56 protein-coding genes (2 of these 56 cut by a window edge) are annotated in these 56863 nt (G+C 41.9%); 40 read left to right on the top strand and 16 right to left on the bottom strand.

The genetic code is table 11. The annotated features are described in order from the left end of the window. A protein-coding gene (sdaAA, locus tag I6G42_RS01420; protein WP_038804697.1) for an L-serine ammonia-lyase, iron-sulfur-dependent, subunit alpha crosses the window boundary here: on the bottom strand, window positions 1-414 show its start. It extends 459 nt beyond the left edge of the window; the window shows 414 of its 873 coding nt (coding positions 1-414); the start codon lies at window positions 412-414; its stop codon lies off the left edge, out of view. Window positions 415-422: 8 nt separating this feature from the next. Continuing rightward, window positions 423-1094 carry an L-serine ammonia-lyase, iron-sulfur-dependent subunit beta gene (gene sdaAB, locus I6G42_RS01415; RefSeq protein ID WP_038804696.1) on the bottom strand — a complete coding sequence of 224 codons (672 nt, stop codon included), beginning with the start codon at window positions 1092-1094 and terminating at the stop codon, window positions 423-425. A 240-nt stretch (window positions 1095-1334) separates the two neighbouring features. On the opposite strand from sdaAB, the gene I6G42_RS01410 reads away from it, so the two are divergent. After that, window positions 1335-1961 (top strand): LysM peptidoglycan-binding domain-containing protein, encoded by a 627-nt coding sequence (locus I6G42_RS01410; RefSeq protein WP_038804695.1) that lies wholly within the window; start codon window positions 1335-1337, stop codon window positions 1959-1961. Window positions 1962-1982: 21 nt separating this feature from the next. Here the strand turns inward: I6G42_RS01410 and I6G42_RS01405 are convergent, their stop codons facing one another. Beyond that, window positions 1983-2849 carry a helix-turn-helix domain-containing protein gene (locus I6G42_RS01405; RefSeq protein WP_038804694.1) on the bottom strand — a complete coding sequence of 289 codons (867 nt, stop codon included), beginning with the start codon at window positions 2847-2849 and terminating at the stop codon, window positions 1983-1985. Between the two features lie 162 nt (window positions 2850-3011). On the opposite strand from I6G42_RS01405, the gene I6G42_RS01400 reads away from it, so the two are divergent. From I6G42_RS01400 to mnmG, 8 genes are all read left to right on the top strand, one after another. Further along, a complete protein-coding gene (locus I6G42_RS01400; RefSeq protein ID WP_038804692.1) occupies window positions 3012-5120 on the top strand; it encodes a bacteriocin-associated integral membrane family protein in 2109 nt (702 codons plus the stop codon). Then, window positions 5117-5746: an ABC transporter ATP-binding protein gene (locus I6G42_RS01395; protein WP_038804691.1), complete on the top strand. Its 630-nt coding sequence runs from the start codon at window positions 5117-5119 to the stop codon at window positions 5744-5746. The genes I6G42_RS01400 and I6G42_RS01395 overlap by 4 nt, the downstream gene beginning before the upstream one ends. 229 nt (window positions 5747-5975) lie before the next feature. Then, window positions 5976-6782 carry an ABC transporter substrate-binding protein gene (locus I6G42_RS01390; protein ID WP_038804690.1) on the top strand — a complete coding sequence of 269 codons (807 nt, stop codon included), beginning with the start codon at window positions 5976-5978 and terminating at the stop codon, window positions 6780-6782. Between the two features lie 15 nt (window positions 6783-6797). After that, window positions 6798-7994 carry an argininosuccinate synthase gene (locus I6G42_RS01385; RefSeq protein WP_038804689.1) on the top strand — a complete coding sequence of 399 codons (1197 nt, stop codon included), beginning with the start codon at window positions 6798-6800 and terminating at the stop codon, window positions 7992-7994. Window positions 7995-8021: 27 nt separating this feature from the next. Beyond that, on the top strand, window positions 8022-9413 hold the full coding sequence (gene argH, locus I6G42_RS01380; RefSeq protein ID WP_038804688.1) for an argininosuccinate lyase: 1392 nt from the start codon (window positions 8022-8024) through the stop codon (window positions 9411-9413). 161 nt (window positions 9414-9574) lie between these two features. Further along, window positions 9575-10696, top strand: a complete 1122-nt coding sequence (gene mnmA / locus I6G42_RS01375; protein ID WP_038804687.1) for a tRNA 2-thiouridine(34) synthase MnmA — start codon at window positions 9575-9577, stop codon at window positions 10694-10696. Between the two features lie 140 nt (window positions 10697-10836). Beyond that, window positions 10837-11292, top strand: coding sequence for an NUDIX hydrolase (locus tag I6G42_RS01370; protein WP_038804686.1), 456 nt, complete (start codon window positions 10837-10839; stop codon window positions 11290-11292). Between the two features lie 8 nt (window positions 11293-11300). Beyond that, a complete protein-coding gene (mnmG, locus tag I6G42_RS01365) occupies window positions 11301-13214 on the top strand; it encodes a tRNA uridine-5-carboxymethylaminomethyl(34) synthesis enzyme MnmG (RefSeq protein ID WP_038804685.1) in 1914 nt (637 codons plus the stop codon). Between the two features lie 36 nt (window positions 13215-13250). On the opposite strand, the gene rnjA is transcribed toward mnmG, so the two are convergent. Both rnjA and I6G42_RS01355 read right to left on the bottom strand, forming a co-directional pair. After that, window positions 13251-14933: a ribonuclease J1 gene (rnjA, locus tag I6G42_RS01360; RefSeq protein ID WP_038804684.1), complete on the bottom strand. Its 1683-nt coding sequence runs from the start codon at window positions 14931-14933 to the stop codon at window positions 13251-13253. Window position 14934: 1 nt separating this feature from the next. Beyond that, window positions 14935-15168 carry a DNA-dependent RNA polymerase subunit epsilon gene (locus I6G42_RS01355; protein WP_000639571.1) on the bottom strand — a complete coding sequence of 78 codons (234 nt, stop codon included), beginning with the start codon at window positions 15166-15168 and terminating at the stop codon, window positions 14935-14937. Between the two features lie 284 nt (window positions 15169-15452). Here I6G42_RS01355 and I6G42_RS01350 point away from each other — a divergent pair, with 284 nt between their 5' ends. From I6G42_RS01350 to dltD, 19 genes are all read left to right on the top strand, one after another. After that, entirely contained in the window at window positions 15453-15668 is a 216-nt protein-coding gene (locus I6G42_RS01350) for a hypothetical protein (RefSeq protein WP_000492020.1), read from the top strand. A 345-nt stretch (window positions 15669-16013) separates the two neighbouring features. Then, entirely contained in the window at window positions 16014-16697 is a 684-nt protein-coding gene (gene tsaB / locus I6G42_RS01345; RefSeq protein WP_038804683.1) for a tRNA (adenosine(37)-N6)-threonylcarbamoyltransferase complex dimerization subunit type 1 TsaB, read from the top strand. After that, the gene (gene rimI, locus I6G42_RS01340; RefSeq protein ID WP_038804682.1) at window positions 16694-17131 is read left to right on the top strand and encodes a ribosomal protein S18-alanine N-acetyltransferase; all 438 of its coding nucleotides are present in this window, start codon (window positions 16694-16696) and stop codon (window positions 17129-17131) included. The genes tsaB and rimI overlap by 4 nt, the downstream gene beginning before the upstream one ends. Continuing rightward, window positions 17121-18131: a tRNA (adenosine(37)-N6)-threonylcarbamoyltransferase complex transferase subunit TsaD gene (gene tsaD / locus I6G42_RS01335; protein ID WP_038804681.1), complete on the top strand. Its 1011-nt coding sequence runs from the start codon at window positions 17121-17123 to the stop codon at window positions 18129-18131. The genes rimI and tsaD overlap by 11 nt, the downstream gene beginning before the upstream one ends. A gap of 110 nt (window positions 18132-18241) precedes the next feature. Then, window positions 18242-19120, top strand: coding sequence for an Rgg/GadR/MutR family transcriptional regulator (locus I6G42_RS01330; protein ID WP_038804680.1), 879 nt, complete (start codon window positions 18242-18244; stop codon window positions 19118-19120). A gap of 226 nt (window positions 19121-19346) precedes the next feature. Further along, window positions 19347-20015: a CPBP family intramembrane glutamic endopeptidase gene (locus tag I6G42_RS01325; protein WP_038804679.1), complete on the top strand. Its 669-nt coding sequence runs from the start codon at window positions 19347-19349 to the stop codon at window positions 20013-20015. A 185-nt stretch (window positions 20016-20200) separates the two neighbouring features. Then, window positions 20201-20875: a CPBP family intramembrane glutamic endopeptidase gene (locus I6G42_RS01320; protein ID WP_038804678.1), complete on the top strand. Its 675-nt coding sequence runs from the start codon at window positions 20201-20203 to the stop codon at window positions 20873-20875. Between the two features lie 11 nt (window positions 20876-20886). After that, window positions 20887-21552: a CPBP family intramembrane glutamic endopeptidase gene (locus tag I6G42_RS01315; RefSeq protein ID WP_038804677.1), complete on the top strand. Its 666-nt coding sequence runs from the start codon at window positions 20887-20889 to the stop codon at window positions 21550-21552. A 71-nt stretch (window positions 21553-21623) separates the two neighbouring features. Then, a complete protein-coding gene (locus I6G42_RS01310) occupies window positions 21624-22850 on the top strand; it encodes an MFS transporter (protein ID WP_038804676.1) in 1227 nt (408 codons plus the stop codon). 184 nt (window positions 22851-23034) lie between these two features. Then, window positions 23035-23640, top strand: coding sequence for a hypothetical protein (locus I6G42_RS01305; RefSeq protein ID WP_038804675.1), 606 nt, complete (start codon window positions 23035-23037; stop codon window positions 23638-23640). Window positions 23641-23783: 143 nt separating this feature from the next. Further along, complete coding sequence (locus I6G42_RS01300; protein WP_000659752.1) at window positions 23784-24479, top strand: AzlC family ABC transporter permease; 696 nt, start codon at window positions 23784-23786, stop codon at window positions 24477-24479. After that, window positions 24469-24792 carry an AzlD domain-containing protein gene (locus I6G42_RS01295; protein WP_000253912.1) on the top strand — a complete coding sequence of 108 codons (324 nt, stop codon included), beginning with the start codon at window positions 24469-24471 and terminating at the stop codon, window positions 24790-24792. The genes I6G42_RS01300 and I6G42_RS01295 overlap by 11 nt, the downstream gene beginning before the upstream one ends. A 102-nt stretch (window positions 24793-24894) precedes the next feature. Then, window positions 24895-25737, top strand: a complete 843-nt coding sequence (locus I6G42_RS01290) for an amino acid ABC transporter substrate-binding protein (RefSeq protein WP_038804674.1) — start codon at window positions 24895-24897, stop codon at window positions 25735-25737. A gap of 154 nt (window positions 25738-25891) precedes the next feature. Beyond that, window positions 25892-26746, top strand: a complete 855-nt coding sequence (locus I6G42_RS01285; RefSeq protein ID WP_038804673.1) for a MetQ/NlpA family ABC transporter substrate-binding protein — start codon at window positions 25892-25894, stop codon at window positions 26744-26746. Between the two features lie 98 nt (window positions 26747-26844). Continuing rightward, entirely contained in the window at window positions 26845-28218 is a 1374-nt protein-coding gene (locus I6G42_RS01280) for a M20 family metallopeptidase (RefSeq protein ID WP_038804672.1), read from the top strand. Further along, window positions 28211-29272 carry a methionine ABC transporter ATP-binding protein gene (locus I6G42_RS01275; protein WP_038804671.1) on the top strand — a complete coding sequence of 354 codons (1062 nt, stop codon included), beginning with the start codon at window positions 28211-28213 and terminating at the stop codon, window positions 29270-29272. Before I6G42_RS01280 ends, I6G42_RS01275 begins: the two co-directional genes overlap by 8 nt. A 1-nt stretch (window position 29273) precedes the next feature. Further along, entirely contained in the window at window positions 29274-29966 is a 693-nt protein-coding gene (locus I6G42_RS01270; RefSeq protein ID WP_038804670.1) for a methionine ABC transporter permease, read from the top strand. 172 nt (window positions 29967-30138) lie between these two features. Beyond that, on the top strand, window positions 30139-31293 hold the full coding sequence (gene dltB, locus I6G42_RS01265; RefSeq protein ID WP_038804669.1) for a D-alanyl-lipoteichoic acid biosynthesis protein DltB: 1155 nt from the start codon (window positions 30139-30141) through the stop codon (window positions 31291-31293). Between the two features lie 47 nt (window positions 31294-31340). Further along, window positions 31341-32513, top strand: coding sequence for a D-alanyl-lipoteichoic acid biosynthesis protein DltD (gene dltD, locus I6G42_RS01260; RefSeq protein WP_038804668.1), 1173 nt, complete (start codon window positions 31341-31343; stop codon window positions 32511-32513). A 174-nt stretch (window positions 32514-32687) separates the two neighbouring features. On the opposite strand, the gene I6G42_RS01255 is transcribed toward dltD, so the two are convergent. Further along, window positions 32688-33257 (bottom strand): MptD family putative ECF transporter S component, encoded by a 570-nt coding sequence (locus I6G42_RS01255; RefSeq protein WP_038804667.1) that lies wholly within the window; start codon window positions 33255-33257, stop codon window positions 32688-32690. A gap of 133 nt (window positions 33258-33390) precedes the next feature. Between I6G42_RS01255 and I6G42_RS01250 the strand changes: the two genes are divergently transcribed. The 5 genes from I6G42_RS01250 to nrdI all read left to right on the top strand — a co-directional run bounded on the left by I6G42_RS01250 (window position 33391) and on the right by nrdI (window position 38094). Further along, window positions 33391-34005: a YesL family protein gene (locus I6G42_RS01250; RefSeq protein ID WP_000514455.1), complete on the top strand. Its 615-nt coding sequence runs from the start codon at window positions 33391-33393 to the stop codon at window positions 34003-34005. After that, on the top strand, window positions 33983-35653 hold the full coding sequence (locus I6G42_RS01245) for a sensor histidine kinase (protein ID WP_068981906.1): 1671 nt from the start codon (window positions 33983-33985) through the stop codon (window positions 35651-35653). Before I6G42_RS01250 ends, I6G42_RS01245 begins: the two co-directional genes overlap by 23 nt. Window positions 35654-35665: 12 nt before the next feature. Continuing rightward, the gene (locus I6G42_RS01240; RefSeq protein WP_038804666.1) at window positions 35666-36952 is read left to right on the top strand and encodes a response regulator transcription factor; all 1287 of its coding nucleotides are present in this window, start codon (window positions 35666-35668) and stop codon (window positions 36950-36952) included. 60 nt (window positions 36953-37012) lie between these two features. Further along, window positions 37013-37546: a hypothetical protein gene (locus I6G42_RS01235; RefSeq protein WP_038804665.1), complete on the top strand. Its 534-nt coding sequence runs from the start codon at window positions 37013-37015 to the stop codon at window positions 37544-37546. Window positions 37547-37623: 77 nt separating this feature from the next. Then, window positions 37624-38094, top strand: a complete 471-nt coding sequence (gene nrdI / locus I6G42_RS01230) for a class Ib ribonucleoside-diphosphate reductase assembly flavoprotein NrdI (RefSeq protein WP_038804664.1) — start codon at window positions 37624-37626, stop codon at window positions 38092-38094. A gap of 84 nt (window positions 38095-38178) precedes the next feature. Here nrdI and I6G42_RS01225 read toward each other — a convergent pair whose 3' ends face one another. The 3 genes from I6G42_RS01225 to argS all read right to left on the bottom strand — a co-directional run bounded on the left by I6G42_RS01225 (window position 38179) and on the right by argS (window position 42089). After that, window positions 38179-39441 (bottom strand): NRAMP family divalent metal transporter, encoded by a 1263-nt coding sequence (locus I6G42_RS01225; RefSeq protein WP_038804663.1) that lies wholly within the window; start codon window positions 39439-39441, stop codon window positions 38179-38181. 195 nt (window positions 39442-39636) lie between these two features. Beyond that, entirely contained in the window at window positions 39637-39882 is a 246-nt protein-coding gene (locus I6G42_RS01220; protein ID WP_000084853.1) for a hypothetical protein, read from the bottom strand. A 518-nt stretch (window positions 39883-40400) separates the two neighbouring features. Next, window positions 40401-42089, bottom strand: a complete 1689-nt coding sequence (argS, locus tag I6G42_RS01215) for an arginine--tRNA ligase (RefSeq protein WP_038804662.1) — start codon at window positions 42087-42089, stop codon at window positions 40401-40403. Between the two features lie 147 nt (window positions 42090-42236). On the opposite strand from argS, the gene argR reads away from it, so the two are divergent. Both argR and mutS read left to right on the top strand, forming a co-directional pair. Continuing rightward, a complete protein-coding gene (gene argR / locus I6G42_RS01210; protein WP_038804661.1) occupies window positions 42237-42683 on the top strand; it encodes an arginine repressor in 447 nt (148 codons plus the stop codon). A 50-nt stretch (window positions 42684-42733) separates the two neighbouring features. Beyond that, window positions 42734-45268, top strand: coding sequence for a DNA mismatch repair protein MutS (mutS, locus tag I6G42_RS01205; protein WP_038804660.1), 2535 nt, complete (start codon window positions 42734-42736; stop codon window positions 45266-45268). A gap of 40 nt (window positions 45269-45308) precedes the next feature. On the opposite strand, the gene I6G42_RS01200 is transcribed toward mutS, so the two are convergent. Continuing rightward, a complete protein-coding gene (locus tag I6G42_RS01200) occupies window positions 45309-45767 on the bottom strand; it encodes a DUF3021 domain-containing protein (protein WP_038804659.1) in 459 nt (152 codons plus the stop codon). Further along, the gene (locus tag I6G42_RS01195) at window positions 45764-46204 is read right to left on the bottom strand and encodes a LytTR family DNA-binding domain-containing protein (RefSeq protein ID WP_038804658.1); all 441 of its coding nucleotides are present in this window, start codon (window positions 46202-46204) and stop codon (window positions 45764-45766) included. Before I6G42_RS01195 ends, I6G42_RS01200 begins: the two co-directional genes overlap by 4 nt. A gap of 208 nt (window positions 46205-46412) precedes the next feature. On the opposite strand from I6G42_RS01195, the gene mutL reads away from it, so the two are divergent. Further along, window positions 46413-48362: a DNA mismatch repair endonuclease MutL gene (gene mutL / locus I6G42_RS01190; RefSeq protein WP_038804656.1), complete on the top strand. Its 1950-nt coding sequence runs from the start codon at window positions 46413-46415 to the stop codon at window positions 48360-48362. A 151-nt stretch (window positions 48363-48513) separates the two neighbouring features. Here mutL and I6G42_RS01185 read toward each other — a convergent pair whose 3' ends face one another. Further along, on the bottom strand, window positions 48514-49011 hold the full coding sequence (locus I6G42_RS01185; RefSeq protein ID WP_038804804.1) for a helix-turn-helix domain-containing protein: 498 nt from the start codon (window positions 49009-49011) through the stop codon (window positions 48514-48516). A gap of 159 nt (window positions 49012-49170) precedes the next feature. Here I6G42_RS01185 and ruvA point away from each other — a divergent pair, with 159 nt between their 5' ends. After that, a complete protein-coding gene (gene ruvA / locus I6G42_RS01180; protein ID WP_038804655.1) occupies window positions 49171-49764 on the top strand; it encodes a Holliday junction branch migration protein RuvA in 594 nt (197 codons plus the stop codon). Window positions 49765-49773: 9 nt separating this feature from the next. Next, window positions 49774-50337 carry a DNA-3-methyladenine glycosylase I gene (locus I6G42_RS01175; protein WP_038804654.1) on the top strand — a complete coding sequence of 188 codons (564 nt, stop codon included), beginning with the start codon at window positions 49774-49776 and terminating at the stop codon, window positions 50335-50337. 82 nt (window positions 50338-50419) lie between these two features. On the opposite strand, the gene I6G42_RS01170 is transcribed toward I6G42_RS01175, so the two are convergent. The 4 genes from I6G42_RS01170 to I6G42_RS01155 all read right to left on the bottom strand — a co-directional run bounded on the left by I6G42_RS01170 (window position 50420) and on the right by I6G42_RS01155 (window position 53599). Further along, window positions 50420-50683, bottom strand: a complete 264-nt coding sequence (locus I6G42_RS01170; protein ID WP_000166112.1) for a SemiSWEET family transporter — start codon at window positions 50681-50683, stop codon at window positions 50420-50422. 105 nt (window positions 50684-50788) lie between these two features. Then, entirely contained in the window at window positions 50789-51823 is a 1035-nt protein-coding gene (locus tag I6G42_RS01165; protein ID WP_038804653.1) for a S66 family peptidase, read from the bottom strand. Window positions 51824-51965: 142 nt separating this feature from the next. Next, complete coding sequence (locus I6G42_RS01160; RefSeq protein ID WP_038804652.1) at window positions 51966-52643, bottom strand: DUF1129 domain-containing protein; 678 nt, start codon at window positions 52641-52643, stop codon at window positions 51966-51968. 11 nt (window positions 52644-52654) lie between these two features. After that, window positions 52655-53599, bottom strand: coding sequence for a magnesium transporter CorA family protein (locus I6G42_RS01155; RefSeq protein WP_038804651.1), 945 nt, complete (start codon window positions 53597-53599; stop codon window positions 52655-52657). A gap of 136 nt (window positions 53600-53735) precedes the next feature. On the opposite strand from I6G42_RS01155, the gene uvrA reads away from it, so the two are divergent. Together uvrA and I6G42_RS01145 are read left to right on the top strand one after the other, a co-directional pair. Then, a complete protein-coding gene (gene uvrA / locus I6G42_RS01150; RefSeq protein WP_038804650.1) occupies window positions 53736-56567 on the top strand; it encodes an excinuclease ABC subunit UvrA in 2832 nt (943 codons plus the stop codon). Further along, window positions 56560-56863, top strand: the beginning of a protein-coding gene (locus I6G42_RS01145) for a M24 family metallopeptidase (protein ID WP_038804649.1). 758 nt of this gene lie beyond the right edge of the window; 304 of the gene's 1062 nt are visible here — the first part of the coding sequence; it begins with the start codon at window positions 56560-56562; its stop codon lies off the right edge, out of view. Before uvrA ends, I6G42_RS01145 begins: the two co-directional genes overlap by 8 nt.

The following is a 56863-nucleotide window of genomic DNA, read 5'->3' as shown; positions in this document are numbered from 1 at the left end:
TTCGTGGCTGAGGTCAAGTTTTTGGATAGCTGCAGTAAGAACGGCAGGTAGACAGCCAGCACTTCCTGCGGTTGGAGTGGCGCAGACCAAGCCCATTTTAGCGTTGTGTTCATTGACCGCGATGGCATTTCGGGCAGCTGATAGGATGGTAAAGTCAGACAAGGCCTTGCCACTTTTGAGATGGCGATCTAGCTTGGCTGCATCGCCACCCGTTAAGCCACTACGAGATTTGTTTTCACTAAGACCGAGCTCGACAGAGGCTTTCATGACTTCTAGATTGTGCTCCATGAGGAGGAGAACTTCTGCACGTTCCCGGCCGGTCAGTTCATATTCTGTCGCGATCATGAGTTCTGCGACATTTCCTTGGAAGTCTAGATCTGCTTGCTCAACCAATTCTTTGATAGAATAAAACATGTTTCCTCCTACTTAAAGAAATTGACATTGTGGAGATGAGGAATTTTTCGGATTTCTTCAATTGCCTCTTCGCAACTTCGACTATCGACTTCGATGATCATGATGGCTTTTTCTCCAGCTTTTTCCCGAGTTACATTCATCTGAGCGATGTTGATATCGAAACGAGAGAGGGCTTCAGTAACGTGGGCAATCATACCTGGAACATCCTGATGTACAATGATGATGGTCGGTGTGTTCATGTTAAGAGAGACAGCAAAGCCGTTAAGTTCCGTAACTTGGATATTTCCCCCACCGATAGAAATCCCTGTCACACTGATGGACTTGTGTTCATTCTTCACAGTAATTTTAGTGGTATTAGGGTGAGGAGCATTGCTGTCTTTCTGAATGGTCCAGACAATCTTGATACCACGTTTATGGGCAATTTCAAGGCTATTTGGAATGTCGGGATCGTCCGTATCCATACCTAAAATTCCAGCGACGAGAGCAAGGTCAGTTCCATGACCACGGTAGGTCTTGGCAAATGAATTAAATAGTTGAAATTCCACCTCTGTCGGTCTATCACCAAAGATGGAAGACACGATTTTTCCGATACGAACCGCACCAGCTGTATGGCTACTTGATGGGCCAATCATGACAGGGCCGATAATATCAAAGACAGATTGAAAACGAAGTGAGTGCATCTGTTTCCCCTTACAAAGATTCTTGTTTCTATTATATCAAAGAATGAAGTTCTGTGCTTATTTCCCTTATAAAACTGAAAAAATGGATAAAAATGGTATAAAATCTTGTCTTTTATGACAAAAATATCAATGTTTCAGTAAATATAAAATATTTTTGTAATATTTCTACACGAAACCGTCAAGAAACGGTAATATTCAAACGGTATGATAGAAGTATAGTAAAAAGGAGAATTTTTAGAAATGACATTAACAACTAAAAAAATCAAATTAACTCTTGCAGGAGCAGCAACTTTCCTTGCTTTCCTTGCACCATCACTTGCTTTTGCAGATGAAACAATCACTTATACAGTTAAACCAGGTGATACTCTTTCAGAAATTGCTGAGAAGTACAACACCACTGTTGAAAAATTGGCAGAAAAAAACAAGATAGAGGATATTCATCTGATCTTTGTGGATCAAGTTTTGGTCATCGAAGGGACAGCTCCAGCTGCGAAAACTTATGAAGCCCCAGCTGCAACAGGAGAAACAATCGAAGAGACTACGACTTACGAAGAAATAACTGAAACAACAACTTACGAAGCACCAGCTGCTACAACCAGCACTTCTTATGAAGAAGAAAGTTACACAGCTTCAACTGTAAGTGGATCTGAAGCAGAAGCCAAAGAATGGATCGCTCAAAAAGAATCAGGTGGTAGCTACACAGCTACAAACGGACGTTACATCGGACGTTACCAATTGACAGATTCGTACTTGAACGGTGACTACTCAGCTGAAAACCAAGAACGTGTAGCAGATGCTTACGTTGCAGGACGTTACGGTTCATGGACAGCTGCTAAGAACTTCTGGCTTAACAACGGTTGGTATTAAGAAGATATAGAAAAGGAGGTCTTAATGACTTTCTTTTTTGTTTACAAAGATGTCAACTTCTCGCTCTAGCTCTGTTAGTAAGTGTTCATCTTCGACTAGTTTAGCTAAGGAGAGTCCATTTTGTATCAACTGAGCATCATTAGTACAAATGCCTATACGAATATAGGAAAATGCAAGTGTGTCATACTGTTTGCTTACTTTTGCTTCCTCTAAGAGAGTGTAGCAAAGCTGTTTGCAAAGCAACTTATCACCATTGTAAAGATAAAGAGTTGAGAGATTCAGAAGCAACATCATACGAAGCTGAAAGACAGGACTATAGTGTTTATAAACCTCTATTCGTTCGAGAATTTTTTCGGTAATCTGATGAATATACTCCATAGGAAAAGCAAAGAGAATGGTATTAAGGACTTTGAGGTCGCTCTCATACCAAGTATCTTGTTTCTCAATCTTATCCCATAGTCTGTTTACAATGTTATCAACCTTACTTGACAATTTTTCTATCCCATTTTCACGGATGTAGATAACGATTTCGAGCATATCTTGTAACTGCTGGATGGGGAAATCATGGTGTGTTTTTAGATAATGTTGGCATTTTTTGAGTAATTTACTTAAGTCGCTCGTACCACTAATAGAAGCCATTTTTAGAAAAGTCTGCATGATAGTTGATCGTTCACTTGGGTGGTAGAGATGGCAAATATAGTCAAACTCTTCAAAGGTCATATTAATTTGTTGGAGAAGAAACTCCATATTTTCATATCTAGGAGTTGTCTTGCCACTTTCGATTTTTGATAGGCTGGTTCTTGAGAGAACACCCCCACAGACCTCCTCCTGGGTTAACCCTTTTGACTCACGGATTTCTTTATAAACATTTCCAAAATCGTAGCGCATGATCTCCTCCTTATGTGTGAAAAAAGTTAACAAAAAATAGAAATTGATTAAAAATATTGTATCATAGTAGTATAAAAAGTAAAAAAGAAATCTAAAATAAATTTGTGAAAAAGGGTAACAAATTCTACGACTAAGATGATAAAGTACTAAGGGGGTATCTTTATGAAAAAAATCAGTAATTTCTGTATGTTACTCCTGCTTCTGTGTACTACTTTTTTTGTTTTTAATGTAAACTACACACGAGAAGTGGTTCGGATTCAGGAAATGGGAAAGACAGTGGGTTCTTTGGATTTGTATTTGAAAGATATTAACGAACCTGCAGCATCTGTACTTCGATTTTTTGAGGATGTATCAAAGGAATACAAAGTATCCATCATCAAAACAGACAGTGGTGATGAGGTGATCAAGTCTGGTGTTTTTGATAAAGATACCTTCCCCTACCAAGAGTTTGGGATTTCTTCTCTTGATTTTACAGAAGATGGCGAGGGAGTCTACAGTAATAAAGAAATTTCCAATAAACTTGGTACGATTCCGACCTTTCTAAAAGCCAAGCCTATTCAGCTTATGACTTTTCAAACCTATATTAAGGATACATCTCGTAGTTTAAATGGTCGCTATACGATAACTTCTACACAAGAGATGGACAAGGATAGGATTGTACAGAAATGGAGCGATTTTTTCAAGATAGACCAGACTACCTTGCTAGAGCCGACCTACAAAAGTGCAGTGGAAGTCATAAATCGAGATTTGCTTTTATCTGCCATTGTTTTTGTCTTGGCCATTTTACTTCTTGTGTTAGTAACAGTGTATCAGCCGATGATGGAGATGAAAAGAGTGGGGGTACAAAAGTTGCTTGGTTTTCAAGATAGGGCTGTTTTAGCTGATGTTGTGAAAGGCAACCTCTACCTCCTCCTAGGTGGGGCGCTTGTGATCAATCTAGGAGTGTTTTTCTCGCTTGATTATAAGCCGAAAGATTTATTCCCTATGTTATGGTTGTCGCATTTTTTGCTTTTGCAACTTTATCTCTTTATCAGTTGGTTGACCTACCTCTTAATCCAAAAAATGACAATCAGCTCTCTACTGAAAGGTTTTTCATCTTTTAAATTTGGTTTGATATTTAATTATTTGATGAAAATAGGAACCACCATTTTACTGACGGTTTTACTGATTGGGGTGGGGAAAAGTTTGGAGCAAGAAAACAAAGAGTTGGATTACCAGAAACAGTGGATCAGTCAAGGAAATTATCTGACCTTAGAAACTTTCCAGCTCAATGATAACCTGTGGCAAGAGCAGTTGGCAGGCTCAGGGCAAGCAGTGGATTATTTCTATCGATTTTATCAGGATTTGGTAGAAAAAACGCAGGCAGGCTATGTGCAAACTGGCAACCTGCCTATAAAAAATTTTGCCACTGCAGAACAAGTGCAGCAGTATCAACTGGCTGATATGCTAACTGTTTACTATGCCAATCGCAATTTTCTAAAGAGCAAGGGATTCAAGCTACCCGATACCGGCACTAAAAAAGTTATTTTGATGCCAGCAAGTGCGAAAGGTGAAGAAGATAAAAATCAGCTCTTGGGGAAATTAATTGCCTATCTTTCGATGAAGTATGAAGAGCAGCAAAAACGAACGATAGAGGAGATGGATGTCGAGATCGCCTACTATGAAGGTGATTGGTCATTCTTCCCCTATAACGAGAAGCGAAAGGAAAATCTCCACAATCCAATTATTAGTTTGGTCAATGATTCTGATATGATGTGGGATGAAAAAGCTTCCCTGTCAACAACAGGTTTAAATAACCCCATTAAAATCGAAAATACAGCCCAGCACCAAAAAGAAGTGACAGCGTTAGTTGAGAAATTGTCAGATGGGAATTATTTAAAATTTTCATCTATTCAAGCCATTCAACAAGAGAAAGTAGATTCTTATCGAGATGCTGTTCGAAATTTTAACATACTCTTTGCTTTGGTTGGTCTTCTTAGTATGATGATTTCCTACTTCTTACTAGTAACAACTTTCTTGTTGAAGCGAACAGATATTATTACCAAGAAGTTTATGGGTTGGAAATTGATAGATCGGTATCGTTCCTTGCTGGGTCTTCTATTAGCCGTTTATAGTCTTCCTTTTATGGTTTTGCTATTCTTTACACAGGCACTTTTCCCGCTCCTACTTTTTGCAGGATTTACAGGCTTAGATATCCTATTTGTGCTTTTCTTGGGCTCTAAGATGGAACAAAGAAATGTAGTGCAGTTATTGAAAGGGGATCACTTATGATAAAGTTGGAAAATGTTACGAAAACCATTGGGAAAAAAGTTATTTTGGAGAACTTATCTCTAAAAATTAACCAAGGAGATTTAGTTGCCATTGTTGGAAAAAGTGGCAGTGGCAAGTCAACCTTGTTAAATCTCTTGGGTTTGATAGATGGCGATTACAGTGGACATTATGAAATTTTCGGTCAGCAAAATGTACCTGTCAATTCTGTTAAGTCGCAAGCGATTATCCGCGAACATATCTCCTATCTGTTTCAAAACTTTGCTCTGATTGATAATGAAACGGTAGAGTATAATCTCATGCTCGCTCTAAAGTATGTAAAATTATCCAAGAAGGAAAAAGTCAAAAAGATAGAAGAAATTTTAGAGAGAGTGGGGTTGCCATCAATTCTACATCAAAAGGTTTCAGAGTTATCTGGAGGGGAACAGCAGCGAATCGCAGTTGCTAGAGCCATTTTAAAACCCAGCCAGCTCCTTTTAGCAGATGAACCAACCGGTTCTCTAGATCCTGAAAATCGAGATTTGGTTTTGAACTTTCTCTTAGATATGAACAAGGAAGGTAAAACGGTCATTATCGTTACCCACGATGCCTATGTGGCTCAACAATGCCATCGAGTTATTGAATTGTGAAAGAGAATGTGGGGGGCGTTGATCTCTCTGTCGTCTGACATTTAATAGAGTGATTATATTTTTCCAAAAAATGAATAGCATAAATACGCTTAGGGATAACATTTTTATGTAATTTCCCTAAGTTTTTTTGTTTAAAATGAAATAAAATTCAGTTTTGGCTTGACAAATGTTTTCGAGAAGTGTATTATTTATACAATTTAAAAGTATAAAAATAAAAGGAGGCTCTTCTATGAATAAAGTGAAGAAGGTGTTGATGACGATGTTTGGTTTGCTTATGTTTCCCTTATTATTTGCTTGTAGTAACACTCAATCCCAAGGTGTTGAAGCCATTAAGGCTAAAGGAAAATTGGTGGTGGCCCTAAATCCAGAGTTTGCTCCATTCGAATACCAGAAATTGGTCGATGGGAAAAATCAGATTGTAGGTTCAGATGTTGAGCTAGCCAAAGCCATCGCAAAGGAACTAGGTGTAGAAGTGGAGCTCTCTCCAATGAGTTTTGACAATGTACTGGCTAGTCTTGATTCAGGAAAGGCCGATCTTGCCATATCAGGTGTTTCTAAAACGGAAGAGAGAAGTCAAGTTTACGACTTTTCAATTCCCTACTACACTTCGAAAAATAAGGTTATCGTAAGAAAATCTGAATTAACGAATTACCAATCAGTCAAGGATTTGGCTCAGAAAAAGGTTGGAGCGCAGAAAGGTTCTATCCAGGAAACTCTGGCCAAAGAAACTTTGCAGAATTCTTCTCTCGTTTCACTTCCTAAAAATGGAAATTTGATAACAGATTTGAAGTCAGGGCAACTGGATGCGGTTATCTTTGAGGAACCAGTGGCGAAAGGATTTGTAGAGAATAATCCAGACCTAGCCATCGCTGAGTTTGATTTTGACAATGACAAAGAAGATTCCTACGCTGTTGCGATGAAAAAAGACAGTAAAGAATTAAAAGAGGCGGTTGACAAAACCATCCAGAAGTTGAAGGATTCTGGGGAGTTGGACAAATTGATTGACGATGCTTTTAAAGCCTCTATCGAAAAATAGAAAGAAGGAAGAGAAATGAGTAAGGAAAAAGTCATTTTAGCCTATTCAGGTGGATTGGATACATCAGTTGCGATTACATGGTTAAAAAAAGACTATGATGTGATCGCTGTTTGTATGGATGTGGGTGAAGGAAAAGACTTGGAGTTCATCCACGATAAAGCTCTCAAGGTTGGGGCTGTTGAGTCTTATGTCATTGATGTTAAGGACGAATTTGCTAATGACTATGTTTTAGTGGCCCTTCAGGCACATGCCTACTACGAACAGAAGTATCCCTTGGTATCCGCTCTGAGTCGCCCTCTTATTTCAAAAAAACTAGTTGAAATAGCTCATCAGACGGGTGCAACCACAATTGCCCATGGTTGTACAGGTAAGGGAAACGACCAAGTTCGGTTTGAAGTATCGATTGCAGCTTTGGATCCCAATTTAAAGGTGGTTGCGCCTGTTCGTGAGTGGAAATGGTCTCGTGAAGAAGAAATCCAATATGCCAAAGAAAATGGCGTTCCAGTTCCTGCTGATCTTGACAATCCTTACTCTATTGACCAAAATCTTTGGGGACGTGCAAATGAATGTGGTGTCTTAGAAAATCCTTGGAACCAAGCACCAGAAGAAGCATTTGGAATCACGTCTTCGCCAGAAGAGGCGCCAGACAGTCCAGAATTTATTGACATTGAGTTTAGCTGTGGGGTGCCCATCTCTCTCAATGGTGAGAAGATGAAAGTGGCGGATTTGATTCAAAAGCTAAATGAAATTGCGGGGAAACACGGTGTCGGTCGTATTGACCATGTGGAAAATCGCCTAGTCGGTATTAAGTCAAGAGAGATTTATGAGTGCCCAGGTGCTGTGACTTTATTGGCGGCTCATAAGGAGATTGAAGATTTGACTCTTGTGAGAGAAGTGGCTCATTTCAAACCCATTATCGAAAATGAGTTGTCCAATCTCATCTATAATGCCTTGTGGTTTAGCCCAGCAACTCAGGCTTTGATTGCCTATATCAAGGAGACACAGAAAGTTGTCAATGGAACTGCAAAAGTTAAACTCTATAAGGGGAATGCCCAGGTAGTGGCTCGGAAATCACCAAATTCTCTTTACGATGAAAATTTGGCGACTTATACTAGTGCGGATACTTTTGACCAAGATGCGGCTGTTGGATTTATCAAGCTTTGGGGGCTTCCGACTAAGGTTTATTCAGAAGTTCAGAAAAATGTTGAGTAGTGATGCGATAGAAAGGGACGACAGGATATGCCGAAAAATACAAAATTATGGGGTGGTCGATTTGAAGGCACTGTGGAAGATTGGGTAGAACAGTTCGGTGCGAGTATTTCCTTTGACCACCAGCTGGCAAAATTTGATTTGATGGGTTCCCTAGCTCATGTTCAAATGCTAGGACAGACTGGCATTTTGAGCTTGGAAGAGGTAGATCAGATCCAAGATGGTCTGAAAGCTTTGTTGCGAGATTTAGAGTCAGGAGAGCTTCATTTTGATATTGCAAATGAAGATATTCATATGAACATGGAAGTGTTGCTGACAGAGAAAATCGGTCCTCTGGCTGGGAAATTACACACGGCTCGTTCTCGGAATGACCAAGTCGCAACGGATATGCACTTATATCTAAAGGAGCAGCTTGGCCATGTCTTGGATAAGTTGGCGAATCTGAACAGTGTTCTGCTGGATTTGGCTGAAAAACATGTGGAAACCATCATGCCAGGCTATACCCATTTGCAACACGCCCAACCGATTAGTTTTGCCCACCATCTCATGGCTTATTACAATATGTTTCAAAGGGACAGCGAGCGCTTTGCATTTAACTTGAAACATACGGACCTATCTCCCCTGGGTGCGGCTGCCTTGGCGGGGACAACTTTTCCAATCAATCGTCAATTATCGAGTGATTTATTGGGCTTCCAACAGCCCTATACCAATTCCTTGGACGCAGTGAGTGACCGTGATTTTATCTTGGAATTTCTATCAAATGCCAGCATGTTGATGATGCATATGAGCCGTTTTTGTGAGGAAATCATCAATTGGTGTAGTTTTGAGTATCAGTACATTAGCTTGTCTGATAGCTTTTCAACGGGCTCGTCTATCATGCCCCAGAAGAAAAATCCTGATATGGCCGAATTGATTCGAGGGAAGTCAGGACGGGTTTACGGGAACTTGCTTGGACTATTGACCGTCATGAAGTCTTTGCCTCTGGCTTACAATAAGGATTTGCAAGAGGACAAGGAAGGCATGTTTGATACAGTAGAAACGATTTTAAATTCTCTGGATGTGTTGGCAGGTATGCTATCGAGCATGCAGGTTAATAAGGCCAAAATGCAGCAATCCACAGAGAATGATTTTTCGAATGCGACCGAACTGGCAGATTATTTGGCAGAAAAAGGCCTCCCCTTTAGAGAAGCGCATGAAATAGTAGGGAAATTGGTTCTAGACTCTATCAAGCATGGTAAAAATATCCAAGATTGGGATTTGGAGGAGTTGCAAGTCTACCATCCCTTGATTGAAGAGGATATTTATATCTACTTGTGCCCAGAAACCGCTGTTCAGAGACGGAATTCCTTAGGAGGAACCGGCTTTGAGCAAGTGAAATACCAGATAGAACAAGCTAAGAAAGAACTTGAAGGGGAAAATTGATTAGTTTGCAAAGGAAGAAAGAGAGGTTGAGATGATTTATCAGCCTCTTTCTTGTCTTCTCCAACCAAGCGTGTTATAATGAATACTGCTCAAGCGACCTTCAATCGTTAAAGCACACACGACCTTCAATCGTGAATAAACGAATAGATGGGAGACTTACCATGAGTGATAACTCTAAAACACGTGTTGTCGTGGGGATGAGTGGTGGTGTTGATTCGTCGGTGACGGCTCTCTTGCTCAAGGAGCAGGGCTATGATGTGATCGGTATCTTCATGAAGAACTGGGATGACACAGATGAAAACGGCGTCTGTACGGCGACCGAAGATTACAAGGATGTGGCTGCGGTGGCAGACCAGATCGGCATTCCTTACTACTCTGTCAATTTTGAAAAAGAGTACTGGGATCGCGTTTTTGAGTATTTCCTAGCGGAATACCGTGCGGGGCGCACGCCAAATCCAGATGTTATGTGTAACAAGGAAATCAAGTTCAAGGCCTTTCTGGACTATGCCATGACCTTGGGTGCAGACTATGTAGCGACGGGGCATTATGCTCGAGTGGCGCGTGATGAGGATGGCATTGTTCACATGCTTCGTGGCGTGGATAATGGCAAGGATCAGACCTATTTCCTCAGCCAACTTTCGCAAGAACAACTCCAAAAAACCATGTTCCCGCTGGGACATTTAGAAAAGCCTGAAGTTCGCAGACTAGCAGAAGAAGCAGGACTTGCGACTGCTAAGAAGAAAGATTCGACAGGGATTTGCTTTATCGGAGAAAAGAACTTTAAAAATTTTCTCAGCAACTACCTACCAGCCCAGCCTGGTCGTATGATGACTGTGGATGGTCGCGATATGGGTGAGCATGCAGGTCTGATGTATTATACAATCGGTCAGCGTGGCGGACTCGGTATCGGTGGACAACACGGCGGTGACAATGCGCCTTGGTTCGTTGTCGGAAAAGATTTGAGCCAAAATATCCTCTATGTCGGACAAGGTTTCTACCATGACTCGCTCATGTCAACCAGTCTAGAGGCCAGTCAAGTTCACTTTACTCGTGAAATGCCAGAGGAATTTACGCTAGAATGTACGGCTAAATTCCGCTACCGTCAGCCCGATTCTAAGGTGACAGTACATGTCAAAGGAGACAAGGCAGAGGTCATCTTTGCGGAGCCACAGCGCGCGATCACACCAGGACAGGCAGTTGTCTTTTATGATGGCGAAGAGTGTCTCGGTGGTGGTTTGATTGACAATGCCTACCGCGATGGACAAGTTTGTCAGTACATTTAGATTGACAAATTTTCTCAATTTGCTACAATAATAAAAGCAATAGAAATGATGGTCAAAGCTCATGGATGTTGCAGGCTTTTTTGTCCTGCACTTCTTACGAGTTTTGACTGTTTTTGTGTCGTTTAAAGGAAAGGATAAAAATGACTCAACAAGACTTTCGGACAAAAGTGGGAAATACAGTTTTTGGTGTTCGAGCGACTGCCTTGATTCTCCAAAATGGCAAGCTCCTAGTTACCAAAGACAAGGGCAAGTATTACACTATTGGCGGTGCGATTCAAGTCAATGAAAGCACGGAAGAAGCGGTAGTTCGTGAAGTGAGGGAAGAACTAGGTGTCAAAGCTCAAGCTGGGCATCTAGCTTTCGTGGTTGAAAATCGTTTTGAACAAGACGGTGTTTCCTATCACAACATCGAGTTTCATTACCTGGTGAATTTGCTTGAAGAAGCTCCATTGACCATGCAGGAAGACGAAAAAATGCAGCCTTGTGAGTGGATTGACTTGGATGAACTCCAGAATATCCAGCTAGTTCCAGCCTTTTTAAAAACAGCCCTACCAGATTTGGACGGTCAACTAAGACACATTCATCTTGAGGAATAGGAGAGAAAATGACTTATAATTTTACGGAAGAATACGATATTATTGTAATCGGTGCGGGGCACGCTGGGGTGGAGGCATCCCTAGCTGCTAGCCGTATGGGCTGCAAGGTCTTGCTTGCGACCATCAACATTGAAATGCTGGCTTTCATGCCTTGTAACCCTTCTATCGGTGGTTCTGCCAAGGGGATTGTCGTGCGTGAAGTGGATGCACTTGGTGGCGAGATGGCTAAAACAATTGACAAGACTTACATCCAGATGAAGATGCTCAACACAGGGAAGGGGCCAGCTGTCCGTGCCCTTCGTGCGCAAGCTGACAAGGAGCTATACTCTAAAGAAATGCGCAAGACAGTTGAAAATCAAGAAAATTTGACCCTTCGTCAAACCATGATTGATGAGATTTTGGTCGAAGATGGAAAGGTTGTCGGTGTGCGTACAGCGACCCATCAAGAGTATGCTGCTAAGGCTGTTATCGTGACGACAGGAACTGCCCTCCGTGGGGAAATTATCATCGGAGACCTCAAGTACTCATCAGGACCTAACCACAGTCTAGCTTCGATTAACCTAGCTGACAATCTCAAGGAATTAGGCCTCGAAATTGGTCGTTTCAAGACGGGGACACCTCCACGTGTTAAGGCTTCTTCGATCAACTACGACGTGACAGAGATTCAGCCAGGGGACGAAGCGCCAAATCACTTCTCATATACTTCACGTGATGAGGATTATGTCAAGGATCAAGTGCCATGCTGGTTGACCTATACCAATGGTACCAGTCATGAAATTATCCAAAATAACCTCCATCGTGCGCCTATGTTTACAGGTGTGGTCAAGGGAGTGGGACCTCGTTACTGTCCGTCGATTGAGGACAAGATTGTGCGCTTTGCAGACAAGGAACGTCACCAACTATTTCTAGAACCAGAAGGTCGTGACACTGAGGAAGTATACGTTCAAGGTTTATCAACCAGCCTGCCTGAGGATGTCCAACGTGATTTGGTTCATTCCATTAAAGGTCTGGAAAATGCAGAGATGATGCGAACAGGTTATGCCATTGAGTACGACATGGTCTTACCTCACCAGTTGCGTGCGACTTTGGAAACCAAGAAAATCTCTGGACTTTTCACTGCTGGTCAGACAAATGGAACATCAGGTTACGAAGAAGCTGCTGGCCAAGGAATTATCGCGGGTATCAATGCGGCTCTGAAAATCCAAGGCAAGCCTGAGTTGATTTTGAAACGCAGTGATGGTTATATCGGAGTGATGATTGATGACTTGGTGACCAAGGGGACCATTGAACCCTACCGTCTCTTGACAAGTCGTGCTGAATACCGTCTCATCCTCCGTCATGACAACGCTGATATGCGTTTGACAGAGATAGGTCGTGCGATTGGACTTGTGGATGATGAGCGCTGGGCTTGTTTTGAAATCAAGAAAAATCAATTTGACAATGAGATGAAGCGACTAGACAGTATCAAACTCAAGCCAGTCAAGGAAACCAATGCCAAGGTTGAGGAGATGGGCTTCAAGCCGTTGACAGATGCAGTGACAGCCAAGGACTTCCTTCGCCGTCCAGAAGTTTCTTACCAGGATGTGGTAGCCTTCATCGGACCAGCTGCTGAGGAATTGGATGACAAGATTATCGAATTGATTGAAACAGAAATCAAGTACGAAGGCTACATCTCAAAAGCTATGGATCAGGTTGCCAAGATGAAACGCATGGAAGAAAAACGAATTCCAGCCAATATCGACTGGGATGATATTGACTCCATTGCGACAGAAGCTCGTCAGAAGTTCAAACTTATCAATCCAGAAACTATCGGCCAAGCCAGCCGTATTTCGGGAGTAAATCCAGCAGATATTTCAATTTTGATGGTGTATCTTGAAGGTAAAAATCGCAGTATTTCTAAAAATCAAGAAAAGAAAGCATAGAAAAAACAGCTCCGAAGACGGGGCTGTTTTGTTGATTTATTCTTCTTCATCTGGTGTGAGGATCATAGGGATAATGATCGGTTCACGTTCTGTATTTTCATAGAGGAATGGTCGAATGGCATTGACAATAGCGCCATTGACAGATTGCACGCTGGCGTCCTTATTTTTCAGTGCGATACGAATAGCATTGAAGAGGATGCGCTGGCTTTGGCGAATCAAGTCACCAGATTCTCTCATGTAGACAAAGCCTCGGCTGAGGATATCAGGCCCAGACAAGATCATTTTAGACTTGAAGTCAACAGTTGCGACTGCTAGAACGACACCGTCTTCAGATAGATCACGACGATCTTTTAGGACAGCAGCGCCGATTTCACCGATACGATTTCCATCGACATAGATATCTTGGGCATTGAAGTGACCTGCGATACGAGCAGAATCTGCGGTAAGGGCAAGCACATCACCATTGCTCATGATAAAGATATTGTCCTTCTCGACACCCGTATCCACCGCTAGTCCAGCGTGGACTTTCTGCATACGATATTCACCGTGGACAGGCATGAAGTATTTCGGCTTAATCAAGCGGAGCATGAGTTTTTGCTCTTGCTGACCACCGTGCCCAGAGGTGTGGATATTGTTGATTTTACCGTGAATGACTTCGACACCAGCTTCTGAAATAATATTGATCAGCTTGTTGACGCTAGTCGTATTTCCAGGGATTGGACTTGAAGAGAAGATAACGGTATCGCCGGGTTGGAGTTGCACCTGGCGGTGGGTTCCGTTAGCGATACGAGAGAGGGCTGCCATCGGCTCCCCTTGACTACCTGTACAGAGGATAAGAACCTCGCCTGCAGGATAATCTTTGATTTCATTTGGCTCGATAAAGGTTCCCTTAGGAGCTTTGATGTAGCCAAGCTCGATCCCGTTGACAATGGCCTTTTCCATAGAACGACCAAAGACAGCAATCTTGCGTCCAGTCTTAACAGCGGCTTCTGTTGCTTGTTGGAGACGGAAGATGTTTGAGGCAAAGGATGCAAAGATGATACGTCCTTCAATGCCTTGGATGATCTTCATGATAGACTGACCAACGACTTTTTCAGAGTTGGTAAAGGTTGGCACTTCTGCATTTGTCGAGTCAGAGAGGAGGCAGAGTACGCCTTCTTCACCAAGGGCTGCCATACGGTGCAAGTCTGCAGGTTCTCCAACTGGAGTAAAGTCAAACTTGAAGTCACCCGTACAAACGATTTTACCTTGAGGAGTATGAATGACAATCCCTAAAGGCTCTGGAATGGAGTGAGTGGTTCTAAAGAAAGTTGCCTTGAGATTTTTAAAGGTCAACTCAGTATTGTGGTTGATTTCGTAAAGTTTGGCGTTGCGCAAGAGACCGTGTTCTTCAAGTTTTCCACGGATCAAAGCCAAGGCAAGCGGTCCAGCGTAGATAGGGACATTTGCTTGCTTGAGCAGGAAGGGAATCCCACCGATGTGGTCCTCGTGTCCGTGTGTAATCAAAACGGCCTTGACGCGGTCGATATTGTCTACGATGTAAGAGTAATCAGGAATGACATAGTCGATACCCAGCAAGTCATCTTCTGGGAATTTAATCCCAGCATCGACGATGATAATCTCATCTTGGTATTCAATTCCGTAAGTGTTTTTCCCGATTTCTCCCAGACCACCGATGGCAAAAACGCCGACTTCTTCAGGTTTAAGAGTGTAGGCCATATTAGAACTCCGTAATTTCGAAGGCGCCAGTTTCTTTTTCGTAATCTAGCAATTTGTCAGACAAGAGTTCGATATACTCGATATTGTACTCTGGGCGATTTTCTTCGACAAGTTGGCGAGCAGCGATACGGCCCTCAAGTTCTGAGTTGGCATCGATGTCTAGGTAAAGTGCGCGTGTTGTTTCACGACGTGGGCTACGTTCTTTTGTTTCTTGATAAAAAACTTTGTAAATCATATAGTTCCTTTCTATTTACAGGTCAGCTTATTCCAAACTTTTAGCAGAGATTTGCTTGATTTCATTCCATTTTGTGTCTAGATTGACCTTGATTCGTTACAATTATTTCAATTATACCACAAAATGAAAAATTAGTAAAAGACGGAAATAGAGAAAGTCGGTAGGGGAAGAAGGAGCAAAAAGACAGGTAGGATTTGGTCGGAGAGCGCTTAGGTGTTATAATGGAAAGAGAAGTTTATGGATGGGAATATTTCCTATAGTTTTTAAAATAAGGAGGATTAAGAATGTTTAGTTTGTTTGAATTTGCGATTGGGGTTCGCCTCTTGATGTTTATAGTTTTTGTAGCCTGTGTATACGGTGGAAATCTTATTTTTACGTATCTAGAACACCGCAAAACAAAATTCCTTTGGAAGCTTGCTTTTGTGACACTCTATTCAATTTTTCTCCTTCTTGTCACCTATGTTGTCTGGCTCGTTTTTCATTTTGGTTTAAATGTTTGAGCTCAATTATTCATCTAAATATACAGAAAATCCACCTCGTCTTGATAGATGGGGCGGATTTTTCTATTTTCAGGTGATATCCTTATGTTTTCGATGATGATTTCTCGCATCGAAAATCAAGTTAAAGCATATATGACTTATCTAAACTTCTTACGAAGAACCTTTCAATTGCCTTGGTCACTTTTCTATTCGGAAAAGATAGGAAAAATGTTACCTTTTTTTTGAATTTTTTGTGCCTTCCTCTTTGTCTAAGTGACAGGCTCTTTTGTTTCAAAACAAAAGAAAATTCCCATGCGTCAGCTTTTGTAGTATAATAGTAAGCAGACAAAAAGATAGGAATGTGTTATGAAAGTATTAGCTTTTGATACGTCCAGCAAGGCTCTTTCTCTCGCTATTTTAGAGGACAAGCAGGTTCTTGCCGAGACGACGATTAATATCAAGAAAAATCACAGTATTACCCTCATGCCTGCCATCGATTTTTTGATGGCAAGTTTGGACTGGACGCCTAAGGATTTGGATCGAATCGTGGTGGCGGAAGGACCAGGTAGCTACACAGGTTTGCGAATTGCAGTAGCGACTGCTAAGACCTTGGCTCACACTCTGAACATTGAGTTGGTTGGCATGTCTAGTCTCTTGGCTCTGGTGCCACGCCAACAAGAAGGCTTGTTTGTTCCTTTGATGGATGCGCGTCGCAACAATGTTTATGCAGGATTTTATGAAAATGCCAAACCTGTCACGCCAGAAGCACACCTATCCTTTGCAGAAGTGCTAGAAAAAGTCAAGGATGCTGAACAGGTGACCTTTGTCGGTGAAGTGGGAGCCTTTGTGGAGCAGATCCAAGAACAGCTACCACAAGCTAGCTACCAAGAAACCTTGCCAAATGCAGCTAATCTTGCTCTTTGGGCATGGGATAAGGAAGCAGACTCCTTGCACGACTTTGTACCAAATTACCTCAAGCGTGTTGAAGCCGAGGAAAACTGGCTCAAGAACCACACCGAGTCTGGCGAGTCTTACATCAAACGCCTATGATTGAAATCAAACGAATTCAACAGCAACCTGACCTGGCTCAAGCCATCTATGCTGTCATGGCAGCTGTTTACTCAGTCAGTCCTTGGACGCTGGAACAAATCCAAGCAGACCTGTCCCAAGACCAGACTTGGTATGCTCTGGCTTATGATGGGACAGAAGTGATTGGCTTTCTAGCCGTTCAGGAGAATCTCTTTGAGGCAGAAGTCCTGCAAATCGCTGTCAAAGGAGCCTATCAGGGTCAGGGAATTGCATCAGACTTGTTTGCAACATTGCCGACAGATAAGGAGATTTTCCTCGAAGTCAGAAAGTCAAATGGACGAGCGCAAGCATTTTACAAGAAAGAAAAGATGGCGGTCATCGCTGAGCGCAAGGCCTACTACCATGATCCAGTCGAGGACGCCATCATCATGAAGAGAGAAGTAGATGAAGGATAGATATATTTTAGCATTTGAGACATCCTGTGATGAGACCAGTGTTGCCGTCTTGAAAAACGACGATGAGCTCTTGTCCAATGTCATTGCGAGTCAAATTGAGAGTCACAAACGTTTTGGGGGCGTAGTGCCAGAAGTGGCTAGCCGTCACCATGTCGAGGTCATTACAGCCTGTATTGAGGAGGCGCTAGCAGAAGCAGGGATTACCGAAGAGGATGTAACAGCTGTGGCGGTTACCTACGGACCAGGCTTGGTCGGAGCACTGCTAGTTGGTTTGTCAGCTGCCAAGGCCTTTGCTTGGGCTCATGGACTTCCGCTGATCCCCGTGAATCACATGGCTGGTCACCTCATGGCGGCTCAGAGCGTTGAGCCTTTGGAGTTTCCCTTGCTAGCTCTCTTGGTCAGCGGTGGGCACACGGAGTTGGTCTATGTTTCTGAGGCTGGGGATTACAAGATTGTTGGAGAAACGCGGGATGATGCAGTTGGTGAGGCCTATGATAAGGTCGGCCGTGTCATGGGCTTGACCTATCCAGCAGGTCGCGAGATTGATGAGCTAGCTCATCAGGGGCAGGATATTTATGATTTCCCTCGTGCCATGATTAAGGAGGACAATCTAGAGTTTTCATTCTCAGGTTTGAAGTCTGCCTTTATCAATCTTCACCACAATGCCGAGCAAAAGGGAGAAAGCTTGTCCAAGGATGACCTGTCAGCATCCTTCCAAGCTGCGGTCATGGATATTCTTATGGCTAAAACCAAGAAGGCCTTGGAAAAATACCCTGTTAAAACCCTAGTCGTGGCAGGTGGTGTAGCTGCTAATAAAGGTCTCAGAGAACGCCTAGCAGCTGAAATCACCGATGTCAAGGTCATCATCCCACCCCTACGCCTTTGCGGAGACAATGCAGGTATGATTGCTTATGCCAGCGTCAGCGAGTGGAACAAAGAAAATTTTGCAGGCCTGGACCTCAACGCCAAACCAAGCCTCGCCTTTGATACTATGGAATAAAGAGTCAGCTTCGAGCTGGCTTTTTTGCTAAAATATTTTATAATATGTTAAAAAAGTAAAATTTTTTACGAATAGAATAGTAAAGGGAATTTTTAAAGGGGAATTTGGCCATGATTGAAAAACAGGAATTGGGAGAATTTTACAAGGAACTGCGCCTGGCGAGAAAACTCAAGCAGTCAGATGTGGCTTGTGATGGGCTGACAGCATCTCAGCTATCCAAGTTTGAATTAGGGCAGTCTATGCTGTCTGCGGATAAGCTCATACTAGCCATCCAAGGGATAAATGTGACCTTCGATGAGTTTGGGCACAAACTCAACAACTATCAAGAATCTCCACATATGCAGATTGGTAGAAGGATTGTGGATCGCTTTGCCCATCAAGATATTGCTGGCTTAGAGCAACTGTTGGAGGAAGTTGAGCAAGAACAGATGGCGCAGACCTATCGTCGTTTGAATGTTATTGTGATCAAGGATGCTATCCATTCCTTGGATAAAAACTATCCGCTAGAAGAAGAGGATAGTGAGTTTTTGACTAGCTATCTCTATGCTATTGAGTCTTGGACCTGGTTTGAACTCTATCTTTTTTGCAATACCATGCCCTTATTGAGTAATCAAGATCTGATCTTTTTATCAACCTCTTTACTTGAAAAGTCCAAGGAATTTAAAGAGTTAGTGCACAATCGACTGTATATGAAAAGTGGCTATCTGAATATCATATCAGAGCTCATGGAGCGTAAGCTTTTCTCTTACATCCCAATCTTTGAGTCCGAGTTGGAGAGCATGCTTCGTCCGTATGATGTTTTTGAGAAATTATTGTGGCAATTTTTAAAGAAGATGAGTGTTTTCCTGCAAACTAAGGGAAGCAATCAAAAAGAGATTGAACACTTTATCCAATCTCTGCAAATATTAGAAAATCCACAATTATCAGCACTTTTTGAACTGCGTTTTCAGCAGTACAAAGAACTTATCGATGAGCTAGAAATGGAATGATAATAACCCACTCTGAAATGAGTAGAAGCATTAGTTGAATTTTTCTTTTCTTCATATCGTCTCCCTCCTTGTTAATAGCATCTTTATTATACCAGTAAAATAATCAAATCCACAAAAATCGCAAAAATGAAATTTCCATGAGAAAAAATGTCAAATATGCGATTTTCTAAGATAGGGTAGTTTTCGTGTTATACTGTCTTTATTTCATAGTATAGGAGAAAATAGAATGAAAAAGATAATCTCACGTCACTACTTTTTTGTAGCTTTTCTACTAGTTATTGCTGACCAGAAGTGCAGTGGTCTAGTTTTACGCAGCGACCTTGCTACTGGTCTATCTGACTTTGCCTATTATTTGTCGGATATGCTGTTGAATTTTCTTGTGGTTCTGCTTGCTATTATTGTTATGATTTGGTCAGGGAAATGGCAGAAAATCAACAGTAGAAAATTTAAAGGGGTTTATCTTTTCTATTCCTTCCTAGCTCTTCTTGCTTTTGTTATTTGGAATTTCGTCACATTTTATCTTTTCCCACCTACCAAAAATGAAATTTCCTATCAACTCGCCATTCCTACTTTTACAGGAGCTACAGCATTTTTGATGTATTTTTTCTATCCTGTGATTGCAGGTCCCATTTTTGAAGAGATAATCTATCGTGGATTGGTGGTGACCGCTCTGGAAAAAGGGAAGAAATGGGGACTGGATGTGCTTGGTTCGGCAACTTTGTTTGGAATCTCACATATTAGTAACCATGGTTGGGTTTTGACAGACTTTTTCTCATATATGGGTGGTGGCCTCATATTTGCAGTCTTATTTAGAGTGACAAAGTCCATTTATTGGCCTATTGGACTGCATATAGTCTACAATGGCATTGGTCAAATTCTCCCCTTGTTGTTTTAGAGTTTTTCAAGAATCCTAATTAGACAAAGAAAATACTAGCTGTAACATAAAAAATTCATGAGTAAGTTCTAATAGAGTCAGTTTGTAGCGCTGGACCAAGTCCTTACGGAGCTTTTGATTGGATGAAAGGACTCTGGGTAGGTTTGGCTGAAAGACGACGTAAATAAAACTTAAAAGGATCAACTATGAAAGGAAAAGAAACGAAATTTTATCTAGGGACCATTTTGGTGCTTGTGTCCTATTACTTGATTTTTAATCTTGTAGCAAAATTAGACTCAATGAACCAGTTATCCGATTTTGGATTTTATGGGATTCAAATTTTATTGATAGTAATTGAGGGAATTGCTGCTACTGTGGTTCTTGTCAAGAGTCAATGTTGGAAAGAGTACGGTCGATTCGAGTTTCGCTGGTCCTATCTGGGTATCTTCTTTCTTTTCTTTATGTTGATGTTTTTGTGGGTAAATATAACGACTCGGATCTTTCCCAGTACGCAAAATGGGAGTGCAATAGTGAAAGAAGCAGCTAATTTGACAGGAATTAGTTACTTTATAACGCGTTTTCTCTATGGCAGTCTTATTGCTCCGATAGTTGAGGAGTTAGTCTTCCGTGGCCTTCTGATGACAGCCCTATCTAAATTTAAAAAGCGCTATGTTGATATAATTGTTTCCTCAACTTTCTTCAGTCTTATCCATGTTTTGCAATATGGATGGGTGATAACAGACTTCATCATTTATGCAGGAGCAGGTCTGCTACTCTGTATGCTCTTTCGCTATACACGTTCAATTTATTGGTCAATGGCACTCCACATCTTGTGGAATAGCTTTTTAATTATCGTCAGCTTATTGGTGTTTGGATTTTAGAAAGGTGAAATATGAAAAAGATAATTTCTAACTACTACTTTATTATAGCCGTTTTACTTGTCATTGCTGACCAGTTCTTCATTCGTTTGCTTTTACATAGCGACCTTGCTGCTGGTCTATCTGACTTTGCCTATTATTTGTCGGATATGATGTTGAATTTTCTTGTGGTTCTGCTTGCTATTATTGTTATGGTTTGGTCAGGGAAATGGCAGAAAATCAATAGTAGAAAATTTAAGGGATCCTATCTTTTTTATTCCTTTCTAGCTCTTCTTGCTTTTGTTATTTGGAATTTCCTTACATTTTTTATTTTCCCACCTACCAAAAATGAAATTGCTTATCAACTGGATGTTCCTACTTTTACAGGAGCTACGGTATTTTTGATGTATTTTTTCTGTCCTGTGATTGCAGGTCCCATTTTTGAAGAAATGATTTATCGTGGGTTGGTGATGACCGCTCTGGAAAAAGGAAAGAAATGGGGACTGGATGTGCTTGGTTCTGCTGCTTTATTTGGAGTCTTACATATTAGTAACCATGGTTGGGTTTTAACAGACTTTTTCTTCTATATGGGTGGTGGTCTCATATTTGCAGTCTTATTTAGAGTGACAAAGTCCATTTATTGGCCTATTGGACTGCATATAGTCTACAATGGCATTGGTCAGATTTTACCGTTGCTGTAATTTTGGGTGCTCAGTAAGTTTGGTCTATCTTGCGGGGGAAAATTTCCCATTTGAACTAAAAAGGAGTTGCGATGAAAGTATTTATTCAAAATAGAGATTTTAGGCAATTAACCATCAACCAGTGGATTTCAACGGTTGGGGATACGATTTTTTATCTTGCTTTTTTGAATTATGTGGCAGATGCTTCGTTTGCCCCCTTGGCGATTTTACTCATTACGATTTCAGAGACTGTTCCTCAAGTTCTGCAAATCTTTATGGGAGTTTTGGCTGACTTTCAACATCATCGTGTACTAAAATATACAATTATTAGTTTTGTCAAATTTGTACTTTATTCTATAGTGGCACTTTCGCTTTCAGGGCAGTCCTTTTCCTTATCGCTCGTATTCTTTATTTGTTTAATGAACCTCTTGTCGGATACATTGAGTTACTTTTCAGGAGCCATGCTAACCCCTATTTTTATAAGAATCATTGGGAAAGAACATCTGACAGAAGCCATTGGCTTTAAACAATCAACAGTTAGTTTAGTTCGGACAATCAGTAATATTCTAGGAGGGATTTTACTAGGAATTCTTTCCATTCAGTTCATTTCCTTGCTAAACGCTCTGACGTTTCTGATAGCATTTGTAGGTATTCTCTTCATAAAAAATGATCTTTTGAAAGTTGAAAAAACAATTAGCTATCAAGAAGGTCTTTCTATAAAATCGTTTTGCCAGCATTTGTTCCAATCATCGAAATTGATCTGGAATATGGATAGAGTGATCTTCATTTTATTTATCGTCTCTATCAGCCAAGCTGTGATCAATGTCACTGTTCCTATTTCAACTCTTTTTTTAAGAAACCAACCGTTTTTGGATTTACAAACTGGTCAATCACTCGCTTTGTTATCAACACTAGAATTGTCAGCACTTATTGTCGGAAGTCTTGTAAGTGGTTATCTGAAAAATACGATTTCTATAAAAACAGCTCTATACGCTTCGGTCGTCATCCAGTTACTCCTTCTAGTAGGATTTGCCACAGTTCATTTTGGCTTGATTCTGCTTTTCAGCTCCTTGGATGCCTTCATCGCCGGGTTACTCTCTCCTAGATTGCAAGAACTCGTCTTTAAACAAATACCTGAGGAATCAATGGGAGCGGTTCAATCCTCTATTGGTGCTATTACGGTTGTTTTACCAAGTCTATTCACAATCGTTTTCGTAACGATTGCTACAAGTTTTGGGACCCTAGCGGTCAGCTTTATTCTGTTACTATTGCTCCTAACCGCATTTGGCATGCTCTTGAACATTCGTGAGAGTATTTAGAGGAGAATTTGTATAATAGGTGTTTGAGGCTGGCTTCCCAGTCTTTTTCTTTTTCTAAAATATCTAATAATAGTCCTTGCTCAATTCCTTGTTACCTTAAATGAAAAAGTAATTTTAAAATCAATCACGGAATCCGATTCTATCAAAGTTTGTCAATCCTAGAGTTTTTTTGTATAGTAGAAATATGAAATTTACAAAAATAATCAGTAGTTTGCTTGCTCTTGGAGCTTTACTCATGCTTTTATCAGCTTGCCAGAGTTTTAAAAAGACACAACTGGTCTTGTTTGAAACCCTTTCGTTCGGCATGTCTCCTAAATCTTTTGAAGAAGTATTTGGAGAGGCTAGCGAGGTGGTGGAAGAAACAGAAATGGGTTATCGAGATAGCTGGCGTGCAGAAGACCCTTATTTCTATAAAACGGGACGCCTTTTCTATGATTACGAAAATATTACTTTGAATGGTTATACAGGTCGAGCAAGATTCACATTTTCAAAATCACATCGCTTGGAAGAAGCGACAGTTCATATTCCTGTAGCTTCAAAAGGGGAGCAATATGTAATGCTCAACAATCTATCCCAGACTATAAAAAAAGAAATTGAAGCTCTTCCGAATTTTCAATCTGTAACTACCGAGACGGTAGGACTATACGATGACGGCTATCGCTATAAAGTCAAGTTGAAAGGACAAAGGAGAGAATTTTGGATCGATGTTTATCCGACAGAAGATGAAGATGCTAAAGAAATTGAAGATAAAAAGTATACTATTCGGGTGGATCAGTTTAGGATGCATTAATAACACTCATGGGATTTCAGCATTTTTTACTAGCTCCAAGTTTCAAACTCTAAACTTTTTTCTCTTCTTTGAATATGTTATAATAGTCCGTGCTGTGGCTGTGATGACGAACAGCCTCAATTGGAGAGAATATGAGGAGAAGGATGAAAGAAAAAGGATTTTGGGAAGGTGTACAGGCGGCTATGCCGACTGCCCTTGGCTATGTCAGCATTGGTCTAGCCTGTGGGATTATTGGCGCGCCTTATGTGACACCTGTTGAGATGGGCTTGATGAGCCTCTTTGTTTATGCTGGGAGCGCCCAGTTTGCCATGTTGGCACTGATTGCGGTCCAAGCGCCTGTGGCAGCTATTGCTATGACGGTCTTTTTGATCAACTTGCGACTCTTTTTGCTGAGCTTGCATGCATCGACCTATTTCCGTCATACTAGTCTCTGGCAAAACATCGGCATGTCCAGTCTCTTGACAGATGAGACTTACGGAGTTTTGATGGGAGAATTAGCCCATACAGACAAGGTCCATCCTATGTGGATGCACGGGAATAATCTCAATAGTTATGTAGCCTGGTTTATTGGGACAGTGGCGGGGACAGCTTTAGGTGGCCTTCTTCCAAATCCTGAAGTCTTTGGCTTAGACTTTGCCCTTGTCGGGATGTTTATCGGGATTTTTACTTCGCAATTTCAGATTATGCAAAGACGGGTTCCTGTACGGAATCTGCTGCTGATCCTAGCCGTTGTTGCGGTGTCCTTCTTTTTGCTCTTGACAGTAGTGTCTCAGTCGCTAGCTGTTCTGTTTGCGACCTTGCTAGGTTGTACCATGGGGGTGGTCTTAGATGGTCAGTAAGTATATTTTAATGGCAATCGTCTTTTCTGGATTGGTAACTTGGATTCCTCGTATGATTCCTTTCATCTTGGTTAAGTACAAGGGGTTGCCAGCTATCGTAGAGCGATTTTTGAAGTTTTTGCCTGTTTCTATTATCTTTGCCTTGATCCTTTCAAGCGTGGTGACAGGCAAGGTTGGGAGCCTTCCTCAAATCAAATGGCTGGACTTTTTAGCAGTCTTTCCAACGGCTTGGGTAGCCTTTCGCTACCGCAATCTAGTTGGCACAGTTCTTTTTGGAGTAGTCTTGATTGCAGTCTTGCGTCTGGTCTTTTAGTCAGCCATAAGAAAAACCTATCACCGAGATAGGTATCATATAATGGCGAAAAAAATAATTTTCTGTTAAGATAGTACAGTATTCTATTTTGGAGGAAATGACATGAAAAAAATCGTCAAATATTCATCTCTTGCTGCTCTAGGACTTGTTGCCGCAGGTGTACTAGCAGCTTGCTCAGGTGGTGAGAAGAAAGATGCTGCATCTGGTGAAGCAACATCTGGTAAAAAAGAAATCGTCGTAGCAACTAACGGATCACCAAAACCATTTATCTATGAAGAAAATGGTGAATTGACTGGTTACGAGATTGAAGTAGTCCGTGCTATCTTTAAAGACTCTGACAAGTACGATGTTAAGTTTGAAAAGACAGAGTGGTCAGGTGTTTTTGCGGGACTTGATGCTGAACGCTACAATATGGCTGTTAACAATCTTAGCTATACTAAGGAACGTGCGGATAAATACCTCTATGCAGCACCAATTGCCCAAAACCCTAACGTTCTCGTAGTTAAGAAAGATGATAACAGCATCAAATCGCTTGATGATATCGGTGGAAAATCTACTGAAATCGTGCAAGGAACAACAACAGCTAAACAGTTGGAAGAATACAACAAACAACACACAGATAACCCAACTGTTCTTAACTATACAAAAGCTGACTTTCAACAAATCCTGACTCGTTTGAGTGACGGACAATTTGACTACAAGATTTTTGACAAAATCGGTGTAGAGACAGTTATCAAGAACCAAGGTTTGGATAACTTGAAAGTCATCGAACTTCCAAGCGACCAACAACCTTACGTTTACCCACTTCTTGCAAAAGGTCAAGATGAGTTGAAATCATTTGTTGACAAACGTATCCAAGAACTCTACAAAGATGGAACTCTTGAAAAATTGTCTAAACAATTCTTCGGAGACACTTACCTTCCAGCAGAAGCTGACATTAAATAGTCTTATGAAATCATTCAGTCTGAGAAAGGCGGATGATTTTCTAATTTTTAGACATATAGTTTTAAACTATGTGTCTGCCTATCTAATAACAATTTGCGAAATCAAATAAAGTATGAGATACTATTACAGTATTATTTTTAAAGGAGATAGAATCATGAAAATCAAAAAATGGCTCGGTGTAGCAGCTCTTGCTACAGTCGCAGGTTTGGCTCTTGCAGCTTGCGGAAATTCAGAAAAGAAAGCAGACAACGAAACAGTTGTTAAAATCGCAACAGTTAACCGCAGTGGTTCTGAAGAAAAACGTTGGGATAAAATCCAAGAATTGGTTAAAAAAGATGGTATTAAATTGGAATTCACAGAGTTCACTGACTACTCTCAACCAAACAAGGCAACTGCTGATGGCGAAGTAGACTTGAACGCCTTCCAACATTACAACTTCTTGAACAACTGGAACAAGGAAAATGGGAAAGACCTTGTAGCGATTGCAGATACGTACATCTCACCAATCCGCCTTTACTCAGGTAAAAATGGGGAAGAAAACAAGTACACTAAAGTAGAAGAAATCCCAGATAAGGGTGAAATCGCCGTACCAAACGATGCAACAAACGAAAGTCGCGCACTTTACTTGCTTCAATCAGCTGGTTTGATCAAATTGGATGTTTCAGGAACTGAACTTGCTACTATCGCAAACATCAAAGAAAATCCAAAGAACTTGAAGATTACTGAATTGGACGCTAGCCAAACAGCTCGTTCATTGTCATCAGTTGATGCTGCCGTTGTAAACAATACCTTCGTTACAGAAGCAAAATTGGACTACAAGAAAGCACTCTTCAAAGAACAAGCTGATGAAAACTCAAAACAATGGTACAACATCATCGTTGCGAAAAAAGATTGGGAATCATCACCTAAAGCGGATGCCATCAAGAAAATTATCGCAGCTTACCACACTGATGAAGTGAAAAAGGTTATCGAAGAAACATCAGACGGTTTGGACCAACCAGTTTGGTAATAAGACACAGGGAGGTGGGAGAGAGTTTCCACCTCTTACTTTTGTCTAGAGCATGGATTGTAAAGAAGACTATACGTTCATAGAAAGGTAGAGAGAATATGGTTTTTCCTAGTGAACAAGAACAGATTGAGAAATTTGAAAAGGATCATGTAGCCCAGCATTATTTTGAGGTTTTGCGTACCTTGATTTCCAAGAAATCAGTCTTTGCCCAGCAGGTTGGACTCAAAGAAGTCGCAAACTATCTGGGTGAGATTTTCAAGCGTGTAGGAGCTGAAGTGGAGATTGATGAGAGCCACACGGCGCCTTTTGTCATGGCGCATTTCAAGAGTTCGCGTCCAGATGCTAAGACTTTGATCTTCTATAATCACTATGACACTGTGCCAGCGGATGGGGATCAGGTGTGGACAGAGGATCCTTTTACTCTTTCGGTGCGAAATGGCTTCATGTATGGGCGTGGAGTTGACGACGACAAGGGTCATATCACAGCTCGGTTGAGTGCTCTGAGAAAGTATATGCAACACCATGATGACCTGCCTGTCAACATCAGCTTTATCATGGAAGGGGCAGAGGAGTCTGCTTCCATGGATCTAGATAAGTATTTAGAGAAACACGCAGACAAACTTCGTGGAGCGGACTTGCTAGTTTGGGAGCAAGGAACCAAAAATGCCTTGGAGCAGTTAGAAATTTCTGGTGGAAACAAGGGAATCGTGACCTTTGATGCAAAGGTGAAAAGTGCGGATGTGGACATTCACTCGAGTTATGGTGGTGTCGTGGAATCAGCTCCATGGTATCTTATCCAGGTCTTAAGTAGCCTACGCGCTGCAGATGGCCGTATATTGGTAGAAGGCTTGCACGATGATGTGCAAGAGCCAAATGAACGAGAACTAGCCTTGGTAGATACCTACGCCCAACGCAATCCTGAGGAAATCAGTCGCATTTATGGCTTGGAACTGCCTCTCTTACAAGAGGAACGTGCAGCCTTTCTCAAACGTTTCTTTTTCGAGCCAGCCCTTAATATCGAAGGGATTCAGTCAGGGTATCAGGGGCAAGGGGTTAAAACGATTTTGCCAGCAGAAGCCAGCGCCAAGCTAGAGGTTCGTTTGGTTCCTGGCCTAGAACCGCACGATGTTCTGGAAAAAATTCGGAAACAGCTAGACAAAAATGGCTTTGATAAGGTAGAATTATACTATACCTTGGGAGAGATGAGCTATCGAAGCGATATGAGCGCGCCAGCCATTCTCAATGTGATCGAGTTGGCCAAGAAATTCTATCCACAGGGCGTTTCAGTCTTGCCGACAACAGCGGGGACAGGACCTATGCATACGGTCTTTGATGCCCTAGAGGTACCAATGGTTGCCTTCGGTCTAGGAAATGCCAATAGCCGAGACCACGGTGGAGATGAAAACGTGCGAATCGCCGATTACTACACCCATATTGAATTAGTAGAGGAGCTGATTAGAAGCTATGAGTAGAGATATTATCAAGTTAGATCAGATCGATGTGACCTTTCATCAAAAGAAGAGAACCATCACAGCGGTCAAGGATGTGACCATTCACATCCAAGAAGGGGATATCTACGGTATCGTTGGATATTCTGGAGCAGGGAAATCAACCCTTGTACGGGTGATTAACCTCTTGCAAAAGCCATCTGCAGGGAAAATTACCATTGATAACGACGTCATTTTTGACGGCGAGGTGACCTTGACTGCAGAGCAGTTGCGTCGTAAGCGTCAAGATATCGGGATGATTTTCCAACACTTCAATCTGATGAGTCAAAAGACAGCAGAGGAAAATGTAGCCTTTGCCCTCAAACACTCTGGACTCAGCAAGGAAGAAAAGAAAGCCAAGGTAGCTAAGTTGTTAGACTTGGTTGGTTTGGCAGATCGCGCTGAAAACTACCCTTCTCAACTTTCTGGAGGACAAAAACAGCGTGTGGCTATCGCGCGTGCCTTGGCCAATGATCCAAAAATCTTGATTTCAGATGAGTCAACGTCTGCCCTTGACCCTAAGACAACTAAGCAGATTTTAGCCTTGTTGCAAGATTTGAACCAAAAATTAGGTTTGACGGTTGTCTTGATTACGCATGAAATGCAGATTGTCAAGGATATTGCCAACCGTGTGGCAGTTATGCAGGATGGCCGTTTGATTGAAGAGGGCAGTGTTCTTGAAATCTTCTCAGATCCAAAACAACCTTTGACCCAGGACTTTATCTCAACAGCCACAGGTATTGACGAAGCCATGGTTAAGATTGAGAAGCAAGAAATCGTAGAACATTTATCTGAAAACAGTATCTTAGTGCAGCTCAAGTATGCAGGGGCTTCGACAGACGAGCCACTTTTGAATGAATTGTACAAACATTACCAAGTAACGGCTAATATCCTTTATGGAAATATCGAAATTCTCGATGGTACTCCCGTTGGAGAATTAGTGGTGGTCTTGTCAGGAGAAAAAGCAGCGCTAGCAGGTGCTCAAGAAGCCATTCGTCAAGCAGGTGTACAGCTAAAAGTATTGAAGGGAGGACAGTAGAATGACAGAGTTTATTCAAACTTACTTACCAAATGTCTATAAGATGGGCTGGGCTGGTCAGGCAGGCTGGGGAACAGCTATCTACCTAACTCTTTATATGACGGTTCTTTCCTTCATCATTGGAGGGTTCTTGGGACTGGTAGCAGGTCTCTTCCTTGTCTTGACTGCGCCAGGTGGTGTCTTGGAAAATAAGGTTATCTTTTGGATTTTAGACAAGATCACCTCCATTTTCCGTGCAGTTCCTTTCATCATCCTCTTGGCTATCTTGTCGCCACTTTCTCACTTGATTGTTAAGACTAGTATTGGGCCAAATGCAGCCCTTGTCCCACTTTCTTTTGCAGTCTTTGCCTTCTTTGCCCGTCAGGTGCAGGTTGTCTTGGCTGAGCTAGATGGCGGTGTCATTGAGGCGGCGCAGGCTAGTGGAGCGACCTTCTGGGACATCGTGGGTGTTTACCTATCAGAAGGTTTGCCAGATTTGATTCGTGTGACGACTGTAACCTTGATTTCCCTTGTCGGGGAAACAGCCATGGCTGGTGCGGTTGGAGCAGGTGGTATCGGTAACGTAGCCATTGCTTATGGATTTAACCGTTTCAATCACGATGTGACAGTCTTAGCAACCATTATTATCATCTTGATTATCTTTACAATCCAGTTCTTGGGAGATTTCTTGACCAAGAAATTAAGTCATAAATAAAAAGAGCCCTTCGGCTCTTTTTTGTTCTAGGAAGCTGCCAACAGGGGCATTTAAAGTTTTTAAATTATGGTATAATAGATAAAGTTAACTCTCTCTGGTAATAGGGTAGAAAAAAAAACAGAAAGATAAACCTTAAAGCGAGATGAGAAAATGAAAAAGGAGTTCGGTTGATATGAATTATTTCGAGGGGAATGAGTTTTTCCTTCTCTTATTTGTAGTTTTACTGATTGGTTTTGTGGTAAACTTTTTTGAAAAACGTAAGGACTACTATATTTTGGCGCTCTCCCTCTTATTCGCAGGAGCTATTTATGGCAAGAGCCGAGCGATGATTGTCTATTTGCTCGCCTTTATCGTTTACCAGTATTTTCTGGTTTTTCTAGCACAGAGGATAGAGGCAAAGTGGCTGAAACCACTGGTTTTCCTTTCCATTCTTCCTTTGGTGATCAATAAAGTCTTTGCTCTGACTTCTCTGCATTTGTTGGCCTTTATTGGAATTTCCTACATGTCCTTTAAGACCATTCAGATCATGCTAGAAATATCGGATGGCTTGATCAAAGAAAAAATCACTGTAAAAGATTATTTACAGTTTTTGCTCTTTTTCCCAACAGTTAGTGCTGGTCCGATTGATCGGAGTAGGAGATTTTTAAAAGAGATAAACGAGGTCATGCCTCGAAAAGAGTATCTAGAGTTGGCAGGGGACGGTGTTTATCGTGTCGTTTTAGGTCTACTTTATAAGGTTGTTTTGTCAACCTATGTTTATCAGATGTTACTCGCTCTAAGCAATACGGGTACAGTCGTCTACTCAATTAAATATATGTACCTCTATACCTTGTATCTATTTTTCGACTTTGCAGGCTATAGTCTAATGGCTGTTGGAAGTAGTAACATTCTAGGTATTCAGACACCGATGAACTTTAACAAACCTTTCTTGAGTGTCGATATCAAGGATTTCTGGACCAGATGGCATATCACCTTGTCGACTTGGTTGAGAGATTTCGTGTTTTCAAGAGTATTGATGCAGGTTATCAGGAAAAAATGGTTTAAAAATAGACTACACAATGCAACCTATGCCTATATGGTCAATATGTTGGTCATGGGTTTTTGGCATGGTCTTAGTGTTAGCTACATTGTTTATGGTTTTTATCATGGTGTCTTGATGGCTGGATTTGAAGTGTATCAAAAGAAAAGCAATTTTTATAAGAAAAATAAAAACAAAAAATGGTATAAGCTATTAAGTTGGTTTGTGACCATGAATTTGGTTATGGTTGGTTTCTTTATCTTTTCAGGTGAACCCTATAAAATCTTGCTTACGATTTTAAAGAGATAAGAGATTGAAAAGAAGTCTGCCAGATTGAAGGGATAGGATAAAACGAGATGATTAAATTAAAAGCATTTTTACTATCGCTTGTGCTCGTAATTGCGACGCTTGCCCTTTTAAATGTGACGTATGTCAAGAAGATTGATGATTATTATAAAGTCAAGGATAACAGTATTCGTTATAGCACCTCGTATGAAAAGTATAAAAGTAGAGATATTCTAACAAGCAATATCACCCCCAATACACTGGTTCTAATGGGTTCTTCAGAGTTGGTTGCAACGATAAATGAAGACTATCATCCTAATAAAATTTTTAACTACAACGATTTTAATATCATGCAGATTGGGACTAGTTATTCTCAAAACATCATTCAAGCTACGACCTTGGGCTCTATTGAAGGATCTATGACCAAGCGAAAAGTAGCTATAGTAGAGTCGGTTCAGTGGTTTGAAAAAGATGGGACTCATCAAGATGCCTTTTTGAACAAGGCTTCTCAGGAACATATTTTCCACATGCTAGATAATGACAAGATTAGTAAAGAAACGAAAGAAAAACTAATCAATCGCATTATCGAGATTACCAAGGGGAACAAGCAACAAAATGACATCTATAAAAAATATAAAAGTTATTTCATAGATGGAAAAGGAACCATTGTTGATAAAAAACTACTGGAGTTTGAGAACGCGATGTATTCCTTTAAGCTCAAACGAAAATTTTATGAAAATCATGAGAAATCAGATTATCCTTCACTAGGAGACAAAACCCCAGACTATGATTGGGAGAAAATGACGGCTCAGTTTGTGGAAGAGGTCAAAAAGAAAACAGACAGTAATGACTATGCTGTTGATAATAACTACTACAATACTTACTTAAAAGACCGCTATGCATCGCTGAAAGATTCTAATAAAGATTTGAGTTACCTAGAGTCACCAGAATATTCAGATATGGAACTTTTCTTGACAGTTGCTAAGGAATTGGGCATTGAAGTTGAGGTTATTATTTTCCCAGTAAACGGGAAATGGAACGACTACACTGGTGTCTCAAGAGAAATGCGAGAAAAAACTTATAAAAAAATAGAAGATGTCGCAAAAAGCCATGGTGCAACGGTACTAAACTATGGAAACAGAGAGTATGATGATTACTTTTTATTTGACGTGATGCACGTTGGAGTGAAAGGATGGATGGAAGTTGAAAAAGAACTTTACAAATTTGCAAACCAAGCTAACTAACACACAGCGTTTAATCTTGTGGACACTATTTTTCTATACGGTTATCTTAAGCATCGTGATTTACTGTTTTGTGACCGATTTTTCGAATATTCAAGAATTTATCTATAGTGAATTCTAAGATTGTATACAAAAAGGCCCTGGAACTAGGCATTGCTAGTCTTCAGGGCTTTTACGTTACATTTTATCGGTGATTTTTTGACTTAGAAATTGCCCCATCACAGCCCCCATCAAGGCACCTAGGAGGATGCTTGCGACAAAGAGAAGGATTTTGTCCAACTCGGGAGCGACCATGATACGGTCGATGTATTCCTGAGATTTTCCACGAGCGAGGAGAGCTGCCTCGTAGGATGCTGGATTGATCCACATGAGGAGGATAGGACCACTTGTGCTAAAAGCAAAGACGAGGAAGGAGAGAAGATTTTTAATCTTATCCTGATAGTGGCCGAGGCGAGCAGTGACATCTGCTGCAAGACCGCAAGTGATAGCAGGTAGAAAGGCGCCAGCGCCGTGTTTACTAGCTAGGAAAAAAATTGCCATAAAGAGCCCGAGAGTGGTGATTGCACCAAAACGAGGAACCTTTGCTAAAAGAAGCATGTAGACGCTTCCCCCGACAAAGGCAGAAAAGGCAGGCGCGTAGAACATATTGCCCGTTGAGTCTACCAAGTGTCCAAGTAATACTCCAATCCCTAGACAAAGGAAGTAGAGAACGACGGCTAAGAGGGTAGTTAAGATATTTTTCTTCATGAGAATCTCCTTATATAAAACTGTCAAAATCAATTGTATCACGCTTTTAGAGTATTGTAAATGGGAGCTCTATGTTTTTGAAAACGTTTGAAATATGATATAATAGTTACATAGTTGTTTTAAGGAGGATATCATGGGAAAGTTTCTAGAATTCGTCTTTAATCGTTTCTTTTTAGGAATGATTGCGACGGCTTTTTTCTGGTTATTGACACTAGCAGGAGGTGTGGTCTTTGGTTTGGCACCAGCTAGTGCAACTCTTATGAGTTTATATGCGGAGCACGGTTATACTTATCGAGCTTATAGTTTGAAAGAAGCTTGGGAATTGTATAAGAGTAACTTTGTCAAGAGCAACTTAGCTTTCTATAGTTTTGTACTTGTAGATCTAGTCTTAGTCTATGGTTTGTACCTTTTGGTTCAATTGCCCCATCAGACTATCTTCCATCTCTTGGCAACCTTTCTCAATATCCTTGTTGTTGCCTTTGTTTTTTTGGCTTATACCGTTTCATTGAAACTCCAAGTTCACTATGAGCTCTCTTATCGAAATACTGTAAAACTCGCTCTTATCGGGATTTTTATGAATTTGCCGGCAATTGCCAAGGTTTTATTTGGTACGGTCATGCTTGTAGGAATTGGTTACTATATGCCCGCCTTGCTTTCCTTCGTAGGAATTGGGATGTGGCATTTCTTTATCAGTGATATGTTGGAACCCGTATATGAAAGTATCCATGAAAAATTGGCGACAAAATAAAATGAAGCCGTTCTGGCTCCACTCGCTCTTGCGCATCTATACCTTGGTGATGATTGTCATCATTGCAAGCTTTGCGGTCATGCTCTCCTATGCTGACTGGAGTTCTCGTGAAAAAGAAGCTCAACGAGTAGCTCAACGTGTGACGACTCGGACAGTGAGTGAGATTGAATATTACCACAGAGAGTCGACTCAGCTAGCACAGGAACTGGTTGAAAATCGAGCACGGATTGAAGGGATCTACAAGTATTTTAGTCTGAGTACATCGGATTATTTTTACTGGCTGTTGCAACGTAAAGCGTCTCCCTATGTCTCAGTATCCTTGTATGAAAAGATTGATGATTTGTATGTAAGAAATGACTTTGTGACAGGTGTTGCAATTGTTTTGCAAGACTACAAGGAAGTCTTCGTTTCTACTAGAGAGAAACGTAGCGGGGAGAAAGTTCTTGCTGAGGATTTCAAACCAGCAGCCAATAGTTTTGCCATACCAGTACTTGATCCTAACTCCGATCAGTCTCTAGGTGTTATCTACATTTCTTTATCGCAGGATGTACTTTACCAAGCAATTGATAATACTCGCGGTCTGATTCCCGTGGCCGTGACGATCACCTCCCCTTTTGATACTGAATTGTTTCATATAGGGGAAAATGTAGTAGCTGAACGGGAAAATTGGATTGTAGGTTTGACATCACACGGCTATCAAGTCCAATCAGCAGTTCCTAAGGATTTTGTTCTTACTGGGACTTTAACTAGTTCCGCTGTCATTGTTGGTTTGAGTGTTCTCTTTATTATTATTTTATATGTGACCTTGAGGCAGACCTTCTCCAATTACCAAAGGCAGGTTGTGGATCTGGTCGAGTCTATCGAGGTTATTGCCCAAGGAGAAGAGGGACTTCGGATCGATACCTCTGAAAAAGATCAAGAATTGCTTCTCATTGCGGAAACCACCAATGATATGTTGGATCGCCTGGAAAAAAATATCCACGATATTTACCAGCTAGAGCTAAGTCAGAAAGATGCCAATATGAGGGCCTTACAAGCTCAAATCAATCCTCACTTCATGTACAATACCTTAGAGTTTCTGCGCATGTATGCCGTTATGGAAAGCCAAGATGAACTGGCGGATATTATCTATGAATTTAGCAGTTTACTACGCAATAATATCTCCGACGAGCGGGAAACGACGCTGAAGCAAGAATTAGAATTTTGTCGCAAATACAGCTATCTCTGTATGGTGCGTTATCCAAAGTCAGTTGCCTATGGTTTTAAGATCGCACCCGAATTAGAAAATATGAGGGTTCCCAAGTTTACGCTCCAACCATTGGTAGAAAACTACTTTGCCCACGGTATTGACCACCGCCGAACAGACAATGTGATCAGTATCAAGGTTTTGAAGGGCCAAGGTTTTGTTGAAATCCTAGTGGTAGACAATGGTCGCGGGATGACTGCTGAGAAATTAGCTAGCTTGCAAGAAAAACTAACTCAGAGAAGTTTTGAGCACGAGGCAAGCTATAGCGGAGAGCGACAATCAATTGGAATAGTCAATGTACACGAACGCTTTGTCCTCTATTTTGGGGATCGCTACAAAATCAGTGTCGAGTCAGCTGAGCAAGAAGGTGTTCGTTACCGTATTACTATTCAAAATGAATAGAAAGGAAGGGAAATGTATAAAGTTTTATTAGTAGACGACGAGTATATGGTGACAGAGGGGCTCAAGCGATTAATCCCTTTTGAAAAATGGGATATGCAAGTCGTCGCAACAGCTAGTCACGCAGATGATGCTTTGGACTACGTTAAGAAAAATCCAGTAGATGTGGTCATTTCCGATGTCAATATGCCAGATAAGACAGGGCTTGAGATGATTAAGGAAATGAAGGAGCTGCTTCCAGATACCTATTATATCTTGCTGTCAGGTTATCAGGAGTTTGAGTACGTCAAAAAAGCCATGAACCTTAGTGTCGTGGATTATCTGGTGAAGCCAGTGGATAAGGTGGAGTTGAGTCATCTATTAGAAAAAATTGCGAGACAGCTTCAGGAAAAGGTGGAGCAAAGCCAAACTCTCAGCCAAGAATTGGACGAAGAGGGCTTTATCAACTTCTTAGCGGGCAAAGACAGCTGGTGGATTGGTCTATCCAAGGAAAAGCAAGGCTCTTTCACTATTCCTTACTATGTTTTAGGTCAAGACTGGCAGATTTTTATCTCTGATCAACCACTGGATGGCATCGTCGTGACACCATTTGAAGCGCCCTACCAACAAGCCTTTGAAAAATGGAAGATCAACGCAGAAAAAGCCCTCTTTTACGGTTCTGTCAATCTAGAAAAATCCGAGAGTCTATTTGCTTATTACGAACCGATTTATCGCGTGATTATCCAAGGGAATATCAATCAAATCATCGAGGAATTAACCCTGCTGGAGAAGGTCGTTTTGGAGAATACTCCGCGCGTGGCCATCACCAAACAACTCTTTACTCAGTTTGTCATGGATGTCTTCCACTTGTTTGAGCATCTAAAAGCGGATGATATGACCGAGATTGTCAAAGCCATCCATGCTATTAACTCCTTTAAAGAATTGGTTGCCTACATCAAAGAAACCTTGACTAAGTTTTTTGGTCAGTACCGCATGAATGAAAATGTGGTGAGTGTTCTTGAAGTCATCGGGCGTGATTATCAGAAAGAGCTCTCGCTTAAGGATATCAGCAAGGATCTCTTTATCAATCCTGTCTACCTCGGTCAGTTAATCAAGCGAGAAACCAACTCAACCTTCGCAGAATTGCTCAACAAACAGCGGATTAAGGCAGCGCAACAGCTCTTGCTTTCAACCAATGATAGTATTGAAGATGTTTGCTATGCTGTTGGTTACAGCAATGTTGGATATTTCTACAAGGTTTTCCGTAAATTGTGCGGAAAATCACCAAAAGCTTACCGCAAACAAGTCGAAAGTTCCCTGTAAAACTTGTATTTACGTGCAAAAAATGCTATAATGTCCAAAATACCTTAAGGAGGAAAAATTATGAAAAAGAAACCTATTTATCTTTGGGTTTTATTAGTCCTATCAGCATTGATTTCAGCTATGTCTTTGTTTGGAATACTAAGTCCAGTACCTAGTAAAGAAGCACTAGGTGCCAGTCAAGCACAAGTACAAGGCATTAGCGCTCAGCAGCTGGAGGATACGATTAATTATCTACATAAGACAGCTGAATTATCGCATTCGACTGTTAACATCGTTTTGATTATTTTATCTGCGATTTTAGTAGTCGCAGGTATTGTGCTCTTGGTTCGTAATCATTTGCAATATGCAAATTATGCTTACATTGCTTATGTTTTGCTTGCCATTGTTGGTTCGATTTATACTTATATGGGTATGCAAGATGCTGTACAAGCTATCCGTGATGAGACTTTGCGACTAGGAACAGAAGTCCTTGGAAAGGGAACAACGATTTTATTTGTTGTTATCAATGTCCTCTTCCTTGCCATTGTCTTTTACAAGATGTGGCGTCAACAAAAAGATTTGTCTGAGGAAGTTGAAGCAGAAGAAGCCGCCTAAGTATTGACAAAAGGGAACTATCAAGTTACAATCTTGTTAGTTCTTTTTATATCGTAAACATAAAAATCGAGGTCAAAATGAAAAAAATATCCTTAGTGTATATCAGTTTGAGTGGGAATACAGAGAGTTTTGTAACCCGACTCAAGGACTATCTCCTGTCTCAGTACGAAGGGATTGAGGTACAAAAGATTCATATCAAGGATCTAGTCAAGGAAGGGAAAGATTTCTTTGAGATGGATCATCCTTATGTCGCCTTTTTACCAACTTATCTAGAAGGTGGAAATGGTGTCAATAACGGCGATGTTGAGATTTTAACGACTCCAGTGGGTGATTTTATCGCCTATGGAGACAATGCCAGTAAGTGTTTTGGTGTAGTGGGCTCTGGTAATCGCAATTTTAATAACCAGTACTGTCTGACTGCCAAGCAGTACAGCCAGCGCTTTGGTTTCCCGGTCCTAGCAGACTTTGAAATGCGTGGAATGCTGGGAGATATTAAAAAGGTCGCAGCGATTATCGCGGACTTATATGGATTGGGTTCAGAAAGTTAGAATCGTTCAAGTAGGCAGTTGGATTTTCTCAACTGCCTTTTGAATGCAGAAAAAGGCACCCAGACGAGGGTGCTGCTTTGTGAACTAACCTGCTTTTCCGATGGCAAGTGCATAGATAAAGAAAATAGCAAAGCCAAAGAGGAAAATCAATCCTGCGATTGCGAGGAGTTTTAGCCAAGAAGGAAGATTTTTATTTTCACCTGTCACCAACACATAGTTCAAAAGGGCAAAGAATGGTGTTGTCAGAAAAGATCCAATCATGGCAAAGCGGAGCATGGTTGAAACTTGACCGGCAAAGAACTTGATGATGACGATACCAATGATAGCTGTGATGGTCATCCAGATGTTCAAAGATTTACGATTATCCTCTTTTTGATTTGCCAAGAGTTGAAGGGAGGCCTGATTGACACGTGAATAGCCATCGATAACAGTAATTACTGTCCCAAAGATACAGAGAAAGGCGATAAAGGTAATCAAATATCGAGACCATTCGCCAAGGACAGAGGCATACATGCCCACAAATTGCGAGATGTACTTGGCTGAAGCAGCTTCAACCGCTTGTCCTGTAGGATACTGAATCAGTGCTCCTAGTGCCACAAAGAATACAGCCAGGATAGCAGTCCCAATGTACCCAACGTTAAAGTCGAACAGAGCATCCTCTGTATTAAAGTTAACGGTCTTTTTCTTTTCGGCTGACCAAAGTGAGTTGATGGCTGAAATTTCAATAGGAGCAGGCATCCAGCCTAGAAGGGAAACGATAAAGGGTAGGGCTGCCATTTGCCAAGGTGTTTTCTCGATAAAATCAGAGCTGTATTCTGGGTGCTTAACGGCAGCAATGATGACGGCAAGAACAGTTGCAATAGTCAAGGCAGACATGATCCATTTTGCCATACCGTCCAATAGTTTGTAGCCTCCAAAGAGCAACATAGCCCAAATGACCGCAACAAGGATAAGGGACCATTGAGTGATGCTAAGACCAATCATTGGAAAGGCGCTAGCAATGATGGCTGAGCAAAGGATGGCAACACCGGCAGTATTGACCAAGGCAGAAAAGACATTGAGAATAAAGAAAATCCAGAGATAGAGTTTTCCTTTTTCGGCATAACCTTCGACCAGGGTTTTACCAGTGTCGGCAGTATATTCGGCACCAAAACGGAAAAATGGATATTTAAAAACATTGGCTAAGATGACCAAGAGAAGCAGCGACCATCCATAAGAACCACCGGCTTGAGTGGAGGATACGATGTGAGAACCTCCGACTGCAGCGGAAGCCATTAGGATCCCGGGTCCCATTGCTTTCAGCTTGCTTGTCCAGGTAGATTGGTGTGATGAAGTAACTTGTGACATAAAAACCTCCCGTTTTTGAATTTTCAGAATAATCTGAATAGATAGCTACTATTCTACAAGAAACTTATGAAAAATGCAAGAGAATTTTTGAAAAATTTAGAAAATTTCAGAAAAATCATATGAAAGATATGATTATCAAAAAGAAATGGTATTGATGGGAGTAAAAAATCCGAGAAAAAAGCTTCTCGGATTCCCTTATTTCAGTTGCTCAGTGATTTCCTTAGAAAGCAGGAGTCCCAAACGGTAACCTTTATTGATGTAGTCAATCACATCATTGATATTTTCCGTTGTTTGGATCCTTTCGCGTATGTCTGTTTTGAAAGCTTCGTCCTTCAGAAGCTGTTCCTGAAGGAGTTGTTGAAGTTTTTCTTTTTCGTATTTATTGATGAGAAAAAGAACGACAAGACTGATAAGAACTAAGATATAAGCATACTGGCTCATAAAATTTCTCCTGGTTTGATAAAAAAGTTGATGGTATAAGAAAAGCGAAAGAAATTTTCGCTTTTCAACTAAGTGATTAGACTAGCGGAACAGGTATCCGACAGATAAAACAAGACGGTCTTGACCTTTAACCGAAACGTCCGTCCAATTTTTAATGAAGACTAGTAAAGCACCAACTCAAAGACCGAATAGGATTTGGCGTTAGTTACTTAGATTGCTTTGCAATTAAGTGATTTAAAGATTACGACATGAACCAAACCAAACCGATTTCATTTGGTTTGGTGAATTAGTAAAACGTTTAGGCAATTCGTACTGGTTACGACGTTCTGGGACATAAATCGATAATATTTATGTCCCAGAACTAGTGAAGCGCCAAGCCAAATCACCATAGTTACGACGTCATGGCCTCTAAATCGATTATATTTAGGGGTCATGACTAGTGAAGCAGTTAGCTAGTCCGCATATAAGCGGCTAGCGTCTAACAATTAGGAACTTTAGTTCCAATTGTTAGTACTGAATCACATCTTCTCTGGTGCTTCTACTCCAAGCAAACGAAGGGCTTCTTTGAGAACAACAGCTGTTGCGTAGCTGAGGGCTAGACGGCTGTCACGCTCTGGACTTTCATCCAAGATACGAGTGTGAGCATAGTATTTGTTGAAAGCTTGAGCCAAGCTGATTGCGTATTTAGCGATTAGCGACGGATCATAGTTAACAGATGCGCGTTTGATGACACGGGCAAAGTCTTGGAGAAGTTTGATAATTTCCCAGCTTTCAGCATCATTTAGACTGTAATTTGCTTGAGCATTTGGTTGGAAGTCTGCTTTTCTAAGTAGAGACTGAATACGAGCGTAAGCGTATTGGATGTATGGACCAGTTTCTCCTTCAAAGGAAACCATAGCTTCGAGGTCAAAGTCGTAACCATTTCGGCGGTCAGTCTTGAGGTCGTAGAATTTAACAGCTCCCACTCCGACAGCTTGGGCAACCTGTTCCTTGTTTTCGAGGTCAGGATTTTTCGCTTCGATTTGTGCTTTGGCACGGCTGATAGCTTCCTGAAGGGTAGGTTCGAGCAGGATGATATTTCCTTTACGAGTAGAGAGCTTTTGACGATTCTTGGTTACCAAACCGAAGTCTACGTGAATCATATCATCGCTCCAGTCAAATCCCATTTTTTTCAAGACGGCTTTTAACTGTTTAAAGTGGTTAGACTGCTCTTGACCAACTGCGTAGACATTTTTAACAAAATTGTAAGTACGTGCACGGTAGATAGCTGTTGCAATGTCACGTGTGATGTAGAGAGTTGCACCGTCAGATTTCTTAATCATAGCGGGTGGAAGTTCAACATCATCGAGGTTGACAATGCTAGCTCCGCGTGATTCTTCTAGCAAACCTTTTTCTTCAAGGATTTGCACGGCTTCGTCCATCTTGTCATTATAGAAGGCCTCCCCGTTTAAGCTGTCAAATTCAACGTTCAACAGTTTGTAAATGCGGTTGAACTCAACCAAACTTTCGTCACGGAACCACTGCCAAAGTTGAGTCGCTTCTGGATCGCCATCTTCCAATTTTTTAAACCAGAGACGTCCTTCATCATCAAGAGCTGGGTCATTTTCGATTTCAGCATTGATGCGAACGTACAATTTTAACAATTCGTCAATTGGATTAGCTTCTACGGCTTCCTTACTTCCCCATTTTTTATAAGCAACCATGAGAAGACCAAACTGTTTACCCCAGTCTCCAAGGTGGTTGATTTTAATAGTGTTGTAGCCCATTTTCTTAAAGATATTAGAAAGAGCATCTCCGATAACAGTTGAACGTAAGTGACCTACTGAGAAAGGTTTTGCGATGTTTGGACTTGATAGGTCAATCGTGATATTTTGCTCTTTGCCTTCCGTTTGTTGAGCGTAGTCAGATCCTTTTTCGATGATCTCTTTGATAACTGCTCCAGAAATGGCAGCTTTATCAAGGAAGAAGTTGACGTAAGGGCCAGTTGCAACAACTTTTTCAAAGGCTTGGCTGTTGATTTTTTCAGCGATTTCAGCAGCAATCATTTGAGGGGCTTTGCGTTCGACTTTTGCAAGTGAGAAAGCAGGAAAAGCGATATCTCCCATGTCAGAGTTTTTTGGTTGTTCTAGTAAATTTAAAATAGCCTCTTGATCTAGGCTATCGATGACGCTAGCCAATTCACTAGCAATCAGTTTTTTTGTACTCATAAGTAGGCTCCTTTTGGACTTTTATTCTATTTTATCATAAATTTAGTGAAAGAAGAAAGATTTTTTTGAATTATTCAGTTTTTTTGGTATAATTATATCTAAAAATAAACCCGAAATCGGTTATAAATATTCATGTAAGAGGTTGATATGAGAAAAAAAGAACGACACCAGTTGATTAAAAAGATGATCACTGAGGAAAAACTAGCTACACAAAAGGATATCCAAGATCGCCTAGAAGTTCGGAATGTCTTTGTGACGCAAACGACCTTGTCTCGCGATCTGCGCGAAATCGGCTTGATCAAGGTTAAGAAAAATGGTATGGTATATTATGTGCTAGCGAATGAAACAGAAAAGATTGATTTGGTAGAATTTTTGTCGCATCATCTAGAAGGAATTGCGAGAGCAGAGTTTACTTTGGTACTTCATACCAAGCTGGGAGAAGCAGCTGTCTTAGCAAATATTGTTGATGAAAATAAGGACGAGGCGATTTTAGGGACGGTTGCTGGTGCCAATACCTTACTGGTTATTTGTCGAGACCAGCATGTTGCCAAGCTCATGGAAGAGCGTTTGCTAGATTTGATGAAGGATGAATAGGGTTTTGGGACTTGTTCCCAAGCCTTATTTTTGACAAGGAGAGAGCCAATATGACGACAGAAAAACTATCACCTGGTATGCAGCAGTATGTGGATATTAAAAAGCAATATCCAGATGCTTTTTTGCTCTTTCGGATGGGTGATTTTTATGAGCTGTTTTACGAAGATGCGGTCAATGCGGCGCAGGTTTTAGAGATTTCACTGACCAGTCGTAATAAAAATGCAGAAAATCCGATACCCATGGCTGGTGTTCCCTATCATTCTGCCCAGCAGTATATTGATGTTTTGATTGAGCAGGGCTATAAGGTGGCTATTGCTGAGCAGATGGAGGATCCCAAACAAGCGGTTGGGGTTGTCAAGCGAGAGGTGGTTCAGGTCATCACCCCCGGTACAGTGGTTGATAGTAGTAAGCCCGATAGTCAGAACAATTTCTTGGTTGCCATAGATCGTGATGGCAATCAATTTGGTCTGGCATATATGGATCTGGTGACCGGTGACTTTTATGTGACGGGTTTATTGGATTTCACGCTGGTTTGTGGGGAAATCCGTAACCTCAAGGCTCGTGAAGTGGTGCTGGGTTATGATTTGTCTGAGGAAGAAGAACAAATCCTCAGCCGTCAGATGAATCTGGTGCTTTCTTATGAGAAGGATGGCTTTGAGGATATTCATTTACTGGATCCACGACTGGCATCTGTGGAGCAAGCAGCAGCTAGTAAGCTGCTCCAGTATGTTCACCGGACCCAGATGCGGGAATTGAACCATCTCAAACCAGTTATCCGCTATGAAATCAAAGATTTCTTACAGATGGACTATGCGACAAAGGCTAGTCTGGATTTGGTTGAGAATGCTCGTTCAGGCAAGAAGCAAGGCAGTCTTTTCTGGCTTTTGGATGAAACCAAAACGGCTATGGGAATGCGGCTCTTGCGTTCTTGGATCCATCGTCCTTTGATTGATAAGGAGCGAATCGTCCAACGTCAAGAGGTGGTGCAGGTCTTTCTTGACCACTTCTTTGAGCGCAGTGATTTAACAGACAGTCTCAAGGGTGTTTATGATATCGAACGCTTGGCTAGTCGGGTTTCTTTTGGCAAGACCAATCCCAAGGATCTCTTGCAGTTGGCGACCACTTTATCCAGTGTGCCACGGATTCGAGCGATTTTAGAGGCAATGGAGCAACCTGCTCTGGCCTATCTTATCGAACAATTGGATGGAATCCCTGAGTTGGAGAGTTTGATTAGCGCAGCGATTGCTCCTGAAGCTCCTCATGTGATTACGGAAGGCGGCATTATCCGTACGGGATTTGATGAGACCTTGGATAAATACCGCCGAGTGCTCAGAGAAGGGACCAGTTGGATTGCTGAGATTGAGGCTAAGGAGAGAGAGAACTCTGGCATCAGTACGCTCAAGATTGACTACAATAAAAAGGACGGTTACTATTTCCATGTGACCAATTCGCAACTGGGGAATGTGCCGGCCCACTTTTTCCGAAAGGCGACGCTGAAAAACTCAGAACGCTTTGGTACTGAGGAATTAGCCCGTATCGAGGGGGATATGTTGGAGGCGCGTGAGAAGTCAGCCAACCTAGAGTATGAAATCTTTATGCGCATCCGTGAGGAAGTCAGCAAGTATATACAGCGTTTGCAGGCTCTAGCCCAAGGAATTGCAACGGTTGATGTCTTGCAAAGTCTGGCGGTTGTAGCTGAAACCCAGCATCTGATCCGACCTGAGTTTGGCGACGACTCACAAATCGATATCCAGAAAGGGCGTCATGCTGTCGTTGAAAAGGTCATGGGAGCTCAGACCTATATTCCTAATACTATTCAGATGGCAGAAGATACCAGCATTCAATTGATTACAGGGCCCAACATGAGTGGGAAGTCTACCTACATGCGCCAGCTAGCCATGACTGCGGTTATGGCCCAGATGGGTTCCTATGTTCCTGCTGAGAGTGCCTATTTGCCGATTTTTGATGCTATCTTTACCCGTATAGGAGCAGCAGATGACTTGGTTTCAGGTCAATCAACCTTCATGGTAGAGATGATGGAGGCCAACAATGCCATTTCGCATGCGACCAAGGACTCACTCATTCTCTTCGATGAATTGGGACGCGGAACTGCAACTTATGACGGGATGGCTCTTGCACAGTCCATCATCGAATATATTCATGAACATATCGGAGCCAAAACCCTCTTTGCGACCCACTACCATGAGTTGACCAGTCTGGAGTCTAGCTTGGAACACTTGGTCAATGTCCACGTGGCAACCTTAGAACAGGATGGACAGGTCACTTTCCTTCACAAGATCGAACCAGGACCAGCTGACAAATCCTACGGTATCCACGTTGCTAAGATTGCTGGCTTACCAGCAGAACTTTTAGCAAGAGCGGATAAGATTTTGAAACAACTGGAGAGTCAAGGGACGGAAAGTCCTGCTCCAATGAGAGAAACAAGTGCTGTTACTGAACAGATGTCACTCTTTGACGCGCCTGAAGAGCACCCTATCCTAGCAGAATTAGCAGAACTGGATGTTTACAATATGACACCTATGCAGGCTATGAATGTCTTAGTTGAGTTCAAACAAAAATTATAAAAAGAACCCCACTCATGCATTTGTGAGTGGGATTTCTTTATTACTTTTTATGGACCAAAAGTTGATTGATGTGGTCTACTTTTTTAGCTTCTCTTTTATAGAGAATAGCCCAGATGATGAGGTAGACGATCGCAAACTCTGGAATGAGCTGGAGATAGAAAATCCAGTGGAAGGGAAACCAACCAGCCAGAGTTGCTAGTGGGACAAAGCCAGCCAGCATGAGGAAGAAATGGGAAAGTGTGGCACGGAGCAAGCTCCAGTCACGGCTGAATAATCGCTTACCAAAGCTAAAGAGAACGCCGATAGCTGACCAGATAAGTGTGCAGTAGAGCAAAACCAGGGCGCCGTGAACCTGATGTTGAGCCATCACTTGGCCGATGAGAGAGTCGGAACTTAATGGGGCGTAGGTATTTGGAGCATAAATGAGTGAAAAGATGATAGAGAGGATGAGGCCGATGAGGACACCAGCAGCTGCGTCGTGAAATACTTGTTTTTTCATAGTTCTAATTTCTCCTTGATGGTTTTTAGGTAACGGCGTGAAGAGTAGGTGAAGCTTTCGTTTTTCAAGAAAATTTCAACCAGACCGTTGGGCGTGAGCTTGAGATGAGAGATCGAGTCGATATTAACGATTTCTGATTGGGAAATTTGGATAAAAGTGGTTGGCAGAATTTCAAGAACCTGATAGAGCCACAAATCAATGCTGTAGGTCTGAGATGCAGTTTCTGCTAGAACCTTTCGATTCTCGATATAGAAGCGCTGAATCTTGCCAATTTCAACTAGATAGACCTGATCATCAATCTTACCTTTGATTGTTTCTTTTTGGTCAAGATTTTCAGCAAATTCGATGATTTTTTGGACGTTTTTAGTTTCTTGAGGTGCTTGGACAATCAGCTTTTCTTCCTTGTACGTCTCCTTAATCTGTAGTTCTACTTTCATAAATTTCCCTCCTTTTCAGTTATACAAGCTTGTGATCACTTCCTGTACACCTTTATTAAACACTATTTTACGGTCCATGGCAAGGGACTTTGTCTATGTGGAGAGATTTAGAGTCTATGTGGTATTTGCTTTTTCTGGTAGCATCTGAAATATGGTATAATAGCACTGATCAATTTCTAGGAAAATAGATACAGAAAGGGGCTGAAAGATGTCTCATATTATTGAATTGCCAGAGGTACTGGCAAACCAGATAGCGGCGGGAGAAGTGATTGAACGTCCTGCTAGTGTGGTCAAAGAGTTGGTAGAAAATGCCATTGACGCTGGCTCTAGCCAGATTATCATTGAGATTGAAGAAGCTGGTCTCAAGAAAATCCAAATCACCGATAATGGCCATGGAATTGTCCACGATGAGGTGGAATTGGCTTTGCGTCGTCATGCGACTAGTAAGATAAAAAATCAAGCAGATCTTTTTCGGATTCGGACGCTTGGTTTTCGTGGTGAAGCCCTGCCTTCTATCGCTTCTGTTAGTGTTCTGACTCTGTTAACGGCGGTAGATGGTGCTAGTCATGGAACCAAGTTAGTCGCGCGTGGGGGAGAAGTTGAGGAAGTCATTCCAGCGACTAGTCCAGTGGGAACCAAGGTTTGTGTGGAGGATCTCTTTTTCAACACGCCAGCCCGTCTCAAGTATATGAAGAGCCAGCAAGCGGAGTTGTCTCATATCATTGATATTGTCAACCGTCTGGGCTTGGCCCATCCTGAGATTTCCTTCAGTTTGATTAGTGATGACAAGGAGATGACGCGGACAGCAGGGACTGGTCAACTGCGTCAAGCCATCGCAGGAATTTATGGTTTGGCGAGTGCCAAGAAGATGATTGAAATTGAGAATTCTGACCTTGATTTCGAAATTACAGGTTTTGTGTCCTTGCCTGAGTTAACTAGAGCCAACCGCAACTATATCAGTCTTTTCATCAATGGTCGTTATATCAAGAACTTCCTACTCAATCGTGCTATTTTAGATGGTTATGGCAGTAAGCTCATGGTTGGACGTTTTCCACTGGCTGTCATTCACATCCATATCGATCCTTATCTAGCGGATGTCAATGTACATCCAACCAAGCAAGAGGTACGGATTTCCAAGGAAAAAGAACTGATGACGCTGGTCTCAGAAGCTATTTCCAACAGTCTCAAGGAGCAAACCTTGATTCCAGATGCCTTGGAAAATCTTGCCAAATCGACCGTGCGCAATCGTCAAAAGGTGGAGCAGACCATTCTCCCACTCAAAGAAAATACGCTCTACTATGAGAAAACTGAGCCGACAAGACCTAGTCAAGCTGAAGTAGCTGATTATCAGGTAGAATTGACTGATGAAGGACAGGATTTGACTTTATTTGCCAAAGAAACCTTGGAGCAATTGACTAAGCCAGCAAAACTGCATTTTGCAGAGAGAAAGCCAGCTAACTATGACCAACTGGACCATCCAGAGCTAGATTTAGCCAGTCTAGATAAGGCCTATGATAAGCTGGAGCGAGAAGAATCTTCAAGCTTCCCAGAGTTGGAATTTTTCGGGCAAATGCATGGAACCTATCTCTTTGCCCAAGGGCGAGATGGGCTCTATATCATAGACCAGCACGCTGCTCAGGAACGGGTCAAGTATGAGGAATACCGAGAAAGTATTGGTAATGTTGACCAGAGCCAGCAGCAACTCCTAGTGCCCTATATCTTTGAATTTCCAGCGGATGATGCCCTACGTCTCAAGGAAAGAATGGCACTTTTGGAGGAAGTGGGCGTCTTTCTAGCAGAGTACGGGGAGAATCAATTTATTTTACGTGAACATCCTATCTGGATGGCAGAAGAAGAGATTGAATCAGGCATCTATGAGATGTGTGACATGCTCCTTTTGACCAAGGAAGTTTCTATCAAGAAATATCGAGCAGAGTTGGCTATTATGATGTCCTGCAAGCGGTCTATCAAGGCTAACCATCGTATCGATGGACACTCGGCTAGACAGCTCCTCTATCAGCTTTCTCAATGTGATAATCCCTACAACTGTCCCCACGGACGTCCTGTTTTGGTGCACTTCACTAAGTCGGATATGGAAAAGATGTTCCGTCGCATTCAGGAAAATCACACTAGTCTTCGTGAGTTGGGGAAATATTAAGAACACAAAAAGCCTTTGTTCCTTTTAAACAAGGCTTTTTAGTTTTTCTAAGGTGGTACTTTGATTGGATATGGGCAAGTTGACACGAGGTTTACACTTGCTTGACAAGACCAGTCCTATAAAAAGTGTTGTGAAAACTGAACTAGGTGACTCAAGATTTTGTAGTGTCGTCTTTGTCGGAAGGATTCTCAAGACCAATCACTTTATCAAGATAACGTTGTTTGGTTTTGAGAGCTTTGTTGATAGCAATCGCTGAAGCAATCAAAAGAACGAAGGTCAGCCAAATCCAGGCGGTGAATTCGGCTGGGAAACTAGAACCAGCTAAAAAGAGATAGATAGCCAGAGCCAAGACGAAAATATAAATCATTTGCCAGAGACCAAAGGATTTAGCCTCTTTATAGTATTTGTCCTTTTCTTCCTCCAAAATCACTGCTGTGGAATCTTTTTCAGAGTTTTCATCCAGTAGTAGATAGTCAGTTGTCACTTGGAAAATCTTGCTTAATTCAATGATTTTTTCGATTTCAGGAAGGACTTGTCCAGACTCCCATTTTGAGATGCTTTGCCGAGAAACATTGATTTGTTCTGCTAGCTTTTCCTGGGACCAACCTTTTTCCTTTCTGAGCTCAAATAGTTTTTCTGCGAGTTTCATCATTCTATCCTCCTTTTTCTACCTCTATCCTAACAGTTTTTACTTATAATGAGAATACAATCTCCTGTACTATTTGTCAACCAGAGGTTGCACCTTTTGTTGCCATCTGTCTTGGGAAAATATGATATACTAGATAGGCAAAATAATGGAGAAAAAACTATGTACGAATATTTAAAAGGAATCATTACTAAAATCACTGCTAAATATATTGTCTTAGAGGTCAATGGTATCGGTTATATCTTGCGTGTAGCCAATCCCTATGCTTACTCAGGTCGGGTTAATCAAGAGACTCAAATTTATGTGCATCAAGTTGTTCGTGAGGACGCACATCTGCTCTATGGTTTTCGCTCAGAAGATGAGAAGAAGCTCTTTCTTAGTCTGATCTCGGTCTCTGGGATTGGTCCTGTATCAGCTCTTGCTATCATCGCAGCCGATGATAATGCTGGCTTGGTTCAGGCGATTGAGACTAAGAACATCACCTACTTGACCAAGTTCCCTAAAATTGGTAAGAAAACAGCCCAACAGATGGTGCTAGACTTGGAAGGCAAGGTAGTCGTGGCTAGTGATGACCTTCCTGCCAAGGTGGCAGTGCAAACCAGCGCTGAAAACCAAGAACTGGAAGAAGCTATGGAAGCCATGTTGGCATTGGGCTACAAGGCGACCGAGCTCAAGAAAATCAAGAAATTCTTTGAAGGAACGACAGATACAGCCGAGAACTATATCAAGTCAGCTCTTAAGATGTTGGTCAAATAGGAGAATAATATGCCAAAACGTTGTTCGTGGGTCAAGATGACCAATCCTCTCTATATCGCCTACCACGATCAGGAGTGGGGCCAACCCCTTCATGACGACCGCGCTCTTTTTGAACTGCTCTGTATGGAGACTTATCAGGCTGGTCTGTCTTGGGAAACGGTACTAAAGAAACGCCAAGCTTTCCGAGAAGTCTTTTACAACTACCAAGCCCAACGTGTCGCAGAAATGACAGATGGGGAGTTGGAAGCCTTGTTAGATAATCCAGCCATCATCCGAAATCGTGCCAAGCTCTTTGCTACGCGTGCCAACGCTCAAGCATTTTTACAAGTCCAGAAAAACTACGGTTCCTTTGATACCTATCTCTGGTCTTTTGTTGAGGGGAAAACTATCGTGAATGATGTTCCTGACTATCGCCAAGCACCTGCTAAAACAGCCTTGTCTGAAAAATTAGCCAAAGATCTAAAAAAACGAGGTTTCAAGTTCACAGGTCCAGTTGCCGTTTTATCTTTTCTACAGGCGGCAGGTCTGATAGATGATCATGAGAATGATTGTGAGTGGAAAAGCGGAAGTTAGTGAGTCCAAGCGTCTAACTATCTGAGAATATAGAAAAAGCTGAGAAATTCCTCTCAGCTTTTTGATTATATGCTAGTAATTTTTATAGTGCAGTGAGAAATGTCAGTCCACCTAAGACAACGCCAGCTGAGTTTGGAATAATTAGTATCCAATCCTTCTTAGGTTCTTTTGTCCACCCGTAAATAACCCAAATTAAACAAGATACTGCTGCGGATAAAGGCTGGAATGGTTGAGCTTTGTTGCCTTGTAAATTGGCAAAAATTTGTGGGATGTAGGCGATAAATACAATAATCCCGATAAAGGCTCCAATTGAACCGACAATTTGATTTATTTTTTGTTTAGTCATATATACCTCCTTCAAAAAGATATCATAGAAATAAGCAAAATGCAATAAATTTAGACACAAATTGTAACGAAAATCAATACCAAAGCACAAAAATAGAGAAATTGTTTATTTTTTGTTATAGTCAAAGCGAATGACTTGCTCTTTTGCATCCACATAAGCATGGACGCCGAAGGGCACAACAGCTCTTGGTGTAGCATGGCCAACGTTTAGATTATAGACAATCGGGATATTGCTGTCAATGATGTTCATTAGCGCCTCTTTATAGTCATCATAGAAGGTTTCATCCATAGGTTTCCCGACCAAGAGTCCACTGATGACCTCAAATATCCCAGTTTCTTTCAAAGCCTGCAACATTTTTTTGAAGTCTTTCGGTTCAGGCTTTTCTTCGCTTGTTTCTAGCAAGAGGATCTTTCCTTCCCAGTCGGATAAATCAGGGAAGAGTTTGTACTTTTGGCAGAGTTCTCTACTGTCCGCATATCGAGAGTTGTCAAAGATATCATAGAGGGACTCAAGGCAACCACCGAGGATTTCCCCCTCAAACTGAGCATTTCCTTGTAACAAGTCAAAACCTGTATTTACATGACTGACCCGAGCTGTTCCCAGAGCCTTGGGGCTAAAATCAGCCCGTTCCTCATACCAAAGGTCGCTAGGGCGGATTTCTGAGATTCTTCCCGTCTCGATTAGTTCTTTAAAGTAATGAAGGCTATAGGCTAACATTTCCGTGTCTAATTCACAAATGTCTGCCAGAAAGGATTGCCCATAAAAAGTCTTGACCCCTAGTTTATGCAACGTGAGGTGATTGATGGTCGTATCCGAGAAACCAAGAAAAATCTTTTGTTTGATAACCTTTTGTAGTTGGTCATTTTCAAAAAGATAAGGTAGCAAACGATAGGTATCATCCCCACCGATGGCGCTAAGAATCATGTCAATGCTATCATCAGAAAATGCCTGCATCAAATCCTCTGCACGCGCCTCAGGATGATCCTTGATAAAGTCCAAGCCCTTTAGCGAATGGGGCAAAAAGACAGGATTGAGTCCCAAATCCTTGAGACGTTGGAGACCCAAGTCCACTTCGTGTTTGACAAAATCCTCTCCGATAACACCACTAGACAAACTAACAATACCAATAGTAGAAACCATATCTCATCCTCCTAGAAATAGATTGAGCCTATTTTATCACAAAAGATGAGAGAAAACTACAAGAATGAGACTCAGAAGTTCTATTGAATCTCAAGAAAGCAAGCAAAAAAGCAACCGCCTGAGCAGTTGCTTATTTATTATCTTAGTAACGTGATGGGCCCGCGCTTGCACTTCGGATATTGAAACGTTTCTTGAGATAGAAGCGAAGAGCGAGAAGGGCAGCTCCCAGGATAGCCAAAGGCAATGGAGCAAGGACTGGATTGAGGTTTGCTGGTAGGAAGCTTGTTGCAAAGAAGACAACCAACCAAAGGACTATAGAGGCCAGGATGACGAGGATTGATTTCCAGAATGGAGGGCGTTGACTACGGTCTGTGTCTGGTCCATAATACTGGTAAACAAAGTAGTACATCAAGTAGAAGGCAAGTCCTCCTACAAGTCCAACCAACAAGAGGGTAATCAAACCATAGCCAATAGCCTGATCTGCTGAGAAGAAGGTTGTGAGGGCACTGACGAGGGCAAAGAGGCTAGTGATGAAAAGAGCTGAGTCCATAATCATGAGTTTTGGATCGTCATTTTCCTTAGGATGCTCTTTTTCATATTGCTCCTTGACAGTGAAACTATGAGCCCAGTGGGTTGGAGCGCCATAGAGGGAACGAGCTGTCGTTCCTTTGGCTTGTTCTTCAAGGATTTTAGGAATAACTTCCTCAAAGACAGCCTTGATTTCAGCGTCTGTTTTACCATCTTTGATAAATTGTTGGGTAGCGATGTGGATAAATTCTTGGTTTTTCTTGGTTAGTTTTTGTAAATCAATCTGAGACATAGGAACTCCTCTTAGAACCATTTTTTATGGATGAGATAGAGAGTGAGCGAGACACTCATAGCAAAGGCGATAAAGACGATTAACCAGAAGGCGTGAGGCTCGCCGTTTAGAGGGATTTCATTATCCTTGAAGTTCATCCCGTAGGCTGAGAAGATCATGGTTGGGACAGACATGACGATGGTCACGAGAGCCAGAGTTTTCATGATGTTGTTCTGGTTATTGGAAATGATAGAGGCAAAGGTCTCTGTCATAGAGTGAAGGACGTTTCCATAGATATCTGCCATCTCGATGGCCTGTTGGGTTTCAATCAGGGTGTCTTCGAGTAGGTCTTCGTCTTCTAGGTATTTCTTGATATTGCTGGTTGCACTGGTCAATTTCTTGATCACGCGCTCGTTCGTCTTAAGTGAGGCCTTGAAATAGACGATGGTCTTTTCCAATTCCATGAGCTCGATCAGCTCTTCGTTTCGAGTAGACTTGTGAAGTTGACTTTCGATTTGTTCGCTCTTACGGTCAATCGAACGAAGGGCAGTCAGGTAAAGCTCTGCGTTGCGATAGAGAATCTGGAAGATAAAACGTGAACGCATGAAGGTGTAAAAGTTACGCAGTCTACGGTTGATAAAGACATCGAGAACTGGGAGGGCTTCCAAGCAGGTAGTGATAATGGTTTCCTCGGTGATGATAATCCCTAGCGGAATCGTTACGTAGTAGGTGCGATTGTTTCTTTCCTCTGTGATGGGAACGTCCACGATGATCAAAGTATACTCATCTTCGATGGTAATACGGGACATTTCTTCCGCATCGAGCGGTGCTCGGAGGTCGGTGATGTCGATATCGAAGGCGTTGGCAATTTCCAACGATTCATTTTGTGTAGGATTGACGAGGTTGATCCAAGTACCCGGTTCAAGCGTGTCGATCTCTTTAAATTCAGTTGTTGTTGAGAGAAAAACTTGTTTCATATCCCCTATCCTTTCCTACTATTCAGTGATTCATTTTTTGCACCGTACTATTATACTATAAAAACAGCTTTTTGGGTAATAGAATTTCACATTTTTTGGTATAATGGAAAGCAATAATGGACTAGAAAGAACAAAGATGCAAGATAAAATTGTGATTCATGGGGCACGTGCCCATAACTTAAAAAATATCGATGTGGAGATTCCTAGAGACAAGCTGGTCGTCGTAACGGGCTTGTCAGGTTCTGGGAAATCCAGTCTAGCTTTTGATACCCTCTATGCGGAGGGACAACGTCGCTATGTAGAGAGTTTGTCAGCCTACGCTCGCCAGTTCTTGGGCAATATGGAAAAACCAGACGTGGATGCTATTGATGGCCTCAGCCCAGCTATTTCCATTGACCAGAAAACCACCAGCAAAAACCCGCGCTCGACCGTTGGAACAACGACTGAAATCAATGACTATCTGCGTCTCCTCTACGCACGTGTGGGGACGCCTTACTGTATCAACGGGCATGGGGCTATCAAGGCTTCTTCTGTTGAGCAAATCGTTGATAAGGTCTTGGAGTTGCCTGAACGTCAGCGTTTGCAAATTTTAGCTCCTGTCATTCGTAAGAAAAAAGGGCAACATAAGAGCGTCATTGAAAAGGTTCAGAAAGACGGCTACGTCCGCGTCCGAGTGGATGGGGAAGTCTATGATGTGACCGAAGTACCAGAGCTATCCAAGAGCAAGAAGCACAATATCGATGTCGTGGTTGACCGTATTGTCATCAAGGAGGGTATCCGTAGCCGTCTCTTTGACTCCATTGAGGCTGCCCTTCGTATCGCAGAAGGCTATGTGATTATCGACACTATGGACGATTCTGAGTTGCTCTTCTCTGAGCATTATGCTTGCCCAGTTTGTGGCTTTACTGTTCCAGAGTTAGAGCCTCGTCTCTTCTCCTTTAATGCCCCTTTTGGCTCTTGTAGCGAGTGTGATGGTTTAGGCATCAAGCTGGAGGTGGATACTGATTTGGTAGTTCCTGATACCAGCAAAACTTTGCGTGAGGGGGCTTTGGCTCCTTGGAATCCTATCTCATCCAACTACTATCCAAACATGCTGGAACAAGCCATGACAGCCTTTGGAGTGGATATGGATAAGCCTTTTGAGGACTTGTCAGAAGAAGATAAAAACTTGATTCTCTATGGGTCTGAGGGCAAGGAATTTCATTTCCACTATGAGAATGAATTTGGCGGTGTGCGCGATATCGACATTCCTTTTGAGGGAGTTGTCAATAATATCAAGCGTCGTTACCATGAGACTAACAGTGATTACACCCGCACTCAGATGCGCCTCTATATGAATGAACTGACCTGCGGAACTTGTCACGGCTACCGTCTTAACGATCAGGCCTTGTCTGTCCGTGTGGGTGGCGAGCAAGGTCCCCATATCGGAGAGATTTCAGACTTGTCTATCGCAGACCACTTGGAGTTGGTGAGCCAGCTGACCTTATCTGAAAATGAAGCCATCATAGCTCGTCCTATTCTCAAGGAAATTAAGGACCGTTTGACCTTCCTCAATAACGTGGGTCTTAATTATCTAACCCTGTCACGTTCGGCAGGAACCCTATCAGGAGGAGAGAGTCAGCGTATTCGCTTGGCAACCCAGATTGGTTCTAATCTATCAGGCGTCCTTTATATTCTAGATGAGCCGTCGATCGGACTTCACCAGAGGGACAATGACCGTCTCATTGCCAGCTTGAAAAAAATGCGTGACTTGGGCAATACTCTCATCGTTGTGGAACACGACGAAGATACCATGCGCGAGGCGGATTATCTGATTGACGTTGGTCCTGGTGCGGGAGTCTTTGGTGGGGAAATCGTCGCTGCAGGGACACCTAAGCAAGTGGCTCGCAACAGTAAGTCCATCACAGGTCAGTACTTGTCGGGCAAAAGAGCCATTCCAGTGCCAGCAGAGCGCCGTTCCGGAAATGGTCGTTTTATCGAGGTGACAGGAGCGCGTGAGAACAACTTGCAAAATGTCACTGCTCGCTTCCCACTAGGAAAATTTATCGCAGTGACGGGGGTATCTGGCTCAGGGAAATCGACCCTAATCAACAGCATCCTCAAAAAAGCTATTGCTCAGAAACTCAACCGCAATTCAGACAAACCTGGTAAGTTTAAAACGATTACAGGGATTGAGCATGTGGATCGTCTGATTGATATTGACCAGAGCCCAATCGGACGGACACCGAGGTCTAATCCAGCTACCTATACAGGAGTTTTTGACGATATACGTGACCTTTTTGCCCAGACAAATGAAGCTAAGATTAGAGGCTACAAGAAGGGTCGTTTCAGTTTCAACGTCAAGGGAGGTCGTTGTGAAGCCTGCTCAGGTGACGGGATTATCAAGATCGAGATGCACTTCTTGCCAGATGTTTACGTGGCTTGTGAAGTCTGCCACGGGACTCGCTACAACAGTGAAACCCTAGAAGTCCACTATAAGGAAAAGAATATCTCGCAGGTCTTGGACATGACCGTCAACGATGCGGTGGAATTTTTCCAACACATTCCTAAGATTCAACGCAAACTTCAGACCATCAAGGATGTGGGGCTGGGCTATGTAACGTTAGGGCAACCAGCTACGACCCTTTCAGGGGGAGAAGCCCAACGTATGAAGTTGGCTAGTGAACTCCACAAACGCTCGACAGGAAAATCTTTCTACATTCTGGATGAGCCAACGACAGGGCTTCATACTGAGGACATTGCTCGCTTGCTCAAGGTCTTAGCTCGCTTTGTCGACGATGGCAATACAGTCCTCGTCATCGAGCACAATTTGGATGTCATCAAGACGGCAGACCATATCATCGATTTGGGACCTGAGGGCGGTGTCGGTGGTGGAACCATCATCGCAACAGGAACTCCAGAAGAAGTAGCGGGCAATGAAGCCAGCTACACAGGACACTATTTGAAAGGAAAGTTACATCATGAATAAACGTGTACAAGCATTTCTAGCTAAAATGCAAGAAAAAGAACTAGATGGTATCATCATCAACAACCTTAAAAACGTCTATTATTTGACTGGTTTTTGGGGTTCAAATGGAACAGTCTTTATCAGCCGTGACCGTCAGATTTTGGTGACAGACTCTCGCTATATCATTGCAGCTAAGCAAGAAGTGACAGGTTTTGAGATTGTGGCTGACCGCGATGAATTGGCTGTTATTGCAGGCATTGTTAAGGATATGGGCTTGTCTCGGGTCGGTTTTGAGGACGAGATTGCGGTTTCTTATT

Source organism: Streptococcus oralis (assembly GCF_016028255.1).
GTDB classification, from domain to species: Bacteria; Bacillota; Bacilli; order Lactobacillales; family Streptococcaceae; genus Streptococcus; species Streptococcus oralis_AC.
Note: the sequence above shows the minus strand (reverse complement) of the source record. Positions and strands in the feature narration are given on the sequence as shown.

Bases quoted from the DNA above. Each gene is read 5' to 3' on its own strand.
- sdaAB (WP_038804696.1), bottom strand. From the start codon at position 1,094: ATGCACTCACTTCGTTTTCAATCTGTCTTTGATATTATCGGCCCTGTC.
- I6G42_RS01410 (WP_038804695.1), top strand. From the start codon at position 1,335: ATGACATTAACAACTAAAAAAATCAAATTAACTCTTGCAGGAGCAGCA.
- I6G42_RS01405 (WP_038804694.1), bottom strand. From the start codon at position 2,849: ATGCGCTACGATTTTGGAAATGTTTATAAAGAAATCCGTGAGTCAAAA.
- I6G42_RS01400 (WP_038804692.1), top strand. From the start codon at position 3,012: ATGAAAAAAATCAGTAATTTCTGTATGTTACTCCTGCTTCTGTGTACT.
- I6G42_RS01395 (WP_038804691.1), top strand. From the start codon at position 5,117: ATGATAAAGTTGGAAAATGTTACGAAAACCATTGGGAAAAAAGTTATT.
- I6G42_RS01390 (WP_038804690.1), top strand. From the start codon at position 5,976: ATGAATAAAGTGAAGAAGGTGTTGATGACGATGTTTGGTTTGCTTATG.
- I6G42_RS01385 (WP_038804689.1), top strand. From the start codon at position 6,798: ATGAGTAAGGAAAAAGTCATTTTAGCCTATTCAGGTGGATTGGATACA.
- argH (WP_038804688.1), top strand. From the start codon at position 8,022: ATGCCGAAAAATACAAAATTATGGGGTGGTCGATTTGAAGGCACTGTG.
- mnmA (WP_038804687.1), top strand. From the start codon at position 9,575: ATGAGTGATAACTCTAAAACACGTGTTGTCGTGGGGATGAGTGGTGGT.
- I6G42_RS01370 (WP_038804686.1), top strand. From the start codon at position 10,837: ATGACTCAACAAGACTTTCGGACAAAAGTGGGAAATACAGTTTTTGGT.
- mnmG (WP_038804685.1), top strand. From the start codon at position 11,301: ATGACTTATAATTTTACGGAAGAATACGATATTATTGTAATCGGTGCG.
- rnjA (WP_038804684.1), bottom strand. From the start codon at position 14,933: ATGGCCTACACTCTTAAACCTGAAGAAGTCGGCGTTTTTGCCATCGGT.
- I6G42_RS01355 (WP_000639571.1), bottom strand. From the start codon at position 15,168: ATGATTTACAAAGTTTTTTATCAAGAAACAAAAGAACGTAGCCCACGT.
- I6G42_RS01350 (WP_000492020.1), top strand. From the start codon at position 15,453: ATGTTTAGTTTGTTTGAATTTGCGATTGGGGTTCGCCTCTTGATGTTT.
- tsaB (WP_038804683.1), top strand. From the start codon at position 16,014: ATGAAAGTATTAGCTTTTGATACGTCCAGCAAGGCTCTTTCTCTCGCT.
- rimI (WP_038804682.1), top strand. From the start codon at position 16,694: ATGATTGAAATCAAACGAATTCAACAGCAACCTGACCTGGCTCAAGCC.
- tsaD (WP_038804681.1), top strand. From the start codon at position 17,121: ATGAAGGATAGATATATTTTAGCATTTGAGACATCCTGTGATGAGACC.
- I6G42_RS01330 (WP_038804680.1), top strand. From the start codon at position 18,242: ATGATTGAAAAACAGGAATTGGGAGAATTTTACAAGGAACTGCGCCTG.
- I6G42_RS01325 (WP_038804679.1), top strand. From the start codon at position 19,347: ATGAAAAAGATAATCTCACGTCACTACTTTTTTGTAGCTTTTCTACTA.
- I6G42_RS01320 (WP_038804678.1), top strand. From the start codon at position 20,201: ATGAAAGGAAAAGAAACGAAATTTTATCTAGGGACCATTTTGGTGCTT.
- I6G42_RS01315 (WP_038804677.1), top strand. From the start codon at position 20,887: ATGAAAAAGATAATTTCTAACTACTACTTTATTATAGCCGTTTTACTT.
- I6G42_RS01310 (WP_038804676.1), top strand. From the start codon at position 21,624: ATGAAAGTATTTATTCAAAATAGAGATTTTAGGCAATTAACCATCAAC.
- I6G42_RS01305 (WP_038804675.1), top strand. From the start codon at position 23,035: ATGAAATTTACAAAAATAATCAGTAGTTTGCTTGCTCTTGGAGCTTTA.
- I6G42_RS01300 (WP_000659752.1), top strand. From the start codon at position 23,784: ATGAAAGAAAAAGGATTTTGGGAAGGTGTACAGGCGGCTATGCCGACT.
- I6G42_RS01295 (WP_000253912.1), top strand. From the start codon at position 24,469: ATGGTCAGTAAGTATATTTTAATGGCAATCGTCTTTTCTGGATTGGTA.
- I6G42_RS01290 (WP_038804674.1), top strand. From the start codon at position 24,895: ATGAAAAAAATCGTCAAATATTCATCTCTTGCTGCTCTAGGACTTGTT.
- I6G42_RS01285 (WP_038804673.1), top strand. From the start codon at position 25,892: ATGAAAATCAAAAAATGGCTCGGTGTAGCAGCTCTTGCTACAGTCGCA.
- I6G42_RS01280 (WP_038804672.1), top strand. From the start codon at position 26,845: ATGGTTTTTCCTAGTGAACAAGAACAGATTGAGAAATTTGAAAAGGAT.
- I6G42_RS01275 (WP_038804671.1), top strand. From the start codon at position 28,211: ATGAGTAGAGATATTATCAAGTTAGATCAGATCGATGTGACCTTTCAT.
- I6G42_RS01270 (WP_038804670.1), top strand. From the start codon at position 29,274: ATGACAGAGTTTATTCAAACTTACTTACCAAATGTCTATAAGATGGGC.
- dltB (WP_038804669.1), top strand. From the start codon at position 30,139: ATGAATTATTTCGAGGGGAATGAGTTTTTCCTTCTCTTATTTGTAGTT.
- dltD (WP_038804668.1), top strand. From the start codon at position 31,341: ATGATTAAATTAAAAGCATTTTTACTATCGCTTGTGCTCGTAATTGCG.
- I6G42_RS01255 (WP_038804667.1), bottom strand. From the start codon at position 33,257: ATGAAGAAAAATATCTTAACTACCCTCTTAGCCGTCGTTCTCTACTTC.
- I6G42_RS01250 (WP_000514455.1), top strand. From the start codon at position 33,391: ATGGGAAAGTTTCTAGAATTCGTCTTTAATCGTTTCTTTTTAGGAATG.
- I6G42_RS01245 (WP_068981906.1), top strand. From the start codon at position 33,983: ATGAAAAATTGGCGACAAAATAAAATGAAGCCGTTCTGGCTCCACTCG.
- I6G42_RS01240 (WP_038804666.1), top strand. From the start codon at position 35,666: ATGTATAAAGTTTTATTAGTAGACGACGAGTATATGGTGACAGAGGGG.
- I6G42_RS01235 (WP_038804665.1), top strand. From the start codon at position 37,013: ATGAAAAAGAAACCTATTTATCTTTGGGTTTTATTAGTCCTATCAGCA.
- nrdI (WP_038804664.1), top strand. From the start codon at position 37,624: ATGAAAAAAATATCCTTAGTGTATATCAGTTTGAGTGGGAATACAGAG.
- I6G42_RS01225 (WP_038804663.1), bottom strand. From the start codon at position 39,441: ATGTCACAAGTTACTTCATCACACCAATCTACCTGGACAAGCAAGCTG.
- I6G42_RS01220 (WP_000084853.1), bottom strand. From the start codon at position 39,882: ATGAGCCAGTATGCTTATATCTTAGTTCTTATCAGTCTTGTCGTTCTT.
- argS (WP_038804662.1), bottom strand. From the start codon at position 42,089: ATGAGTACAAAAAAACTGATTGCTAGTGAATTGGCTAGCGTCATCGAT.
- argR (WP_038804661.1), top strand. From the start codon at position 42,237: ATGAGAAAAAAAGAACGACACCAGTTGATTAAAAAGATGATCACTGAG.
- mutS (WP_038804660.1), top strand. From the start codon at position 42,734: ATGACGACAGAAAAACTATCACCTGGTATGCAGCAGTATGTGGATATT.
- I6G42_RS01200 (WP_038804659.1), bottom strand. From the start codon at position 45,767: ATGAAAAAACAAGTATTTCACGACGCAGCTGCTGGTGTCCTCATCGGC.
- I6G42_RS01195 (WP_038804658.1), bottom strand. From the start codon at position 46,204: ATGAAAGTAGAACTACAGATTAAGGAGACGTACAAGGAAGAAAAGCTG.
- mutL (WP_038804656.1), top strand. From the start codon at position 46,413: ATGTCTCATATTATTGAATTGCCAGAGGTACTGGCAAACCAGATAGCG.
- I6G42_RS01185 (WP_038804804.1), bottom strand. From the start codon at position 49,011: ATGAAACTCGCAGAAAAACTATTTGAGCTCAGAAAGGAAAAAGGTTGG.
- ruvA (WP_038804655.1), top strand. From the start codon at position 49,171: ATGTACGAATATTTAAAAGGAATCATTACTAAAATCACTGCTAAATAT.
- I6G42_RS01175 (WP_038804654.1), top strand. From the start codon at position 49,774: ATGCCAAAACGTTGTTCGTGGGTCAAGATGACCAATCCTCTCTATATC.
- I6G42_RS01170 (WP_000166112.1), bottom strand. From the start codon at position 50,683: ATGACTAAACAAAAAATAAATCAAATTGTCGGTTCAATTGGAGCCTTT.
- I6G42_RS01165 (WP_038804653.1), bottom strand. From the start codon at position 51,823: ATGGTTTCTACTATTGGTATTGTTAGTTTGTCTAGTGGTGTTATCGGA.
- I6G42_RS01160 (WP_038804652.1), bottom strand. From the start codon at position 52,643: ATGTCTCAGATTGATTTACAAAAACTAACCAAGAAAAACCAAGAATTT.
- I6G42_RS01155 (WP_038804651.1), bottom strand. From the start codon at position 53,599: ATGAAACAAGTTTTTCTCTCAACAACAACTGAATTTAAAGAGATCGAC.
- uvrA (WP_038804650.1), top strand. From the start codon at position 53,736: ATGCAAGATAAAATTGTGATTCATGGGGCACGTGCCCATAACTTAAAA.